At 67.0% G+C, this 57,671-nt stretch carries 47 protein-coding genes, 1 tRNA gene and 1 pseudogene (2 of these 49 cut by a window edge); 15 read left to right on the forward strand and 34 right to left on the reverse strand.

All coding sequences use genetic code 11. The features are described from left to right. From TS85_RS10050 to TS85_RS10105, 12 genes are all read right to left on the reverse strand, one after another. On the reverse strand, nucleotides 1–129 hold the beginning of the coding sequence (locus TS85_RS10050; protein WP_044331965.1) for an FtsW/RodA/SpoVE family cell cycle protein. It extends 1,101 nt beyond the left edge of the window; the window shows 129 of its 1,230 coding nt (coding positions 1–129); its start codon is at nucleotides 127–129; its stop codon lies beyond the left edge, outside the window. Beyond that, nucleotides 126–1,478: a UDP-N-acetylmuramoyl-L-alanine--D-glutamate ligase gene (murD, locus tag TS85_RS10055; RefSeq protein WP_044331967.1), complete on the reverse strand. Its 1,353-nt coding sequence runs from the start codon at nucleotides 1,476–1,478 to the stop codon at nucleotides 126–128. Before murD ends, TS85_RS10050 begins: the two co-directional genes overlap by 4 nt. Continuing rightward, a complete protein-coding gene (gene mraY / locus TS85_RS10060) occupies nucleotides 1,475–2,545 on the reverse strand; it encodes a phospho-N-acetylmuramoyl-pentapeptide-transferase (protein ID WP_044331970.1) in 1,071 nt (356 codons plus the stop codon). Before mraY ends, murD begins: the two co-directional genes overlap by 4 nt. After that, entirely contained in the window at nucleotides 2,533–3,915 is a 1,383-nt protein-coding gene (locus tag TS85_RS10065; protein WP_044331972.1) for a UDP-N-acetylmuramoyl-tripeptide--D-alanyl-D-alanine ligase, read from the reverse strand. Before TS85_RS10065 ends, mraY begins: the two co-directional genes overlap by 13 nt. 127 nt (nucleotides 3,916–4,042) lie before the next feature. Further along, nucleotides 4,043–5,458: a UDP-N-acetylmuramoyl-L-alanyl-D-glutamate--2,6-diaminopimelate ligase gene (locus TS85_RS10070; protein ID WP_044331974.1), complete on the reverse strand. Its 1,416-nt coding sequence runs from the start codon at nucleotides 5,456–5,458 to the stop codon at nucleotides 4,043–4,045. After that, on the reverse strand, nucleotides 5,455–7,161 hold the full coding sequence (locus TS85_RS10075) for a peptidoglycan D,D-transpeptidase FtsI family protein (protein ID WP_044331977.1): 1,707 nt from the start codon (nucleotides 7,159–7,161) through the stop codon (nucleotides 5,455–5,457). The genes TS85_RS10070 and TS85_RS10075 overlap by 4 nt, the downstream gene beginning before the upstream one ends. After that, a complete protein-coding gene (locus TS85_RS10080) occupies nucleotides 7,158–7,727 on the reverse strand; it encodes a hypothetical protein (protein WP_044331981.1) in 570 nt (189 codons plus the stop codon). The genes TS85_RS10075 and TS85_RS10080 overlap by 4 nt, the downstream gene beginning before the upstream one ends. Then, nucleotides 7,727–8,674 (reverse strand): 16S rRNA (cytosine(1402)-N(4))-methyltransferase RsmH, encoded by a 948-nt coding sequence (rsmH, locus tag TS85_RS10085; RefSeq protein WP_044331982.1) that lies wholly within the window; start codon nucleotides 8,672–8,674, stop codon nucleotides 7,727–7,729. Before rsmH ends, TS85_RS10080 begins: the two co-directional genes overlap by 1 nt. Then, the gene (locus TS85_RS10090; protein ID WP_044331984.1) at nucleotides 8,671–9,156 is read right to left on the reverse strand and encodes a division/cell wall cluster transcriptional repressor MraZ; all 486 of its coding nucleotides are present in this window, start codon (nucleotides 9,154–9,156) and stop codon (nucleotides 8,671–8,673) included. Before TS85_RS10090 ends, rsmH begins: the two co-directional genes overlap by 4 nt. Before the next feature lie 438 nt (nucleotides 9,157–9,594). Further along, a complete protein-coding gene (locus TS85_RS10095; protein WP_044331986.1) occupies nucleotides 9,595–9,900 on the reverse strand; it encodes a hypothetical protein in 306 nt (101 codons plus the stop codon). A 57-nt stretch (nucleotides 9,901–9,957) separates the two neighbouring features. Further along, nucleotides 9,958–10,950: a cysteine synthase A gene (locus TS85_RS10100; RefSeq protein ID WP_044331987.1), complete on the reverse strand. Its 993-nt coding sequence runs from the start codon at nucleotides 10,948–10,950 to the stop codon at nucleotides 9,958–9,960. Between the two features lie 75 nt (nucleotides 10,951–11,025). Continuing rightward, complete coding sequence (locus tag TS85_RS10105) at nucleotides 11,026–11,358, reverse strand: DUF962 domain-containing protein (RefSeq protein ID WP_044331988.1); 333 nt, start codon at nucleotides 11,356–11,358, stop codon at nucleotides 11,026–11,028. A 21-nt stretch (nucleotides 11,359–11,379) separates the two neighbouring features. On the opposite strand from TS85_RS10105, the gene TS85_RS10110 reads away from it, so the two are divergent. Next, nucleotides 11,380–11,877 carry a DNA-deoxyinosine glycosylase gene (locus TS85_RS10110; RefSeq protein WP_227698748.1) on the forward strand — a complete coding sequence of 166 codons (498 nt, stop codon included), beginning with the start codon at nucleotides 11,380–11,382 and terminating at the stop codon, nucleotides 11,875–11,877. Between the two features lie 10 nt (nucleotides 11,878–11,887). On the opposite strand, the gene TS85_RS10115 is transcribed toward TS85_RS10110, so the two are convergent. Beyond that, nucleotides 11,888–12,376 carry a hypothetical protein gene (locus TS85_RS10115; protein WP_052507830.1) on the reverse strand — a complete coding sequence of 163 codons (489 nt, stop codon included), beginning with the start codon at nucleotides 12,374–12,376 and terminating at the stop codon, nucleotides 11,888–11,890. 213 nt (nucleotides 12,377–12,589) lie between these two features. Between TS85_RS10115 and TS85_RS10120 the strand changes: the two genes are divergently transcribed. The 3 genes from TS85_RS10120 (at nucleotide 12,590) to aat (ending at nucleotide 14,546) form a co-directional block, all read left to right on the forward strand. Then, nucleotides 12,590–12,970, forward strand: coding sequence for a hypothetical protein (locus tag TS85_RS10120; RefSeq protein WP_044331992.1), 381 nt, complete (start codon nucleotides 12,590–12,592; stop codon nucleotides 12,968–12,970). Between the two features lie 90 nt (nucleotides 12,971–13,060). Further along, nucleotides 13,061–13,792, forward strand: coding sequence for a ParA family protein (locus TS85_RS10125; RefSeq protein WP_044331993.1), 732 nt, complete (start codon nucleotides 13,061–13,063; stop codon nucleotides 13,790–13,792). A gap of 7 nt (nucleotides 13,793–13,799) precedes the next feature. Continuing rightward, nucleotides 13,800–14,546, forward strand: coding sequence for a leucyl/phenylalanyl-tRNA--protein transferase (aat, locus tag TS85_RS10130; RefSeq protein WP_044331994.1), 747 nt, complete (start codon nucleotides 13,800–13,802; stop codon nucleotides 14,544–14,546). A gap of 35 nt (nucleotides 14,547–14,581) precedes the next feature. Here aat and TS85_RS24620 read toward each other — a convergent pair. The 5 genes and pseudogenes from TS85_RS24620 to TS85_RS10155 form a co-directional block, all read right to left on the reverse strand. Next, nucleotides 14,582–15,010 (reverse strand): annotated as a pseudogene (locus TS85_RS24620) (DUF2155 domain-containing protein); the annotation flags it as partial. Beyond that, the gene (locus tag TS85_RS10140; protein WP_044331995.1) at nucleotides 15,007–15,399 is read right to left on the reverse strand and encodes an NADH:ubiquinone oxidoreductase subunit NDUFA12; all 393 of its coding nucleotides are present in this window, start codon (nucleotides 15,397–15,399) and stop codon (nucleotides 15,007–15,009) included. The gene TS85_RS10140 and the pseudogene TS85_RS24620, both read right to left, overlap by 4 nt. A 59-nt stretch (nucleotides 15,400–15,458) precedes the next feature. Beyond that, nucleotides 15,459–15,959: a DUF192 domain-containing protein gene (locus TS85_RS10145; protein WP_077228824.1), complete on the reverse strand. Its 501-nt coding sequence runs from the start codon at nucleotides 15,957–15,959 to the stop codon at nucleotides 15,459–15,461. Between the two features lie 14 nt (nucleotides 15,960–15,973). After that, the gene (locus tag TS85_RS10150; RefSeq protein WP_077228549.1) at nucleotides 15,974–16,624 is read right to left on the reverse strand and encodes a cold-shock protein; all 651 of its coding nucleotides are present in this window, start codon (nucleotides 16,622–16,624) and stop codon (nucleotides 15,974–15,976) included. 81 nt (nucleotides 16,625–16,705) lie between these two features. Beyond that, nucleotides 16,706–17,233, reverse strand: a complete 528-nt coding sequence (locus TS85_RS10155; protein WP_044331996.1) for a regulatory protein RecX — start codon at nucleotides 17,231–17,233, stop codon at nucleotides 16,706–16,708. Between the two features lie 120 nt (nucleotides 17,234–17,353). Between TS85_RS10155 and TS85_RS10160 the strand changes: the two genes are divergently transcribed. Beyond that, on the forward strand, nucleotides 17,354–19,129 hold the full coding sequence (locus tag TS85_RS10160) for a fatty acyl-AMP ligase (RefSeq protein WP_044331997.1): 1,776 nt from the start codon (nucleotides 17,354–17,356) through the stop codon (nucleotides 19,127–19,129). Nucleotides 19,130–19,214: 85 nt separating this feature from the next. Then, nucleotides 19,215–21,572 carry a putative bifunctional diguanylate cyclase/phosphodiesterase gene (locus TS85_RS10165; RefSeq protein WP_044331998.1) on the forward strand — a complete coding sequence of 786 codons (2,358 nt, stop codon included), beginning with the start codon at nucleotides 19,215–19,217 and terminating at the stop codon, nucleotides 21,570–21,572. 18 nt (nucleotides 21,573–21,590) lie between these two features. On the opposite strand, the gene TS85_RS10170 is transcribed toward TS85_RS10165, so the two are convergent. Beyond that, nucleotides 21,591–21,914, reverse strand: coding sequence for a hypothetical protein (locus TS85_RS10170; protein ID WP_044331999.1), 324 nt, complete (start codon nucleotides 21,912–21,914; stop codon nucleotides 21,591–21,593). Nucleotides 21,915–21,971: 57 nt separating this feature from the next. Beyond that, nucleotides 21,972–22,913 (reverse strand): hypothetical protein, encoded by a 942-nt coding sequence (locus TS85_RS10175; RefSeq protein WP_155006362.1) that lies wholly within the window; start codon nucleotides 22,911–22,913, stop codon nucleotides 21,972–21,974. 278 nt (nucleotides 22,914–23,191) lie between these two features. On the opposite strand from TS85_RS10175, the gene TS85_RS10180 reads away from it, so the two are divergent. Next, a tRNA-Trp gene (locus tag TS85_RS10180) sits at nucleotides 23,192–23,268 on the forward strand. A gap of 64 nt (nucleotides 23,269–23,332) precedes the next feature. On the opposite strand, the gene TS85_RS10185 is transcribed toward TS85_RS10180, so the two are convergent. The 4 genes from TS85_RS10185 to TS85_RS10200 form a co-directional block, all read right to left on the reverse strand. Next, nucleotides 23,333–24,646 carry an MFS transporter gene (locus tag TS85_RS10185; protein ID WP_044332001.1) on the reverse strand — a complete coding sequence of 438 codons (1,314 nt, stop codon included), beginning with the start codon at nucleotides 24,644–24,646 and terminating at the stop codon, nucleotides 23,333–23,335. 52 nt (nucleotides 24,647–24,698) lie between these two features. Continuing rightward, nucleotides 24,699–25,433, reverse strand: a complete 735-nt coding sequence (locus TS85_RS10190; RefSeq protein WP_044332002.1) for an IclR family transcriptional regulator — start codon at nucleotides 25,431–25,433, stop codon at nucleotides 24,699–24,701. 72 nt (nucleotides 25,434–25,505) lie between these two features. After that, on the reverse strand, nucleotides 25,506–26,270 hold the full coding sequence (locus TS85_RS10195; protein WP_044332003.1) for an SDR family NAD(P)-dependent oxidoreductase: 765 nt from the start codon (nucleotides 26,268–26,270) through the stop codon (nucleotides 25,506–25,508). A gap of 10 nt (nucleotides 26,271–26,280) precedes the next feature. After that, nucleotides 26,281–27,759 (reverse strand): aldehyde dehydrogenase, encoded by a 1,479-nt coding sequence (locus tag TS85_RS10200; RefSeq protein ID WP_227698749.1) that lies wholly within the window; start codon nucleotides 27,757–27,759, stop codon nucleotides 26,281–26,283. 88 nt (nucleotides 27,760–27,847) lie between these two features. On the opposite strand from TS85_RS10200, the gene TS85_RS10205 reads away from it, so the two are divergent. From TS85_RS10205 to TS85_RS10215, 3 genes are all read left to right on the forward strand, one after another. Then, complete coding sequence (locus TS85_RS10205) at nucleotides 27,848–29,044, forward strand: CaiB/BaiF CoA transferase family protein (RefSeq protein ID WP_077228550.1); 1,197 nt, start codon at nucleotides 27,848–27,850, stop codon at nucleotides 29,042–29,044. 609 nt (nucleotides 29,045–29,653) lie between these two features. After that, nucleotides 29,654–30,991: a metal-dependent hydrolase family protein gene (locus TS85_RS10210; RefSeq protein ID WP_077228551.1), complete on the forward strand. Its 1,338-nt coding sequence runs from the start codon at nucleotides 29,654–29,656 to the stop codon at nucleotides 30,989–30,991. A 32-nt stretch (nucleotides 30,992–31,023) separates the two neighbouring features. Continuing rightward, nucleotides 31,024–31,893 (forward strand): alpha/beta hydrolase, encoded by an 870-nt coding sequence (locus tag TS85_RS10215; protein WP_052507834.1) that lies wholly within the window; start codon nucleotides 31,024–31,026, stop codon nucleotides 31,891–31,893. Between the two features lie 105 nt (nucleotides 31,894–31,998). Here TS85_RS10215 and TS85_RS10220 read toward each other — a convergent pair whose 3' ends face one another. Beyond that, a complete protein-coding gene (locus tag TS85_RS10220) occupies nucleotides 31,999–32,982 on the reverse strand; it encodes a DUF6607 family protein (RefSeq protein ID WP_044332005.1) in 984 nt (327 codons plus the stop codon). Nucleotides 32,983–32,998: 16 nt separating this feature from the next. Continuing rightward, complete coding sequence (locus TS85_RS10225) at nucleotides 32,999–35,200, reverse strand: TonB-dependent hemoglobin/transferrin/lactoferrin family receptor (RefSeq protein ID WP_044332006.1); 2,202 nt, start codon at nucleotides 35,198–35,200, stop codon at nucleotides 32,999–33,001. Nucleotides 35,201–35,364: 164 nt separating this feature from the next. On the opposite strand from TS85_RS10225, the gene TS85_RS10230 reads away from it, so the two are divergent. The 3 genes from TS85_RS10230 to TS85_RS10240 are packed head-to-tail and all read left to right on the forward strand — an operon-like array spanning nucleotide 35,365 to nucleotide 38,266. After that, complete coding sequence (locus TS85_RS10230) at nucleotides 35,365–35,877, forward strand: RNA polymerase sigma factor (protein WP_044332007.1); 513 nt, start codon at nucleotides 35,365–35,367, stop codon at nucleotides 35,875–35,877. Then, nucleotides 35,874–36,908 (forward strand): FecR family protein, encoded by a 1,035-nt coding sequence (locus TS85_RS10235; RefSeq protein ID WP_052507836.1) that lies wholly within the window; start codon nucleotides 35,874–35,876, stop codon nucleotides 36,906–36,908. The genes TS85_RS10230 and TS85_RS10235 overlap by 4 nt, the downstream gene beginning before the upstream one ends. Before the next feature lie 44 nt (nucleotides 36,909–36,952). After that, entirely contained in the window at nucleotides 36,953–38,266 is a 1,314-nt protein-coding gene (locus TS85_RS10240; protein ID WP_044332008.1) for a M28 family metallopeptidase, read from the forward strand. Between the two features lie 140 nt (nucleotides 38,267–38,406). On the opposite strand, the gene TS85_RS10245 is transcribed toward TS85_RS10240, so the two are convergent. After that, entirely contained in the window at nucleotides 38,407–41,610 is a 3,204-nt protein-coding gene (locus TS85_RS10245; RefSeq protein ID WP_162184710.1) for a TonB-dependent receptor domain-containing protein, read from the reverse strand. Between the two features lie 413 nt (nucleotides 41,611–42,023). Between TS85_RS10245 and TS85_RS10250 the strand changes: the two genes are divergently transcribed. Continuing rightward, on the forward strand, nucleotides 42,024–43,574 hold the full coding sequence (locus TS85_RS10250) for an alpha-L-fucosidase (protein ID WP_044332009.1): 1,551 nt from the start codon (nucleotides 42,024–42,026) through the stop codon (nucleotides 43,572–43,574). 26 nt (nucleotides 43,575–43,600) lie between these two features. After that, nucleotides 43,601–45,637: a beta-galactosidase gene (locus tag TS85_RS10255; RefSeq protein WP_227698750.1), complete on the forward strand. Its 2,037-nt coding sequence runs from the start codon at nucleotides 43,601–43,603 to the stop codon at nucleotides 45,635–45,637. A gap of 36 nt (nucleotides 45,638–45,673) precedes the next feature. On the opposite strand, the gene TS85_RS10260 is transcribed toward TS85_RS10255, so the two are convergent. The 7 genes from TS85_RS10260 to TS85_RS10290 form a co-directional block, all read right to left on the reverse strand. Continuing rightward, nucleotides 45,674–47,347: a DUF5597 domain-containing protein gene (locus tag TS85_RS10260; RefSeq protein WP_044332011.1), complete on the reverse strand. Its 1,674-nt coding sequence runs from the start codon at nucleotides 47,345–47,347 to the stop codon at nucleotides 45,674–45,676. After that, nucleotides 47,344–50,205, reverse strand: coding sequence for a TIM-barrel domain-containing protein (locus tag TS85_RS10265; RefSeq protein ID WP_044332012.1), 2,862 nt, complete (start codon nucleotides 50,203–50,205; stop codon nucleotides 47,344–47,346). Before TS85_RS10265 ends, TS85_RS10260 begins: the two co-directional genes overlap by 4 nt. 52 nt (nucleotides 50,206–50,257) lie before the next feature. Then, nucleotides 50,258–51,868 carry a GH39 family glycosyl hydrolase gene (locus tag TS85_RS10270; protein ID WP_227698751.1) on the reverse strand — a complete coding sequence of 537 codons (1,611 nt, stop codon included), beginning with the start codon at nucleotides 51,866–51,868 and terminating at the stop codon, nucleotides 50,258–50,260. Continuing rightward, nucleotides 51,865–52,959 carry a LacI family DNA-binding transcriptional regulator gene (locus tag TS85_RS10275; RefSeq protein WP_044332013.1) on the reverse strand — a complete coding sequence of 365 codons (1,095 nt, stop codon included), beginning with the start codon at nucleotides 52,957–52,959 and terminating at the stop codon, nucleotides 51,865–51,867. Before TS85_RS10275 ends, TS85_RS10270 begins: the two co-directional genes overlap by 4 nt. Beyond that, nucleotides 52,956–54,479 carry a tryptophan halogenase family protein gene (locus TS85_RS10280; RefSeq protein ID WP_044332014.1) on the reverse strand — a complete coding sequence of 508 codons (1,524 nt, stop codon included), beginning with the start codon at nucleotides 54,477–54,479 and terminating at the stop codon, nucleotides 52,956–52,958. The genes TS85_RS10275 and TS85_RS10280 overlap by 4 nt, the downstream gene beginning before the upstream one ends. Next, nucleotides 54,476–56,026, reverse strand: a complete 1,551-nt coding sequence (locus TS85_RS10285; protein ID WP_044332015.1) for a tryptophan halogenase family protein — start codon at nucleotides 56,024–56,026, stop codon at nucleotides 54,476–54,478. The genes TS85_RS10280 and TS85_RS10285 overlap by 4 nt, the downstream gene beginning before the upstream one ends. Nucleotides 56,027–56,087: 61 nt before the next feature. Further along, a protein-coding gene (locus TS85_RS10290) for a TonB-dependent receptor (protein ID WP_162184711.1) crosses the window boundary here: on the reverse strand, nucleotides 56,088–57,671 show its 3' portion. 1,461 nt of this gene lie beyond the right edge of the window; 1,584 of the gene's 3,045 nt are visible here — the last part of the coding sequence; its start codon lies beyond the right edge, outside the window — the gene reads right to left on this strand; the stop codon is at nucleotides 56,088–56,090.

The raw sequence follows: 57,671 nt of genomic DNA on the forward strand, positions 1-57,671 counted from the left end.
CAGCAACAGCACGCGATCGACTTCCCAGAACCACATGCCTGCGCGCGACGTGCTGGCGCGGCCAAGCTGTTTCTGAACGCGCCTCTTCACTTCGGCGCCGACGGTCTCCGCCTCGGCGACCTCGTTCATTTCAGCGCCCCCACGGCATCGCGGAACGCCTGCCCGCGATGCTCATAGTCGCGAAACTGGTCGAACGAGGCACAGGCGGGCGAGAGCAGCACGGTATCGCCCGACTTTGCAGCGGCGGCGGCGCTTTGCACGGCGGCCTCCAGCGTCCCCGATCGCTCGACGGGCACATCGCCCTCCAGCAGCCCGGCGAACATTTCTCCAGCGTTACCGATGGTATAGGCACGCACGACATGCCCGAAACCTGGGCGACACGCCTCCAGGCTGTCGGTCTTGGGCGCGCCCCCCACGATCCAGTGAATGCGATCATAGGCCGCCAGCGCAGGCGCGACGGATTCGGGATTGGTCGCCTTGCTGTCATTGACGAAGGTGACGCCGTTCCGGCTCGCGACCCGCTCCATCCGGTGCGGCAGCCCGGGAAAGCTCTCCAGCCCCCGGTCGATCGCGTCCTGCGCAATGCCGAGTGCCTGGCACGCGGCGATGGCGGCGAGTGCGTTCTGGGCGTTGTGCGGCCCCTGCAACGCGGGCCAACGCGACTGGTCCATGCACACGCCCGGCGCGATCTTGGTCAGGTCGGCGCTGCGGCCACCCACCGCAATATCGCGCGCGATGGCGGCGCTGGGGGCGTCGCCGATGCCGATGATCGCGGCATGGCCGGGGCTCTGCATCCCGAACAACCGCGCCTTGGACGCGGCATAGGCATCGAACCCGGCATAGCGATCGAGATGATCCGGCGTGATGTTGAGCAGCACCGCGACGTCGCAATCGAGGCTGTGCGTCAGGTCGATCTGATAGCTCGACAGCTCCAGCACATAGACCCCGCCAGCAGGCAGCGGGTCCTGCCCCAGGATCGGCAACCCGATATTCCCGCCAAGGCGCGTCGGGATGCCTGCGGCCTCGACGATATGGTGGATCAGCGCGGTGGTGGTCGACTTGCCGTTGGTGCCGGTGATCCCGACGACCTTGTGCGGCGGGAGCGACGTGCGCGCTTCGGCGAACAGCTCGATGTCGCCGATCAGAGGGACATGCGCGGTCGCGGCCTTCTCCCGGATCGGATGCCGGATGATCGGCACGCCCGGCGACACCACGACCCCCGCGAAACCGGTGAGGTCGAGTTCGAGCGGATCGGCAAAGGTCAATCGCGCGCCCGATTCCACGAACGTGATGCCACTGCCGGGAGGATCGTTCTCCGCGCCGAAATGCGCCTTCACCTTCGTAAGGTTGTCGGCACTGGCATCCCAGGCCGTGACCTTCGCGCCTGCCGACAAAAACGCATTGAGCGTCGCCGCGCCGGACCGCGCCAGCCCCAGCACCGCATAGCGTTTGCCGCGCCAGGACGCGCTGGTGATCACCGCAGCTTCAGCGTCGCAAGACCGGCCAGCGCCAGCACGAACGCGATGATCCAGAAGCGGATCACCACCGTCGGCTCCGACCAGCCAAGCTGTTCGAAATGATGGTGGATCGGCGCCATCTTGAACACGCGCTTGCCGGTGCGCTTGAAGAAGAACACCTGGATGATGACGCTCAGCGCCTCGATCACGAACAGCCCGCCGATGATTCCCAGCACCAGCTCGTGATGCGCGGTCACCGCAATCGCCCCCAGCGCGCCGCCCAGTGCGAGACTCCCGGTATCGCCCATGAACACCGCCGCCGGGGGCGCGTTGAACCACAGGAAGGCCAGCCCCGCCCCGATCATCGCGCCACAGAATATCGCCAGCTCGCCCGCCCCCGGAATGTGCGGAATGCCCAGATAGGTCGCGAACACCTTGTTGCCCGCCAGATACGCGATCAGCATGAACGCCATGCTCGCGATCACCACCGGCATCGTCGCGAGGCCATCCAGCCCGTCGGTCAGGTTGACGGCATTGCCGAACGCGACGATCGTGAAGGCGGCGAACAGGATGTAGAAATAGCCCAGATCCGGGTGGATCCAGCTGAAGAACGGCACGTACAGCTCGGTCGAACTCTGCGACAGGATGATCCAGCTCGCGATGCCCGCAATCGCGAACTCGCCGAGCAGCCGCACCTTGCCCGATACGCCCGCGGTGCTCGCCTTGCGGACCTTGTCATAGTCGTCGAGGAACCCGATCATCCCGAACCCGAACGTAACAAACATGCACGCCCATACGAACGGGTTGCTCAGGTCCATCCACAACAGCAGCGACAACATCAAGCTAGTCAGGATCATCAGCCCGCCCATCGTCGGCGTGCCGCGCTTGGCGAGGTGGGTCTGCGGGCCGTCGGTGCGGATCGGCTGCCCCTTGCCCTGGCGCACGCGCAGCCAGCCGATGAACTTCGGCCCGATCAGCAATCCGATGAGCAACGCAGTCGCCACCGCCGCCCCGGTACGGAACGACAAATAGCGGAACAGATTGAGAACACTGGGAAATCCCAGATGGTACGCGATCAGGTAGAGCATGGTTGCCTTTCCGCCAGCGCGGCCACGAGCGTCGATAGCCGCACGCCGTTCGAACCCTTGACGAGGACCGAATCGCCCGGCGCCAGCACGGCGTCCAGCCGGTCGCGCGCCGCTGAGGCGTCGGGCACATGGACGAAATCGATCTGGCCCTCAAGCGCCTTCGCGAGCGGGGCCATCGCCTCGCCGACAAGGATCGCATAGGCGATGTTCGCCACTTTCACCGGCCCGGACAGCTCGGCATGGAACGCGTCCGAATGCACCCCCAGCTCGCGCATCTCGCCCAGCACCGCGATTTTGCGGCCCGGCTCGTGCGCCAGCACCGCCAGCGTCGCGCGCATCGATGCGGGGTTGGCGTTGTAGCTCTCGTCGATCACCAGCGCGGTGCCGCCGGCCACCGGCACGGTCAGCCGCGCGCCGCGCCCGGCAAGCCCGCCCATCTCGGCCAGCGCCAGCCCCGCCAGCTCCAGATCGCCGCCCACTGCGTCGACTGCGGCCAGGATACCCATCACATTGGACACCCAATGCGCGCCCGGCTGCGCCAGCGTGAAGCTCAGCTCGCGCCGGTCGAACCGCGCGGTCACAAACGTGCCGCCGGTGCTGGTGCGCATCGCCTCGACCGCACGGAAATCGGCGCCCTCGCCGGTGCCGAAGGTCACGATCCGCGCGGCATGCGGTGCCGCCGCTGCGGTCAGCCGCTCGCGATGCGGGCTGTCGAACGGCACGATCGCCGTGCCGCCGGGCAGCAGCCCCTGGAAAATCTCGCCCTTGGCATCGGCAATCGCGGCTTCGCTTTCGAAAAACCCCATATGCGCCGGCGCAATCGTCGTCACCATCGCGACATGCGGCCGCACCAGCCGGGTGAGCTGGGCCAGCTCGCCGGCATGGTTCATCCCCATTTCGAACACGCCATACCGCGCCGTTTGCGGCATCCGCGCCAGGCTGAGCGGGACGCCGGTATGGTTGTTGTAGCTTTTGACCGATCGGTGCGCGCAGCCGGGATCGTTGCGGTCGAGCGCGGCGAACAGCGCTTCCTTGGTCCCGGTCTTGCCGACCGACCCGGTGACGCCGATCACCTTCCCCGCCATCCGCCCGCGCGCGGCAATGCCCAGCGCGTCGAGTGCGAGGACGGTGTCCGCCACCTTCACATGCGGATGCGGCGTCGCCTCCGAAACCAGCGCCCCCGCCGCACCCTGCGCAAAGGCCTGGTCGAGGAAGCGATGCCCGTCGGTGCTCTCGCCCTTGAGCGCGAGGAACAGGTCGCCGGGACCGATCTCACGCGAATCGAACGCGACGCCGGAAACGGTGAACGCGCCAGAGACCGAGCCGCCGGTCGCCAGCGCTATCTCGTCGGAGGTCCACAGGCGAATCATCGCTCCCCTTCCGCTTGCGGGAGGGGTCGGGGGAGGGCCTGAAAACTCTCCGGCGTTCGTGAAATAGGCGATGTCCCCTCCCCTAGCCCCTCCCGCAAGCGGAAGGGGAACAGCGCAATCACCCCCCTCACGCCGCGCACTCCCGCGCGACCGCAACATCGTCGAACGCCAGCACCCGGTCACCCACGATCTGGCCCTGTTCATGCCCCTTGCCGGCCAGCAGCACGATGTCCTCCGATCCCGCCATCGCCACCGCAGCCGCAATCGCCGCGCGGCGGTCGCCGATCTCGGTCGCGTCAGGCGCGCCCTTCAGGATTTCGGCGCGGATCGCCGCCGGGTCCTCGCCGCGCGGGTTGTCGTCGGTGACGATCACCCTGTCCGCCCCCGCTGCCGCCGCCTGCCCCATCGGTTCGCGCTTGCCCCGGTCGCGGTCGCCGCCGGCGCCGAACATCAGGATCAGCCGCCCGCTGGTATGCGGCTTCAGCGCCGCGATCGCCGCCTCCAGCGCGTCCGGGGTATGCGCATAATCGACATAGACCGGCGCCCCCGCCTGGGTGATCGCCGCGCGCTCCAGCCGCCCGCGCACCGGCTGCAGCCGCGCCAGATTGGCGATCGTCGCCGCGACATCGCCGCCAGTCGCGATCACGAGCCCCGCGGCAGTCAGCGCGTTCGCCGCCTGATAGGCGCCGATCAGCGGCAGGTTGACCGTGTACACCTGTCCCTCCGCCTCGATCGTCAGCCCCTGCCCCAGCAAGGTCGGCTCGCGGCCGACCAGCCGCAGCGTCTCGCCATGCTCGCCGACCGTGACGAGCCGGTTACCGCGTGCGCGCGCCAGATCCTCGACGCGTGGCGAATTGGGATCGTCCGCCCACACCACCGCCGCGCCGTCCAGATCCAGCACATCGGCGAACAGCCGCAGCTTGGCGTGGAAATAGGCAGCCATGTCGCCATGATAATCGAGATGGTCGCGGCTGAGATTGGTGAACGCCGCCGCGCGCACCGGCAGACCCTCCGTCCGATACTGGGACAGGCCATGCGACGAAGCCTCGAACGCCAGATGCGTCACGCCTTCGCGCGCCAGCCCGGCGACGTTCGACAGGAAGGTGACGATGTCGGGCGTGGTCAGCCCGGTGCTCACCCGCTCGTCCGCAGTGGTGACGCCGAGCGTGCCGATCGACGCGGCGTGGAACCCTGCCATCCGCCAGAGCTGGCGCGTCATCTCGACCACCGATGTCTTGCCGTTGGTCCCGGTCACCGCGACCGCAATGCCCGGAAACGGCGCAAAGAATTGCGCCGCAAGCTGGGCGAATTTCTCGCGCGGATTGTCGTCGGCGATGTGGAGCGCGCCCTCGACCACCGCCCCCCGCCGCGCGACCACCGCGATCGCCCCGGCCTTCACGGCGGCGGGGATAAAGTCCTCGCCATTGACCTGCGTCCCCTGGAATGCGCCGAAGATCGTCCCCGGCGCCACCTTGCGATGATCGATCGCAAAGCCGGTGACGACGGCGCCCGCATCGCCGCCCGTGAGCGTGCCGAGCCTCATTCCGCGCCCTTTTTCGGCTTGGGGCCTTCCCAGATCATCGGGGTGAGGTCGCTGACGTCGATATCGCGCACGGTATCGGGCCGCACGCCCAGCATCGCGCCGGTGCGGTTGACGAGGCGGCTGACCACCGGTGCCACCGTCCAGGCGGCAGTGGTGAGGCCGAAGCTTTGGGCATTGCCCTTGGGTGAGTCGAGCATGGCAATCACCACATAGCGCGGCGCGTCGATCGGGAAAGCCGCCGCGAACGTAGAAACGTTGCGATGCTTGTCATACCCCCCGCCCGACGCCGCCTCGGCGGTGCCGGTCTTGCCGCCGATGCGATAGCCGATAGCCTCGCCCTTGCGCCCGGTGCCGCGCAGCACGATCAGCCGCAGCAGCTGGCGCATGCGCGCGCTCGTCGCCTCCGACATGACGCGAACGCCCGCAGCGGCCTTGCCCGGCTCGACCTTCAGCAAGGTGGTCGGGCGCAGGATGCCGCCATTGACCATCGCCGCATAGGCGTTGGCGAGATGCAGCGGGGTAACCGCGATGCCATGGCCATAGGCCGTCGTCATCACCGTGATCCGCCCCCAGGACGATGGCCAGAGCGGACGCGCGCCATCGGTCTCGATCGCCGGGCGCGTGTCGAAGCCGAGCTTGCGGTACATCGCCTGCAACCGCTCCGCACCGATCTCGTCCGCGATCCGCGCCGTGGCGATGTTGGACGAATAAATCAGCGTTTCGGGGATGTTGAGCCAGCGAAACTGCTCGTCGCCCGGATCGTCGTTGATCTTGAAACGCCCGACCTGAAGCGACTTGGTCGCATCGAAGCGCCGCGACATCGAAGTGACTACGCCCGTCTCGAGCCCCGCCGCCACCGCCAGCGGCTTGAAGGTCGATCCCAGCTCGTACACGCTTTGGGTCACGTTGTTGCGCGGCGGGATGCCAGCAATCGCATTGGGGTTGAAGCTGGGGAGCGACACCATCGCGACGATTTCCCCCGTCGCCACGTCGAGCATCACGCCCGCCGCGCCCTGCGCCTGGAATGCGGTCATCGCATTGCCCAGCTCGCTTTCCATCGCCGCCTGCACCCGCGCGTCGATCGACAGCGCTACCGGCTGGCCGCGCTGTGCCGGGTCGGCGAGCCGCGGTTCGAGCACCTTTTCCATGCCGGAGACGCCGCGCCCCTGGTCGTCGAGATAGCCCAGCACATGCGCCGCCATCCCCGATTGCGGGTACAACCGGTCGGGCTCGCGCTGGAACTCGATCGCGGGCTCGCCCAGCGCGTTTACGGCGTCGACCAGCTCGGGCATCGCCCGCCGCTTGAGATAGGCGAAGCTGCCCCCCGCGTTCAGCAGCGCATAATAGCGCGACGCCGGCTGATCGGGAATCAGCGCGGCGAGCTTCTGCGCCAGCTCGCCCTTGTCGGCGATGACCTTGTCGGGGTGGATCGCGATCGACCAGGCATCGATCGAGCGGGCGAGCGGCGCACCGTTGCGATCGACGATATCGCCGCGCACGGGCACCAGCGCGGCGGCAATGTCGCGCGCCGTCGCAGGCTCCGCCCACAGGGCGAGCAGCGCCAGCTTGCCGATGACGACGAGCATCCCGAAGCCGAACAGCAGCGACAGGATCATCAGCCGCACCTGCGCGACCGCGACTAGCGCCTGACGCCCGCCACCCGACCGGCGACGGCGCGCCGAAGGGGCGACGACGACGATCAACGGAGCGCCAGCTTCTCGCGCTTCGCCAGCTTTTGCAGGTCGTCGATCGTCGACGCGCTCAACACACCGCGCTCGACCATCGCCACTGCCTGGCGATCCGCCTTCTTCATCAGCTTGTGGAGTTCCCTGTCCTGCTGCGCCACTCTCTTTGCCGCGACGGCCTCACGCGGCGGCGTCTGGCCGGGATTGGGGCCCGGCGCCACTGTCGCTGCGGCAGTCTGCACCGGGGTCGCGGCGACCGGCACGACCAGCGACGCAACCTGCACGTCGGGCGTCTGGCCCAGGCTGGCGAGCGCGGACTCGCCCGCCAGATATTGCTCCGGCGCCGCCGGCGCGAGCGCCAGCCCCTCGCCGCCGCTCCAGCGTTCGAGCTGCACCAGATTGGCGCGCGTGTTGAATTCGGTTTCCAGCGACCGGATGTCCTTCTGCGCCTGAAGGATGGCATATTTGGTCGCGTTCAGCCGCGCCTGTTCGGCCGCGCCGTGCGAATTAACCAGATAGCATCCCGGTGCGATGATCGCGCCGCACAGGAACCACCCCAATCCGTTGAAGCTCTGCACTGCCATTACGCCATTCCTTCACTGGTCCACGGCGCCGCGCCGGTCCGCCGCGCGACGCGCAGCGTGGCCGAACGGGCGCGCGGGTTACGCGCTATCTCCGCCTCACTGGGCCGGACGGCCTTGGCGGGAGTCTCAAAACTTGGCTCGGCGCGGGGGCCGATCGCGGGGCGATGCCGCGATCCCGCAGGCTCGCTACCGCTGCGCTCACGCAGGAAGCGCTTGACCAGCCTGTCCTCCAGGCTGTGGAACGTCACCACGACCAGCCGCCCGCCGGGCGCCAGCACGCGCTCCGCCGCCGCCAGCCCCTCGGCCAGTTCGTCCAGCTCGCGGTTGATGAAGATGCGCACCGCCTGGAAGGTCCGCGTCGCCGGGTCCTTCTTGTCATGCGGCTTGTAGCCCAGCGCCTTGCGGACGACGTTCGCCAGTTCGCCGGTGCGCGTCAGCGGGCGCGCGCGCACGATCGCCCCGGCGACCCGGCGCGAGCGCGGCTCCTCGCCATATTGGTACAGCACGTCGGCGATCTCGGCTTCGTCGGCGCTGTTCAGCCATTCGGCGGCAGTCACCCCGTCGCCGCCCATCCGCATGTCCAGCGGGCCGTCCGACTGGAACGAGAAGCCGCGCTCGGCCTGGTCGAGCTGCATCGACGACACGCCGATGTCCATCGTCACGCCGTCGACGGGCACCAGGTCGCGCGCCACCAGTTCGGCCTCCAGCCGGCTGAACGGCGCCTCGATCAGGATCAGCCGCCCGTCCGCCGCGGCGACAAGGGTTTGGCCGCCTTCGATCGCATGGGGATCGCGGTCGAAAGCGGCCACCTCGGCACCCCGCTCGAGGATTGCGTTGGTGTATCCGCCCGCACCGAAGGTCGCGTCGATGTGGCGCTCGCCGGGCACGATGGCGAGCGCGTCGATCACTTCGTCGAGCAGCACGGGGATATGGGGCGCCGCGCTCATTTGCCCGCCGCCTTGGTCTGGAACAGATATTCGCAAATCTCGCGCAGACCCGGATCGGCGTTCTCGTCCTTCAGCAGCACTTCGGGCGCCCAGATTTCGAACGTCTCGCCCGATCCGGCGAAGAATGCCCAGTCGCCGATCTTTGCCTTCATGCGGAAAAAGGGCGGGAACACGAAGCGCCCGCTATCGTCGAACGGCGCCTTCTCTACCTGGCCAAAGGCACGGCGCTTGGCCCGGGTATCGGCCTCCTCACCGCGATCGGCGGCAAGCTGTTCCTTGCGGTCCAGGCGATCATATTTCTCCTTCGACCAGGCGAGGTCGTGCGCGGAGAGGCAGGCGTCATGGGGGTGCACGCCGACGACGATCTGGCGGACTTCGGAGTTACGCTCGACGGCGGCGCGCAGGTCGGCCGGAATCGCGACGCGACCCTTTTTGTCCACCGCCTGGAGCGCAAAACCTTCGAAGAGCTCCCTGTCTGCCAAAACCCTGACCCCAAAAGACGGGCACGCCTCCACCGTCTCCGGAAGCGCAGGTTTCCCGCGTGCATTCCCGGCTGCTCTGACGACGATGGATAGGGTCGTGCCCCCTTAAGCATCGTGTTTAATCACAGATGCGGCGGGGAAACAACGGGCGATTTGGGGATTTCAGGGGAATTACCCCCACAATCCGGCTCAAAATGACGATGTTAGTGGTTTGATTTTGCTTTGTTTATCATTTGTTCCTTCGCAATCGGGGTTCGCGGGGCACGGACTAGGGTCAATTCCTTAGGAGCAGGCGGCTGCGTCCACGCGCGCAGAAAGGAATGCGCACTGCAAATGCTGCCGGGCTTCGCAGCCTATCGATTGAAATGTGGCCGGTCCAGCGCCGCGGGCCACGGCGAATCGCGGAAATCCGGCGAGTCGCCGCAATCGGGGCGGGATTTAGCGGCCCGTGCTGTCGCCGCCGCCGACCGGCGTGTCGGTCGATCCGACGCTCGGCGCCACGCCCAATTCCGCCAGCGGCTCGTCCTTCTCGCGCGACACCGTCTTGCGGGCGGGGGCATCGGACAGGTTCGCGACGATATCGGCATTGGACGCGCCGACCGCGCTGACCGGCTCGTCGCGATTGGCCGAGCTGTACATCGCGCTGGCAAAGCCGATCAGCACCAGCACGAGGACGAGCCCGGTCATCCCGACGCGAACGCGCTGCATTGCCTGGGCTGGGTCCTGATGGATGTCCGACTTCATAGCTGTGGCATAAATGTAACGCATTACCGCGGGGTTGTCGACCCGCGCGCGCGCCGCCTATCGCGCGGCGAGCCATTCTGGCACGGGCAGTCCTTTGGCGGTCAGCCATTCGCGGTTGTACAGCGTCGAGAGATAGCGGAAGCCGGTGTCGCACAGGATCGTCGCGATCCGCTTGCCCGGCCCCAGTTGCCGCGCCAGCCGCACCGCACCCGCGACGTTGATCCCCGACGACAGCCCGAGGCACAGCCCCTCCTCGGACAACAGCCGCCGCACCCATTCGAGCCCCTCCTCGTCGGAGATGCGGAACTGGGTATCGACCGGTGCACCCTCCAGATTACCGGTGATCCGCCCCTGCCCGATGCCCTCGGCCACCGACGATCCCTCGGACTTCAACTCGCCATGCGCGTAGTAATCGTACAGCGCCGCGCCGTGCGGGTCGCTGAGCGCGATGCACACGCCCTCGTCCTTCGCCTTCAGCCCCAGCCCGACCCCGGCCAGCGTACCGCCGGTGCCGACCGCACAGGTGAAGCCGTCGATCCGACCCTCCATCTGCGCCCAGATTTCCTCGGCGGTGCCGGCGATATGCGCGCGGCGGTTGGCGATATTGTCGAATTGGTTCGCCCAGATCGCATTGGGGGTCTCCTCGGCGATCCGGCGGCTGGTGTGGACGAAATGGCCCGGGTTCGAATAGGGTGCGGCGGGGACCAGCACCAGTTCGGCGCCCAGCGCACGCAGCGTGTCCATCTTCTCGCGGCTCTGCGTCTCGGGCATGACGATGATCGTCTTGTACCCCTTGGCATTGGCGACGAGCGCCAGCCCGATGCCGGTGTTCCCCGCCGTACCCTCGACGATCGTCCCGCCCGGCGCGATCGCCCCGCGCTCCTCGGCGTCGCGCACGATGTACAGCGCCGCACGATCCTTGACCGACGCGCCCGGATTGGTGAATTCGCACTTGCCGTAAATGTCGCAGCCGGTCGCCTCGCTCGGCCCCTTCAGTCGGACGAGCGGGGTGTTGCCGATCAGGGCCAGCGTGTCGGATGTTGGATGCATGCTCCCTAGATAAGGCGCCGCCCCCCGCGACCGCAAGCAACCGCTGATAGCCGCATCCCAAGCGCTGCTTCGCCGCTATCGCTCCGCCACACCGGCACGGCGCAGATGCGGACCCAGCCGCCCGCCCAGCCACAGGAAGAACATCCGGTAATCCGAGACCAGCGACCAGAGCGGATAGGTGAAGGTCGCGGGGCGGTTTCGCTCGACCAGGAAATGCGCCGCCCAGGCAAAGCCATATCCGGCAAGAGGCACCAGCGCCCACCACCATCCCCCCGCCCGAAGCGCGACGGCGGCGAAGACGAAGGTGAGCGCAGTGCCCGCATAATGGATATGGCGCGTGCGGGGCAGCGCATGCTCGCGCAGATAATGGGGCCAGAAATCGGCGTAGCGGGTGATGGAACCTGCCATGGCGCAAGGCTATCTGGCAGCATGTCCATGCGCAAGCAGTCCTTCCCGCCGGTCATCGACGCCCATGTCCGCCTGCTCGTACTGGGCTCCTTGCCCGGCGACCGCTCGCTCGCGGCGGGCCGCTATTACGCGCACCCGCAGAACCAGTTCTGGCAGTTGATCTCCGCCGCGATCGACCGCGACATCGCCGCGCTGTCCTATCCCGATCGGCTCGCGGCATTGCTCGCCGCGCATGTCGGGCTGTGGGATGTCGTGGCGAGCGCGACCCGCAGCGGCAGCACCGACGCCGCGATCCGCGATGTCGAGGGGCACGACATCGCCGCGCTCGCCGCCGGCCTCCCCAACTTGCGCACGATCGCGTTCAACGGCGCGACCGCGTTCCGCCACGGCAGCCGCGCGCTGGGTGCCGATGCTGCGCGCTACACGCTGGTCGCGCTACCCTCCAGCAGCCCGCTGCACACCGTCGGGCTCGCCGCGAAACGCCCGGCCTGGGCCGCATTGCACGCCCATATCGACTGAGCCGAGCGCCTTAGCCCGCGCTGCTCTCCACGGCATTCGCGGGCGCGGGCGCATCGGGCTCGGCGGGCGCCGGTCCCGCACAGCCCGCGAACCCGCGCGGGCCGATCTTGATCTCGGCGGTCAGCGGTTGCGCCGCCCCTTTCTCGCCCGCGTCGCGACACGGCTCGGCGCGCAGCGTGATCGTCACCGGATCGCCCGCGGGAGTCTGGGTCGGAAAAGTCGCGCTTCCCGCCGCCAGCTTCGGGCTCACGGGATAAAAGTCGGTCGGCTCGCCCTGCCCCGACGAGAAATCGGTATAGACGATCGATCCCGGCGCGATGTCGATCGTCCAGAACGGCTCGGTCCCCGCCGCGCGAACCGGCTTGTTGAGATCGACTCCGCCCAGCATCGGTGGAGGCACCGGCTGCGGCGCGGCGCGATTGGCCTCCGCGGCCTCGTCCGCGCCCGAACCGCACCCGCCCAGCGCGAGCATCGCCGCCGCGACCAGCAAAGCGCGCATCCTCAAATTCCTCTCCAAAACAGGGGACGACAATCGTGCGGCGCGCAGGCGCTTGGGTCAAGCGTACCTCCACAATACGCAACAACCCGGGATCGGGGGTTCACCCCGGCGCAACGAGTGATAAGATACGCTGCGTCGCACAAGAATATTGTTATGTTATATCCCGAATCACGCTTGACGATTCTTACTGGCTTGAGGAAAAGCAGCCCCGTTATGAAAAAAGCCCCCGTTTTCTTCGCCGCCGTAGCGCTCTCTGCCCTGTCGGCATGTCAGAACAGCCCCGAGGAAGTGTCGAGCACCACGCCCGATCCGATGGCGTCGCAGCTTGCAAATGCCGCGCCTGTCGAGCTTCCGCCGGCGATCGCGTCCAGCGTTGCGCTGCGTTGCGGCGACAATTCGCTCGTCTATGTCGACTTCTTCAAGGGCGACAAGCAGGTCCAGGTCAAGACCGACAAGGCCGGCCCCGCGACCATGCTCAAGGCACCCGAAGCAGGCCAGCCGTTCGAGGCCGAAGGCGGCTTCAAGCTGACCGGCACGCCGAAGAACGTCAGCGTGACGCTCCCGGGCCAGCCGGCCAAGACCTGCCACGCCTGAACCGTCGCAGCGTTCGAGAAAACCCGGGCCGGCGGCATTCCCGCCGGCCCTTTTTCGTGCCAGCGTGACGCCTTCGGAGGAAGAAAGCCCATGGCCACGATCGCGATCTACAGCCTGAAAGGCGGCGTCGGCAAAACCACGCTCGCGGTCAACCTCGCCTGGGCATCGGCCACAGTGTCGGCGCGGCGGACCTTGTTATGGGATCTCGATCCACAGGCGGGCGCCACCTGGCTGCTGGGGGACAGCGGCGCAGGCGGCGACCAGGCACAGGCGATCTTCACGCGCGACGTACCGCCGGCAAAGCTCATCCGCGCCACCGCGATCCCGCAGCTGTCGCTGCTCCCCGCCGACCATTCGCTGCGCACGCTCGACCTAACCTTCCATGAGATGGACAAGAAGAAGCGGCTGGCCAAGCTGCTCCGCGACCTTGGCGACAGCTTCGACCGGGTATTGCTCGATTGCCCGCCCGGGCTGACCGAGACCAGCGAACAGGTGATGCGCGCCGCCGACCTGATCGTCGTGCCCGTCATCCCCTCCCCGCTTTCGACTCGCGCGTTCGAGGAAGTATCGGCGCATCTGGCGCGCAAGGGCGGGAAAGTCCCGCTGATGCCGGTGCATTCGATGGTCGACCGGCGCCGCAAGCTCCATGCCGAGGCGCTGGAGCGCAGCCCCGACTGGCCGGTCATCCCGATGGCGAGCGTGCTCGAATCGATGGCCGAGCGGCGGATGCCGGTCGGCGCCTTTGCGCCGCGCACTGCGGGGGCCCAGGCCTTTGCGGCGCTGTGGACTGCAATTGAACGCCGGCTGGCCGCGGCGCGTTGAGCCACGGATGAACGCACCGGCGCCCCCGCTCGAGGAAATCGATCCCAATCTGGTGCTGCGCGCCTATGCCATGGGCGTCTTCCCGATGGCCGATCACCGGTCCGCGTCGAGCGTCTATTGGGTCGAGCCGAAGCAGCGCGGGATCCTGCCGCTCAATGGCTTTCATTTGTCGCGGTCGCTGCGCAAGACGATCCTCGCCGACCGGTTCCGCGTCACGGTCGATACCGCGTTCGAGCGCACGCTGCTGCTCTGCGCCGAATCGGCGGCGGACCGGCCCGACACCTGGATCAGCGGCCCGATCGAACAGGTCTTTGTCGAACTGCACCGCCGCGGCTTCGCGCATTCGGTCGAATGCTGGGACGGCGATCGCCTTGCCGGCGGGCTGTACGGCCTCGCGCTCGGCCGCGCCTTTTTCGGCGAATCGATGGTCACGCGGGTCCGCGACGCATCGAAGGTCGCGTTCGCGCATCTCGTCGCGCGGCTGAAGGCCGGCGGGTTCACGCTGCTCGATTGCCAGTTCCAGACCGACCACCTCGAATCGCTCGGCGCGATCGAAGTGCCGCGCGACGATTATGTCGCGTTGCTGGGCGCCGCGCTCGGCGCTTCCTCGGCGGGGCTGTCGCTCGGCGCACCTTCGGTTTCGGGCGATTTCTTCGCGCTCGACGCATTACCGCCCCCGCCCGCGGGAGCATCGACCGTATCCGGCCCCCTGTCGCGGAAGGTCATCGCGCAGCTTTTGGGCCAGACGTCGTAGATGGGGTGCTGAATGACGTTGAGCGCCGGGCGCTCCTTGTACAGCCACCCCGAAAACACCCGCCGCCAGCTCTTATCGACCTGCATCACGTCGAGCTGGACGAAAGCGCCGGTGAGTTCGTCCGTTTCCCACGGCGCCGTGCGATCGCACGCGCGCAGCCGCACGATCACGTCGCCGATCCGCACCGCTTGGCCGGGCTTGAGCTTGAACTCGCGCGCTTCGCCGTTGCGCTTGTTGAGCAGGCCCAGCACGGCCTCGCGGTCCTTCATCGGCGTCGCGGCAGCCTCGATCGTGCTGCCGTCGGCGCCCACCGTCACGATATCGGAGCTTCCGGGGGCCGATGCGCCGCCCTTTCCGGTGATGACGATATCGTCGACCGAATTATTGCCGGCCTCGCCGCCCCCCGAACATGCGCCAAGTGCCAGCAGCAGCGCGGCTGCGGCAAAGCCGGCGCGCGGGGTCATGCGTCGGGGGTCCAGGCCTCGTAATCGCCGGTGGAACGTGCGCGATGCCCGCCCGCTTCGAGCGCGCCCGACGGACGATAGGCCGCGCGCGTGCCGGTCAGGTTCGGCTCGGCGGGCTTTTCCCAGATGCGCGCCGGCGGCAGCGACTGGTCGGGCACGGCGTCATGCTGGTGATGCAGCCAGCCGAACCATTCGGGGGGCACCCGGCTGGCGTCGGTCGCACCGTTATAGAGCACCCAGCGGCGCGGTATCCCGTTCGGATCGGTGCCGCCTTCGAAATAGAGGTTGCCCAAGGCATCCTCGCCAACCCGAGTCTTGCCGCGACGGCCGAGCCAGGTGCCGAAGGTGGAGCCGTTCCACCAGGTGAAGATCGGAAAAGGGAGTCCCATGCGCGCCGATTAGCGACCCGCGCGAAGCGAGGCAATCGCTATCCGCGCCGCGACCCCGCTCACCGGCCCTGCCCCTGCCCCTGCCATGTCACCTTGTCGCCCGGCGCGATTCCCAGCTCGCCCGCCTTGCCGCCGTTGATCTCCAGCACCGCGCCCACCGGCTCGCCCGATTTCACCGGGGTTTCGGAGAAGGGGATCGTGTTTTCGGCGATCGTGGCGATCGTCCCGTCGGGGCGGATGAACACGATGTCGAGCGGGCTCGGGGTGTTCTTCATCCAGAAGCTCGCCTCGCGCGGCGGACCGCCATCGGCGGGATAGGGGGTGAAGATCATGCCGCCATCGGCGGGCAGGTTGGTCCGGAACATCAGCCCGCGTTCCTGCTCGGCGGGCGTCCGCGCCACTTCGACATTGAACTGGCGAGTCGCCCCGCCCGCGGTGCGGATCGACACCGCCAGCTTTGCCGGGGCCTGCGCTTCAGCCGCATTTGCGCCGGCATCCCCCTTGCACGCAGCGGACAAGAGCAATCCCGCGGCGGCAAGCGCCACGCCAAACCTGCGCATCCCGAACATCGCCTTCAGCCGATCCTTTCGACCGCCACGGCGAGCGGTCCCTTTTCGCCATCGACGATGCGCGCCTGCAAGGGCTGGCCGGGTTCGACTTCCTCGATCTCGGCGCGGCGCAACGTCTCCATATGGACGAATATATCGGACGAGTCCGATCCGCGCACCAGAAAACCATAGCCCTTCAGGCGATTGAACCATTTGACGGTCACCGCTTCGAACGGCCCGGCGGTCGAGATCATCTTGACACGGTCGGCGCGGTCGCCCGGGCGCTTGGGCAATTCGACGGCTTCGGTCAGGTCGATCGAGACGATCTCGCGCGCCTGATAGCCGCGCTGGCGCTTGACGGCGATGCACTCGACCCGCGCACCTTCGGGCAGGCTGCGGCGGCCATGGTCCTGCAGGACCGTGAAATGAATCAGGATATCGCCTCCGATCCCGTCATCGGCGACCAGGAAACCAAAACCCCGCGTCACGTCGAACCATTTGACGGTTCCCGTGACGGCTATTCCTTCCTGATCACCCCCGTCGGCCCCTTCCGAACCCCGCGCGCTCCCGGCGTCGAAACCATGCCCCCCGGCCTGTTCCCCCGCCTGCTCTCCGTTTCGCGACCCGGAATGTGCGACTGCAAAGTGATTGGACGCAAGCTGTGTCTCAGCACGCATTTTTTCTTTCCCCCAAGCAACTACGTTATCACATAGTTTCGCAAAAGTGGAATTGGTTTATGCGATTCGGCAACTGCGCTGCTAAGCAGCAAAATCAGCGTCTTCGCCCGGCGCCATCGCGACAATGCGCCGCGAGAGTGTCATCGAATGGCCCGCGCGGAGCATCGCCGCGAGCTGCTTTTGCCGCTGCGCACGATCCCCTGCTTCAAGCGCGAACGGACCGATCCGCCGCCGCCGCGCAAAGGTGAGCGCCGCGGCCTCGGCATCGGCCTCCACCGCGGGGGCCACTGCGGCGGCATCCGCATCCTCCACCCCCGCATGGCGAAGCGCCTCCGCGACCCGGCGCGCGCCAAGACCGCGCCGCCCCATCGCCCCGGCCTTGGCCTCGGCATAGAGCCGGTCGTCGACATAGCCGCGATCGGCCATGCGCTGCGCCACCCCCTCGACGTCCGGCGGGGCATCGCCATCCCACCCCCGCTCGCGCACCTTGCGCCGCAGATAGTCCCCCAATCGGCCCCGGGTGGTCGCAAAACGCTCGACATAGCGCAGCGCGAACCGCTCCAGATCGGAGGGGGTCAACGGGGCGAGCGGGGAACGGTGTCTGGCCATGCGCCATGATTGTGCCACAGTGGCAACCGATTTTGAACGACAGTGCGTAGCAGAGCCGATCGCATTTAATGCGTTGTGGGGGCACAACGGCCTGATACACCCAGGGGCACGAGAAAAAGAATGGATTTGGACGTTACGGGATCGCTCGAGAAACAGGCGGAGGGTGAGGCGGAAACGCTGGCTGCGACTCCGACCGACGACACGCTCCCCCGCCGGCTCGCGGACTTCGCGACGCTGGGTGACGCCTTGGAATATGCGGCACAGGGCGTTCGCGGCCTCAATTTCCACGACGCGCGCGGCACGCTGACTCGCGCCTATTCCTTTGCGGAGCTGCGCGAGGATGCGTGCGTCCAGGCGCGCCGGCTGATCGCGACGGGCGTCCAGCCGCGCGACCGCATTGCGCTGATCGCCGAAACCGGCGCCGAATTCGCGGCGCTGTTCTTTGGCGTGGTCTATGCCGGCGCCTGGCCGGTGCCGCTCCCGCTGCCGACCAGCTTCGGCGGCGCGCAAAGCTATATCGACCAGCTCAAGGTCCAGCTCGACAGCTGCGATCCGACGATGCTGATCTACCCGCCCGAAATCGGCGCGATGTGCGCAGAGGCGGCGCGGATCGCCGGAGTCGAGGGCGTCGACTGGGTGACCTTCGCCGATCGTCCCGCCCCGGCGGTGACGCTGCCGGAGGCGCAGACCGACGACATCGCCTATCTGCAATATTCCAGCGGCTCGACGCGCTTCCCGCACGGCGTCGCGATCACGCACAACGCGCTGCTCAACAATCTCGCGGCGCACAGCCACGGGATGAATGTCGGCGAGGGCGATCGCTGCGTGTCGTGGCTCCCCTGGTATCACGACATGGGTCTGGTCGGGTGCCTGCTCTCGGTGGTCGCCAACCAGGTCTCGACCGATTATCTCAAGACCGAGGATTTCGCCCGCCGCCCGCTGGCGTGGCTCGACCTGATCAGCCGCAATCCGGGCACCACCCTCTCCTATTCGCCGACCTTCGGCTACGATATCTGCGCGCGCCGCATGTCGAGCCAGACCAAGGCGAGCGACCGCTTCGACCTCAGCCGCTGGCGCGTCGCGGGCAATGGCGCCGACATGATCCGCCCCGACGTGATGCAGTCTTTCGTCGATGCCTTCGCCGATGCCGGGTTCAAGGCGACGGCGTTCCTCCCCAGCTATGGCCTGGCCGAGGCGACGCTGGCGGTGTCGATCATGCCCCCGGGCGAAGGCATCGTCGTCGAGTTGGTCGAGGAAACCCAGCTTTCGGGCGCTACCTCGCGCGCCGATCGCCCGCAACGGTTCCGCGCGATCGTAAATTGCGGCAAGCCCGCGCGCGACATGGTGATCGAAATCCGTGAGGAAGACGGCACCCCGCTCCCCGAAAAGGCGATCGGCAAAGTGTGGTGCAAGGGCCCGTCGGTGATGGTCGGCTATTTCCGCGACCAGGAATCGACCGATGCCTGCCTCGTCGACGGCTGGCTCGACACCGGCGACATGGGCTATCTGTCCGACGGCTATATCTATATCGTGGGCCGCGCCAAGGACATGATCATCATCAACGGCCGCAACCACTGGCCGCAGGATATCGAATGGGCCGTGGAGCAGCTCCCTGGCTTCAAGCAGGGCGACATCGCCGCCTTCGCGATCACCACGCCGGGCGGCGAAGAGACGCCCGCAGTGCTCGTCCAGTGCCGCACCTCGGACGAGAGCGAGCGCGTCCGCCTGCGCAACGAAATCCGTGAGCGCGTCCGCTCGGTCACGGGCATGAACTGCGTGATCGAACTGGTGCCTCCGCGCACGCTGCCGCGCACCAGCTCGGGCAAGCTCAGCCGGGCCAAGGCGCGCAACCTGTACCTGACCGGCGAGATCAAGCCCTACGATATCGCGGCCTGAACGCGTCCGGGCGGAGCGGCCAAATATTGTCGTTCCGCCCGCGAACCTAACCTCTCGCTAACCTGCCCCGGCTATCGTCGGCGCCGTGACACGGCAGACGTCCTCGCAATTTGCCCGCCCGCGCATCGATGCCCGCGCATTGCTGGGGCTGTACGATCCCGCGGATACCACCGATTGGGGCCCGATCCGTGCCGCGCAGCTGCACGCCGGGCGCCAGCTCGCGCTGTTCATGCTCGCCGCCAATCTGGTCGGCGCGTCGCTGATCACGCTCGTCCTCGCCCCCGTCGCCCCGCTCTGGGCGCTGGCGAGCTGGGGCGCGGTCGCCGCCGCAGTCGCGTGCGCCGTCGCGTTTCGCCGGCTGTCGAAGCGCCACCGCACCGCGATCAGCGCGCCGCTGGGCGACGTTCGCGACACACTTCTGGACGGCATTGCATTGGGCGCGGTGTGGTCGATCCCGCCGCTCGGCTTCGGCCATCTGGCGAACACGGACATCGTGCTGGGGCTTTGGACGATCCTGTCGCTGCTGATGACGGCCTCTGCCGTCGCGATGGCCGCGCTCCCGCTGGCGACGATCCTGTTCGTGGGGATCGTCGGCACCTCGGTGACGGCGATGCTCGCGCTTGCCGGCGCGCCCGTCCTGGCCGGCGCGGCGGCGCTGTTCACGGTGCTGCTCGGGATCGCCACCTTTGGCCGCGGCAAGGCATTGGTCGTCATCCGCGCCGGCGAGATCGCGATCGCCGAGCGCGACGAGACCGTCAGCCTGTTGCTGCGCGAGACCGAAGACGCCGGCGCCGACTGGCTGTGGGAGATCGACGCGCAACGCCGCGTCAGCCGCGCCAATCCGCGCTTCGCGCTGTCGCTGGGCATCGATCCGAAGCAGATGAACGGCATGCCCTTCCTCCAGGTGCTCGCCGGCCCGACCTGGGAAGGCGGCGATTTCGCCCCCGGCCTGCGCGACCTCGCCGACACGCTGCGCAAGCGCGAGGCGTTTCGCGACCTGCGGCTCCCGGTGATCGTCGAGGGCGAGGAGCGCTGGTGGGAGATGTCGGCCTCGCCGCGCCACGACGAAAAGGGAATTTTTATCGGGTTTCGCGGCGTTGGCTCCGACATCACCGAAGCGCGCCGTTCCACCGACAAGATCCACCGGATGGCGCGGTTCGACGGCCTCACCGGGCTCCCCAACCGGCTGCTGATCAACGAGACGCTGGCGCAGGCGATGGCCGATGCCGAGAAATGGAGCGCGCGCTGCGCCTTCATGATGATCGACCTGGATCGGTTCAAGGCGGTCAACGACACGCTGGGCCATCCGATCGGCGACCGGTTGCTCGGCCGCGTCTCCGAACGGCTCAAGACGCTGATGTCGGACAATGAGATGATCGGGCGGCTCGGCGGCGATGAATTCGCAGTGGTGGTTCACGACGCCACCGATACCGCGCGTACCGAGCGGCTGGCGCAGACGATCATCGATACCCTGTCCAAGCCCTATGAAGTCGACCAGCATACGTTGTACATCGGCTGCTCGGTCGGGCTGGCGATCGGGCCGCGCGACGGGCGCACCGCGGAGATGCTGATTCGCTCGGCCGATCTCGCTTTGTATCGCTCGAAGGATGCCGGCGGCGGCGTATTCCACACCTATGAGCCCCAGCTCCACATGGCGGCCGAAGAACGCCGCGTGCTCGAGATCGCGCTGCGCAATGCCGTCGAAATCGGCCAGTTCCATCTACATTATCAGCCGGTGGTCAGCGCGAGCGACGGCGCGCTGACGGGGTTCGAGGCGCTGCTGCGATGGACGCACCCCGAAATGGGCCCGATTTCCCCGGCCAAGTTCGTGCCGCTGGCGGAGGATGCCCGGCTGATCGCGCCGATCGGCGAGTGGGTGCTGCGCACCGCCTGCGCCGAGGCCGCGCTCTGGGACCTGCCGATGCGCGTTGCCGTGAACGTCAGCCCCGAGCAGCTCTACAACCCCGCCTTTGTTGGCATCGTCGCCCGCGCGCTCGCCGACTCGGGGCTCCCGCCCGACCGGCTCGAGCTCGAAATGACCGAAAGCGTGTTCATGCGCGAAGGCACCGCGGCGGTGCAGGTGCTCGAAAAGATCCTCGGCCTCGGCATCCGGCTCAGCCTTGACGATTTCGGGACCGGCTATTCGTCGCTGGGCTATCTGGCGCGGACGCGATTCAGCACGATCAAGATCGACCGCAGCTTCGTCCAGAGCGCGTCGCGGGGCGCGAAGGAAGCGACGGCGATCATCCGCGCGGTAGTCGCGCTCGCGCAGAGCCTGGAGATGGCCACCACTGCCGAGGGCGTCGAGACCGAGGAGGAGTATCAGCTGGTCCGAACGCTGGGCTGCACCAAGATCCAGGGCTATTATTTCAGCCGCCCGCTTCCCCTCCAAGAGGCGCGCGCGCTCACGATGCGCCCGGTAACCGGCAGCGTCGCCGCCTGACCCAGCGCACGCGCCGGCTCAACCCTCGCGCAGCAGCCGCAGGTCGGCAGCGCGAACCCGGACGATATCGCCCTCGGCGCCTCCCCGACCAATCACCCGCAGCGCCGCGAGCTGGATGCGGTGCATGTGATGGTTGAGGATGCTGTCCACGATCTGGCCCGAGCGCAGCGAATGCCCCGATAGCGCCGCAAGCGTGGACAGCGCGATGCGGACCCGCCACTCGCGCCGATCGACCGTCGCCATCGCGAACTCGACCAGGCTTTCCGGTGCGAGCGGGACGATTTCCGGCGGCGCGGCGCGCGCCGAGCCGGGGTCGATAACGTTGTGAAGCACTTTTTCCACCAGGAGCTGCGATCCGCCCCCGTCTTCGCACCGCCGCGCGCGCTGGCAACCGCGGTGCTACCCGTTTTGACGCTCGGTAGGCACCTGTCGCGATTTTGTGGCCGTTCGGGGCGTCCGCCCGAATCGCACGGGGTCCGGGCTTCCCTTCAGATAGGCGCTGCCCGGGTCGTCGAACGGAAATCCGGCAGCGGCGACTCGGTCCAGAACCCGCCGGATATTGCCGTGGCTCTCGGTGCTCGTCGCGACCGAGTCCGGCAGGTTGAGCCAGTCCTGCGAAAACACCAGGCCTTCGCGGCGACGCACGATACGACCCGCCGCGATCAGCGCCGCGATCTTGCGGCGCACGGTGCTTTCGGGGATGCCCAGCACGCGGCCCAGCACGCTGGCGCGGACCGGCAAATGGTACGTCTCCGGCACGCGGCTCGTCTGGTCGGCATAGCGCGTCGCGAGCACCGGGTCGCACGCATAGTCGCGCGTGTTCGCCGACACGATCGTCGAGTAGATCGTCAGTTCGCTCCAATCCTGATACAAATCGCGATTGCTGTGCGTGACCGCCAGCATCAGGTCGATCGCGGCCTGCACCCCGCGCTGGGGCAGATAGGCGATGTCGCGGCGCTGGCGCGGAAGCGGAATGCCGAGCGTGTCGAGATCCTCGACGAACCGAACGAAATGATCGTGCGTCGCCGCGGTCAGCGCCGGCATCGGCGGCAACGCCACGCTGTCCGGCGAGACGATGAAGCCGTCCGGAGTGCGCAGGCACAGCCCACGCTCCGTGAGCGCAATGACGTGCCGCCGCACGGTTTCATACGGCCGCGCGAGCGAACCGGCCAGCGCGTGCATCGAGATCGGCACGGCTTGCGCGCCCGCATAGCCGACCGTCCCCGCCATCGACTGGCGCGCGATCAGCGTGAAGATCACGAATCGGTCCAGGTCCCCGTCGAACGCGCGGACTCCGTGGGCAACGATTCCGGTCTGCATCCGCGCCAGCAGGCGCGTCATCAAGCGTATCGGAGGCAGTTTCGCCTCCCCCTTCAGCGTCATGGGCGACACATCGTCCTCTACTCGCCGCCATCGCGCGTCTTCCTTGCATAGGGCCCGGAAGATGCGAGTCTCGCGACGGGCAGCGATTATGCGGGAGCCGACGCGCAACTGCAACATTGGCCGGCATGGCGCCGAGGGGCGAGGCGCGGCTGCTTGTACCAAAACGGGTCCGGTAAATGTCCCGCATCGCGGGTCTTGCTTTCTGACCGGGCGGGCCATACTAGCCTGTCCCGCGTAGGGGCGTAGCTCAGTTGGTTAGAGCGTCGGTCTCCAAAACCGAAGGCCCTCGGTTCGAATCCGAGCGCCCCTGCCATTTCGGACCCATGGTGTTTTTGCTGCGCCGCCTGTCTTCGCCGGCGGCGTCCCTGGCCCGCATATCAGGCGTGCGCGGCTCGTAACGCACGGGGAAGCAGGAACAGCATCGTCGCGGCGATCATGCCGCCGATGCTCATCGCCAAGGACACCGTGAGGAGCGTGCTGCCGCTCGCGAAAAGGGCGCCGGCGACCACGGGCCCGATCGCCGATCCGCCGCGGCCGATCCCGATGACGAAGCCGGTCCCGCTCGCCCTTAGCGCCGCGGGATAGGCCTGCGCCAGGATCGGATACATGCCGACTACGCCCGCATTGATGAAGAAGGCCGCCAGCGCCGCCGACACCGAGAGCTTGAGAAGATCGTGGAAGCCGAGTCCGAATAGGGAGATGGCCGCTACTCCGGCCAGCATTGCCGCGATGACCAGCGGCCGCAGTGCGTAGCGCTGCGCCGCGAGCCCGATCGCGACGGCTCCGGCCAGATTGCCGACATTGGCGGCAACCAGAACGCGACCGGCCGAGGCCTGGTCGAAGCCCATGTCGACCACGATCTTCGGGATCCATTTCTGGACATAATAGAAAAACATGATCTGCGCGAAATAGGCGACGGTGAGCAGCGCCGTTATGCCGGCGTAGCGTCGAGAGAACAACGTCAGTAGCGACGGCTTCTCGATGTGCGCGGGCGGCGGAGGCAGATGCTCGATCGCCGGGCGGGCAAGGCGGGCCAGGGTCGCGTTCACGCGCGTCACGGCATCCGGTCGCCGCCGCGCGATCAGCGAGTCGATCGACTCCGGGAGCAGTAAATAGGCCAGCGGCAGCGCCACGCAGGTTGCGATCGCGCCGAAGAGGAACACCGAACGCCAGTCGCCGGTGCCCGCCAGCAGCGCCGATGCGACCAGCCCGCCAAGGATCGCGCCGGTCGAATATCCCGCGATGTTGAGCGACACGTTCAGCCCGCGACGACGGTCGTTCGAGAATTCAGCGACCATCGCGCTGGTCGAGGAGAGCATCCCGCCAATGCCCAGCCCGGTGAACAGCCGAGCCGCGGACAGCAGCTGGATATCCCCCGCACCCCAGGCAGCGATCATGCCGATCGCCATCACCACCAGGCAACCGAGGATCGTCGGGCGTCGGCCGATGCGATCGGCGACGTTGCCGATCAACACCGATCCCACCGCCATCCCGAACAGCTCCATCGACAGCAGCAGGCCAAGCATCGCCTTGTCGATCCCCCATTCCAGCGCGATACCGGGCGCCGCAAAGCTGATCGCCAGCACATCGAATCCGTCGAGAGCGTTGAGCGCGATGCACATGGCGACCACCGCAATCTGCGCGGCGCGCATGGGTTCGGCGGCGATCGCCGCGCGGGGATCCTGCGTCATGGGGCTCCTCTTGTGTTCGGCCCGCGCCGCTTCGGGCCGGGCCGATAGGCATTCAGCGCGAGGCGGCGAGCGCCTTCAGGCGGCGGTGCAGCAGCGCCGCGGTCTCGGCCCGCCGCTCGAGGCAGCGCGATACCGGCCCGACCACCACGATCGACAGCCGCCGCCCGGTATAGGGCATGGGAAGCGCGACGCCGGCGAGATCGGGGGTATATTCGGCATTGCTCTGATGCCAGCCGCGCGCCTCCGCCTCGGCCAGCTCGGCCTCGACGCGTGCCGCGGTCATTGGCGTGGTCGCCGAATAGCCGGTGAAGTCGATGCGGCGGTACAATGTCTGGCGTTCCTCCGCGCTCATCTGCGCGAGCAGCGCGCGTCCCGCCGAGCTGGCATGGATCGGGACCCGATCGCCGACGCGCGCGAAATAGCGGACCGGCTGGCGCGATTCCGCCACGTCGACGAACATCGCATGGGTCCCGGCCGGGGCCGAGATCGCCACTGTCTCGCCGCTCTCCTGCATCACGTCGCGGATCAGCGGCCCGAGTTCCGCCGGCAGCGGATCGGCCTGCGACACCTTCTCCGCCAGTTCGAGCCAGCGCGGGCTGGGATAATGGCCGCCGCGCGGCAGCGGCTCGTAGAGATAGCCCATCGACGCCAGCGTACCGACCAGCTTGAACGTGCTCGAACGCGGCCAGCCGAGCGCATCGGCGATCTCGGAGGCGTTGGCGGGCCGCTGGCGTTCGGCGAAGAATTCGAGGATCTGCAGCGCATTGGCCGCCTGGCGAACGATCATGGTTCGAGTTGTATGGCCTAAGCGCGGCCCCGGCAACAGCGTCGCGCGCACCTGCCTGGGACCTGCGCATCGTCAGCGCGCCGTGAAGCCGCCATCGACCGGCAATGCCACGCCGGTGACGAAGCTTGCCTCGTCCGAGGCGAGCCACAGCACGGCGTCGGCCACCTCGCCCGGCTTGACCAGTCGCCCCAGCGGCACTGCGGCGACGATCCTGGCTTCGTTGGCGGCGGCCTCGGCAGGATCGCCGCTGCGGCCGGTGAAACCCAGCTTCATCGGCGTGTCGGTGAGCCCCGGGCACACCACGTTGACCCGGATATTGTCGGGCGCCAGCGCCAGCGCCAGCGATTTGGCGAGGCCGACCACCCCCCATTTCGCCGCCGAGTAGATCGGGCTCATCATCGAGCCGACCAGCCCGGAGATCGACGAAGTGAAGATGATCGCGCCGCCGCCGCGGGCGCGCATGTGCGGCGCGACCTGCCCGGCGCCAAGAACGGCGGAGGTGATATTGAGGTCGATCGCCTTTTGATAGGCGACGAGATCGAGAGTCTCGACCGAAGCCGGTCCGGGCATCCCGGCATGCGCCCAGAGGATATCGGCACCGCCGAGCGCCGCCACTGCCTGGTCGATGCTGCCGCGCGCGCCCTCGGGTGTCGAGAGGTCGGCGGCGATCGGAGTGATACGGTCGGCCCCGAATTCGGCGACGAGCGCGTCGAGCGCCGCCGGATCGATGTCGATCGCTGCGACCTGCGCGCCTTCGCGCACGAAACGCTCGACCCCTGCCCGGCCCATGCCCGAAGCCGCCGCGGTGACGATCGCCAGCCTGCCCTGAAGGCGCATTCTACTCTCCTTAATTCGCAAAGGGATCGGCGAACTTGCCGGTGGTGGAGATCACGGTCGTGCGCGTCTCCAGATAGGAATCGAGCGCCTCGACGCCGTTCTCGCGGCCCCAGCCGCTGGTCTTGACCCCGCCATAGGGCGTGGACCAGCGGATGTAGCGATAGGTGTTGACCCAGACCATGCCGGCTTCGATCCGGTTGGCGACGCGGTGGGCGCGCCCGACATCGCCGGTCCACAACCCCGCAGCGAGGCCGTAAGGCGTGCCATTGGCGATCGCCACCGCCTCGTCCTCGCCGTCGAACGGGATGATCGCCGCGACGGGGCCGAAAATCTCCTCCTGCGCGATCCGCATCTGCGGTGCCACGCCGGCGAACACCGTGGGTTCGACGAAATAGCCGCCGGCAAAACCCTCGCGGTCGATACGCCCGCCGCCAGCGACCAATTCAGCTCCCTCGTCGCGGCCGATATCGACATAAGACAGCGTCTTGGCGAGCTGCTCGGCATGCGCCTGCGGGCCCATATGCGTGGCCGGGTCCATCTGGTTGCCGACGCGGACGCGGCCTGCGTTGCGGCGGAACGCCTCGACGACGCGGTCATAGACCGGGCGCTCGACGAGCACGCGGCTGCCGAGCGCGCAGCTCTGGCCGCACAATGCCCAGGCGGAGCCGGTGGCCGCGTTGACTGCATTCTCGATATCGGCGTCCGCAAAGATGATATGCGGCGCCTTGCCGCCAAGCTCGAAGCTGAAGCGCTTGAGCGTGTCGGCGCCGGTCTTGAGGATCGTCTTGGCGGTCGCGCCCTCACCGGTGAAGGCGATCTTGTCGACGTCGGGATGGGCGACGAGACGCGCGCCGGCGACAGGACCATCCCCAGGGACGACATTGACCACGCCGGGCGGAAATCCGGCCTGCTCGAACAAATGCGCGAGCGCCAGCGAGGAGGCCGGGGTCTGCTCGGCGGGCTTGAGGACGACGGTACACCCCGCCGCGAGCGCCGGCCCCAATTTCCACGTCGCCGCCATCAGCGGCACGTTCCACGGAGTGATCGTACCGACCACGCCGACCGGCAGCCGCGAGGTGAAGGCGTGGACGCTGTCGTCCATCGGGATCGTCCGCCCATCCGCCTTGTCGGCGAGCGAGGCGAACCAGTGCCAATATTGCGGATGGAGCCCGATATCGCCGCGCGATTCGCGGATCGCGCGGCCATTGTCGCGCGACTCTACCTGCGCCAGCGCCTCGACCTGCGTGGCGTAAAGCTCCGCGAACTTGCGCAAGAGCCCTGCCCGCTCCCACGGCGCCATCTTACGCCACGGCCCCTCGAATGCAGCGCGCGCCGCGGCCACCGCGCGATCCACATCCCGCACACCGCCAAAAGCGACCTGCGTCCAAGGCTGGCCCGTCGCGGGGTCGATGCTGTCGCGCAGCCCACCGTCGATCGGCGCGACCCACTCGCCTCCGATGAACAGGCGATCGAAGCGGAACTCGGCCATCGACATCTCTCTCACTTTTAGTCTCTATATATGGACATAATAGTCCTCATGTGGGAACTTGAGTCAAGAGGCTCAGGGAGAAAATTGAGTGATTCCGCTGCTCAAGGGCATCCGCGTGATCGAAATCGGGGCGGTGGTGCTCGGCCCCTATGCCGGGCAGATCCTCGGCGACCTCGGCGCCGAGGTCATCAAGGTCGAGCCGCCCGAGGGCGACATCGCCCGCAACGCACACCCGCAGGGGGCGGGCGGCGGCGCGCTGTTCGTAAATAACAACCGGAACAAGCGCATGCTCGCGATCGACCTCAAGCGGCCGGAGGGACGCGCCGCACTGGTGCGGCTGATCGGCACGGCGGACGTGCTGCTCCACAATATGCGCGCCGAGGCGGCAGAGCGGCTCGGGCTGGGGTTCGACGCAGTGGCCGCGATCAACCCGCGCATCGTCCATTGCGCCGCGACCGGCTTCGGGCAGGCGGGACAATATCGCGATCGCCCGGCGTTCGACGACATCATCCAGGCCGCAAGCGGCATGGCGGGGCTGGCGATGCAGCATGGCGGCGCGCCGCAATTCGTGCCGACGATCGTCGCCGACAAGGTGGCGGCATTGCACATCGTCTACGGCATCCTCGCAGCGCTGATCGCGCGCGAGCGCGGACAGCCCGGGCCGTTCCGCGTCGAAGTTCCGATGTTCGAGGCGATGGTCGCGTTCCTGATGAACGAGCATCTTGCCGAGGCCAGCTTCGCCGAAGACGGCGCGACCGGCTATCCGCGCATTCTGTCGCCCAATCGCCGACCGTTCCGTACCGCTGACGGCTGGATCGCGGTGCTGCCTTACACCGCCGAGCAATGGCGCCGCTTCCTCGCCGAGATCGATCGCGAGGCGCTTTGCGACGAGACGTGGTTCCGCGATGCGCGCATGCGCCAGGCCCGGATCAACGAACTCTACGCGATCCTGGCAGAGAGCCTCCCCGCGCGGACCACCGATGCCTGGATCGCGGCGCTGTCGGCACGCGACGTGCCATGCGCGCGCATCGCCACTCCCGACGATCTGTTGCACGATCCGCATCTGCGCGAGATCGGCTTCTTCGACGTGCCGGTTGGGTATCCCGCCGGGATGGCGCGGATGGTGCCGCAGCCTGTGCGCTTCGATACGGTCGCCCCGGTCGCCGATGCGCCGCCGGCTGCGATCGGCGCAGACAGCTACGCAGTGCTGCGCGACTGCGGGCATGACGCAGCGGCGATCGAAGCGCTGGTCGCTGCGGGGGTGATCCGAACCGGGCCGGGTTGAAACGCTCCATCGGGCGTCGCGGTTGAAAGCCAATGCTCTGATCGAGCATGCCGTGGTAGCGCGTCGGCGCCCCGCCTCGACCGTTTCGGGCAGCCGTTCGAGCCACGTCCCAACTGGCCCGTCGCTCGGGACGCGGGCCAGCATATTCCTCCGCCTCTCGTCGGGCCGCTGACGGCCGCGGCTGCGCTCGCTGGGATACAATCAGGCGCGAAGCATAAATTTCTCCTCTCAGCGCCTTGACTCATATTTCCATATGAGGACTAATGTATCCACAGAAAGAGACATTTTTAAGGATCTTGGTGGCCAGATTTCGCTTCAATCGCCTGTTTCGGTGAGGGGGCATGGGTGCCGCCTGCGGTAGGGAGCCTCCGCGCACAAGCAGCGCATGGATGGCAACTTGCCGTGCCAGGAATGGGTAGATTCGGTATCTGCAGATACGCCGATCGCGATCCCGCGCACCGACCTTCACTCCCTGTTCCTCAACTCCGCCACGCTCGAATGGGTCGGGATCGATGCTCCGCCCGAGCGGCGTCTGGCGGACAGGAGCGCTTTACCAGCGCCTCGGCGCCGCGTGGATAGTCCGATCCGGATGACCGATGGGAGGTCTGAATGAAATTGCCCGTGAGCCGCCGCACCGTTTTGGGTGGAATCGCGGCGCTACCCTTTCTCGGTGCTGCCGCGCCCGATCCCACGTCCGCGATCCTGATCCGCAACACCTATTTGTTCGACGGTACCGGCAGCGCGCGCCAACCCCGCAACGTGCGGGTCGTCGGCAATCGCATCGATGCCGTCTCGGTTGGAGACATCCCCGTGCCCGCCGGCGCGACCGTGATCGACGGCGCCGGCCAGACGCTGATGCCCGGCCTTACCGACGCGCATTGGCACATGTCCGCCGTGAAGGGCGCGTCGTGGATGGGGCCGGAGGATGCGAGCTCCGTCGCGCTGGTGTTCCAGGATGCCGAGCGCCAGTTGATGCGTGGGTTCACCACGGTTCGCGACACCGCGGGATCGGTGTTCGGCATCCGTGACGCCATCGAGCGCGGGATAGTGCCCGGCCCGCGCTGTTATCCCAGCGGCGCCGCGATCACGCAGACCTCCGGCCATGGCGACTTCGATCCGGCGGACGAGTTGCCCCCGACGCTCGGCGGCGCTGCCTCGCGATACCGGCGCTCGGGCATGACCGCGGTCGCCAACGGCGTGCCCGAAGTGCTTGCCGCGACGCGCCAGCAATTCAAACGGGGTGCGACTCAGATCAAGATCATGGCCGGCGGCGGTGTAACGTCGGATTTCGATCCGATCGACACGCTGCAGTTCACGCCGGAAGAGTTGCGTGCGATCGTCCAGGCGGCGACCGATTGGGGCACCTATGCCTGTGCGCATGTCTACACCGCGGCCGGCGTGCAGCGCTGTCTGGATGCCGGGGTCTTGTCGATCGAGCACGGCCATCTCCTCGACGATGCGACGGCGGAGCGCATGGCCAAGAAGGGCGCCTGGCTTTCGACCCAGCCGTTCGAGATGGGCGACAATGTCCTTAGTCCCGCGCAGATGGAAAAGGCCGCCGAGTCCCTGGGCACCGCCGGCTGGCAGTCGAGCGTCGCGCTGGCAAAGAAGCACGGCGTCAACCTGGCCTTCGGCACCGATCTCTTTTCGCGCACCCCTTCGTCGCGCACCGAGAATAGGATGTTGCCGCGGCTCGGCGCGGTGTTTTCGAATGCCGAGGTGCTGCGCATCGCGACGTCCGGCAATTGCAGCCTGTTTGCACATAGCGGCAAGCGCAATCCTTACCGGGCAGCGCCGCTCGGTGTCGTCAAGCCGGGGGCCTGGGCGGACCTGCTTCTGGTGCGCGGCAACCCGCTTGCCGACCTCCATCTGCTCGAAGATTATCAGCGCAACCTGTTGCTGATCGTCAAGGACGGCCAGATCTACAAGAACCTGATGCCGGCCTGAGCGCCAACCAACGAGCCGAGAGGAGCCCTCCGATGCGCCGCCCCCTGCCCTGTCTCGCCGCGCTCGCCGTCGCCCTGGGCGTTGCGGTACCCGCCACCGCGCAACAGGCCGCGTCGCCCCAGGCCTATACCCTGCCCGATACGCAGGTGTTCGATCTGGCCGCGCGCGACGATGGGCAGGTCTATCGCATCTTCGTCTCGGTGCCGACGCAGGCGCCGCCCGCGGAGGGGTTTCCGACGCTCTACGTGCTCGACGGCAATGCCTATTTCCCGGGCTTCGCTGGAGAACGCCGGATCGAGGAATTCGCCAAACAGGCAGGCGGGGGAATGCTTATAGTCGGTATCGGCTATCCCACGGACCAGGCCTATGACGTGCTGCGTCGGCGTTACGACCTGACCCCGGTCTGGCCCGAAAAGCTGCCCGCCGGCCAGGCCGGCGGAAACGAGCATTTTGCCAAATTCCTGCTCGATCAATTGATCCCCGAAATCGCCCGCCGCTACAGGGTGGCGCCCGAGCGCAAGTCGCTTTTCGGCCATTCGTTCGGCGGCCTGTTCGCGCTGCACATGCTCTATACCCGTCCCACTGCGTTCGAGGCGATCATCGCTGCCAGCCCTTCGATATGGTGGGGCGACCAGTCGCTGCTGACAGAGGAGCGCGCATTCGCCGTCCGCTTGGCCAGCGGCAAGGTCGCCGGCCGCGTCAGCCGCCTCTTGCTGCTGACCGGCGAGCGCGACGACGCCGCCACGATCACCTGGGATTCCGAGGCACTGCTCCAACGCCTCCAGCCGCTTTCCGCCTATGGATTGCGCACGCGCTTCGCCAAGTTCGAAGGCGAGACGCACATCACCGTGCCCTATCGCGCGATCACCCCGACGCTGCGCTTCGCGCTTGGCGTGCCCTGACCGAATGTGTCGCCTTTCGGAGCCCGGCGCGACCGCATCGATGCAATAGCGGAGGTGTCGATCGCCAGCCCATACACGGAAATCTGACACTCCCCGCGCGCAGGATCAGGCGGCTCTGGTCGCCTGATCCATAAGCTTCTTGGCGAGCGCGATCGCGTCGGCCTCGCTGGTCTTGCCGGCCTGGAGTTCGTCGGCGATTTCCAGCAGCCGGCTGGCGATCACCGTCCCTGCCTCGGCCGCCTCGGTGATGCGGATGCCGTTCTTGGCATTCGCGATCCGCTCCCATTCGGCGCGGATCGCCGCCCAATAGCCCTTGGTGGCCGCCCAATAGGTGTCCGCCGCCTTCACGTCATAGCCGTCGAAACGGGTATAGCTGTTCAGCACATATTCCTGGACGACCGGCTGCAGCGTGCCGTCGATCACGCCCATCTTGGTATTGTCCTGCCAGTGGATCCAGCCGGTCGGCGTCGGCTGGTGGCGGTTGATCCCGAGATAGCGGTCATAGACCGGCCCGCGCACCGCATCGCGCCGGGCGAGCGGGCGCCAGGTCCAGTTGGAGCGCCAGCGCCGCACGCCGCCTTCGGTGGTCCACTGGCCCCAGCCACCATAGCGCGGGCTGTCATCGACCTGATAGACGGTCTGCGACCAGCGGCCGCGCCGCATCGGCTCGGGCACGGCTTCCCATTTCCAGGTGTCGGGGCCGGCATAGACGAGCACGCGGGCAGGTTCATATTCCCAATCCTGCCGCCAGTGCTTGATCACATGGCTCTTGCCCTCGTGCTCCACCACCAGCAGGTGCTGGAGCACGATCTTGCGCCCGCTGTCCTCGATCACCCGCACCACTTCGTGGCCGCCGGATATCTTGGCCTCGATCGGGGTGTAGTCGGCACGCCAGGCGGTCGATTCCTGCATGTCGAAGCGCACCTTATAGGCGCCCGCCATGCCGACGATGTCGCGCCGGTCGGCTTCGAACGATGCCTGTTCCTCGGCGGCGGTGCGGGGCTTTACCGGGCCGTCCGCAGCCGCGGGCGGCGCCGGCAGCAGTGCCGCGAGGCTGAGGGCGAGCAGGCCAAAATGTCGAAACTTCATGATGTTCCCCCGATGCTCAGAAGCGGTAGCTGATCGAGACGCTACCGTTGCGTCCCGGCTGGGTATAGGCGTCCTTGACGGTCGAACTGGCGGCCAATCCGCGCACGTCGTTCCACCAGGCATATTTGGCGTCGAACAGGTTGAACACGCCGGCGCGCAGGGTCAGCCCTTCGCTCACGCGGAAGAAGGCGGTGGCGTCGACGATGGTGAAGGCGTCGGGCCGATAACAGGCGGCGGTGCACACACCGGTGGTCGCGGTCGCCTCCTTGCGGGTGCTGTGCGTGACGATCAACTGCCCGCCATACGCCCCGTCTGGCGCGCGATAGCCCAGGCCGCCGACGATCTTCGCCGGATCGACGGTCGAAAGCGACGCCTTGGTGCCGTTCCGGATCACGTCGCCATCGGCATAGGCAAAGGCGAGATTGGCGCTGAGGCCATGCCCCAGTTCGGCATTCACCCGTCCCTCGATGCCGGTTACCCGCGCCTCGTCGAGGTTGATGAACTGGTAGACCGCCGGGTTGGCCGGCGTGAACGCGCCGCCCACCACTTCCTGCGAGATGAAATTGTCGTAATCGGCGTGGAAGCCGGTCAGCTGCACGCGCACCCCGCCGCCGCCGAAGCGGATGCCGCCCTCCACGCTCCGGCTCGTCTCGGGCTTCAAATTGGGGTTGGGCTCGGAGCGATAGCCATAGGCGAGGTTCTGGAAGAACTGGTTGACCTGGCTCGGCTCGGGCGCCTTGAAGCCCTGCGCATAGTTGGCGAACAGGCTGACATCGGGGCTCAGCGCCAGCGTCGCGCCGATCTTGGGCGAGACGCGCGAGCCGCTCTGGCTGGCCGAGTTGAACGCCGGAAGCGCCGCGTCGCTCTTAGGATCGAGCGCGTAATGATCGAAGCGCAGCGCCGGGAACAATGTCACCGGCCCGAGGCTGATCTCGTCGGAGACGAACAGCCCCGCCAGCGTGAAGTCGGTGATCGGGAAGGCGCGGGTGGGATAGGTCTCGCCCGTCGGCGGCACGGTGCCGTCGCGAATGCCCTCCTGCCGGGTGCGGCTCGCATCGGCGCCGAGTATCAGCCGGTGGCGCAGCGGCCCCGTCTCATAGCCGAGCACGATCTCGCCCGATCCCCCGAACACGCGATTGTCGAAGGTGTTCAGCCGGGTGCGGTCGGCGAGCGTCACGCGGTCCTCGGCGGAGAACTGGCTGTCCTCGGACTGCTGCCAGTAGAGGCTCAGCCGCGTGCGCTGGATCGCGCCCTGCCCATCCCAGGTCCAGTCGAACGCGGCGCGCTTGCGCTTCGTGCTGTCGTTGGCGGTGGTGCCGGCGACGCTCGCGGTGACGCTGGTCAGCACGTTGCTGTCGAGATGGTTGTCGAGATACTCGCCGGTCAGCCGCAGCTTATGGCCGGTGCCGGGTTCGTAGACGATCCGGCCGAGCACCGCGTTCGAATCGCCGTCCTGCGGATTGGCCTTGGTCCGCGCCGCACCGCTGCCGCCGACGCTGCCCTGGTTCTCCAGCTCGCCGAAGTCGCGCCGGGTATAGGCGACCATCGCCGACCAGGCGCCCGACTTGCCGGCCAGGATGCCGGTCTCGCTCCATTCCTGGTCGGACGACTGGTAGCCGGCACGCACCAGCCCGCCCACGGACTTACCGCCGCCGAGGAAGTCGCTCGGATCGGCGGTGGTGAAGCTGATCGCGCCCGCCAGGCCGTCACTGCCATAGAGCGCCGAGGCGGGCCCGCGCAGGATCTCGACTGACTTCACCAGCCCCAGGTCGACATAGTCGCCGCGCCCCACGCTCTGCGCGCCGAAGGTGAAGCCATCGGGCACGCGCACCCCGTCCACCTGGATCAGCACGCGATTGCCGCCGATGCCGCGCACGATGAAGCCTTCATTACCCGCGCGGCCGGTGGTGCCCGATGCCGCGCCGAACCGCGCCGGCTGGCGGGGTACGCTCACGCCGGGTTCGAACCGCACCAGATCCTTGACGTCGTTGACCAGCTGGTCGGCCATCTTCTCGTCGGTGACGACGGTGACGGTGGCGGGTACCTTCTGCGTATCGGTGGCGAGCCGCGTCGCGGTGACGGTGATGGTGGCGGGATCGGGCTTGTCGTCCTCGTCGGCGGTGACGGGCGCCTGCTGCGCCTGAGCAACGGCCGGCGCGAACGACAGATAGGCGAACAGGCTCGCCGCCCCGGCCAGGCGGACGATGGAATGGATCACGAGCGCTCCCTTTGCTTATTACTGCGATTGATTCGCAATAGCTATATCTGCAAATGGGGATGCGTCAAACCCGTTTTCGGCGCAGGCACGTAGAACCTTCGGCGCGCACCTTTTTTTTACGGGACCGCCGAACTGTCGCGTCTTAGCGGGCGGGAGGAGCACGCATGTCAGCTGTCGCGGGGCATCCACGGCTTGAAGAATTGGCCGCGCACTACCGTGCGCCGCTGCTGCGATTCTTCCGCCGCCGCGTGTCCCCCGGCGAGGATGCCGACGATCTGGTGCAGGACGTCTTCAGCCGCCTCGCCGCGCAGGATCTGGCCAAGATCGCCAACATCCAGGGCTATGTCTTTCAGGTCGCGTCGAACGTCCTGCGCGATCGCGCCCGCCGGGCCAGCGTGCGCGGCATCGTCAGCCGAGTGCCCGACGGGTTCGATGTCGAGGACGAAGCCGCCTTCTCGCCCGAACGCATTCTCCAGAGCCGCGAGGCGGTGCAGATGATGATCTCCGCGCTCTACGAACTCCCGGAAACCGTCCGCATGGTATTCAGCCACTATCATTTCGACGGCGTTGCCCAGGTCGAGATCGCGCGGCGGATGGGCCTGTCGCTCAGCACCGTCGAGAAGCACATGGCCAAGGCCAACAGCCACCTCCTCTATCGCCTCCGGAAAGTTCGATGAGCCAGTATCTCGATACCGTGGAGGAGGCCGCTGCGGCTTGGGATGCGCGGTTGCGCGGGACCCAGGTGACGTTTCGCGATCGCCGCGCGTTCCACGCCTGGCTGCAACAGGATGCCGAGCACCAGGCCGCGCATGATCGCCTCCAGGCAATGCTCGGGGCGTTGCGCGCGCACGCGGACATGCCCGAGCTGAGCGCGCTGCGCGACGAGGCGCGCGCCAGCGTCCACGATACGCGGCGGCGGCGCTTCGCGACGTTTGCGTCGGTCGCCGCGGCGGCGATGCTCGTGGTGGCGCTGGTCACCTTCACCCAGAGCGAGCGCAGCGCCGAGCTCACCGCAGCGCTGCACGGCGACACGATCTATGCGACCTCGCCCGACGAGCGCGCGCGCGTAACGCTGGCCGACGGATCGATCCTGACGCTCGATTCGGGGACGCGCGTGGCGGCGCGGATCGGCGATGCGCGGCGCGACGTGACGCTGCTTGCCGGGCGTGCGCTGTTCCAGGTCGCCAAGGACCCGCAGCGCCCGTTCGTGGTGCGCGCGGGCGCGCGCAGCGTGACCGCGCTCGGCACGGTGTTCGACGTCCGGCTGGCGCCTCACGAAGTCCGGGTGACGCTGGCCGAGGGGTCGGTCGCGGTGCGGCTCCTGCATCCGCGCCGGGGGGAAAGGGTCCAGCAGCTGCTCAAGCCACATCAGCAACTCGTCGCGGTCGACGGCGAAGCCGCCCCCCGGTTGCGCACCATCGACACCGATCGCGCGCTGGCCTGGGCCGACGGGCAGCTCTTCTTCGACAATGAGCCGCTGGCGCGCGCGGTCGAGGAGATGAACGCGTTCTCGCCGCGCAAGATCCGCGTCGATCCGGCGGTGGCGGGGATGCGGATCAACGGCATGTTCCGCACGAGTAACCAGGCGGGTTTCCTCAAGGCGCTCGAAGTCACGCTGCCCGTCGAGGTGCGCCACGGCGCGCAGGGCAATGTCTATATCGTGCCGAAAGCCGGCCGCACCGCGTCGTCGGGGGGCGACGCGATGTAGCCTGCGCCGTTTCCGTATCCCCTTACCAGACAGGACAGCCCATCGTGAAACGACTCCCCCTCCTAACCTCCGCGGCGCTCCTCTTCCCCGCCGTCGCCGCCTCGGCGCAGGACGCGCCCAGCCCGGCGCGGCTCAAGGCCGATGTCGAGAAGCTGGTCAGCTTCGGCACCCGCCACAGCCTGTCGAGCCCCGACGATCCCAAGCGCGGGATCGGCGCGGCGCGGCGCTGGTTCGCCGAAGAGATGCAGCGGACGGCGGTGCAATGCGGCGGGTGCATCCAGACCTCGACGATCGAGCGCAATTTCACCGTCGAGCGCGCGCCGAACGGCGTCAACATCGTCGATGTCCTCGCGATCCAGCCGGGGCGTGATCCCAATCGCGTGGTGATCGTCCAGGGGCATATCGACAGCCGGGTCAGCGACGTGATGAACGCCACCGCCGATGCGCCGGGCGCCAATGACGATGCATCGGGCGTCGCGCTGGTGCTGGAGGCGGCGCGGCTGCTGTCGAAGCGCAAATTCGACGCGACGATCATCTATGCCGCGCTGTCGGGCGAGGAACAGGGGCTGCTCGGCGCGCAACTGTTCGCCGACACCGCGAAGGAGCGCGGCTGGGTCGTCACCGCAGTGCTCAACAACGACATTGTCGGCAACACGATCGGCCAGAACGGCACCCGCGTCGCGGACCGGGTCCGGGTGTTCTCCGAGGGCATTCGCGCGATCGAGACGGTGCCCGAACAGCTCGCGCGGCGCGGCAATGGCGGCGAGGATGACGGCCCAAGCCGCGCGCTCGCCCGCGCGATCGACAAGGCGGCGGAGACGATCCCCGGCGGGATCGATGTTTTCGTCGACCGCCGCCCCGATCGCTTCGGCCGCGGGGGCGATCATGAGCCGTTCCTCAAGCTCGGCTATCCCGCGGTGCGCTTCTCGGTGGGGATCGAGAACTACAACCAGCAGCACCAGGACCTGCGCACCGAGAACGGGATCGAATATGGCGATACGGTCGACAAGATGGACTTCCCGTATCTGGCCAAGGTGACGGCGATCAACGTCGCCGCGATCGCCCGCCTCGCCGCCGCCCCCGCTGCGCCGGCACAGGTCGGGCTAGCCGGCGCGCTGGGCAGCGATACGGTGGTGAGCTGGACCGCCTCGCACGGCGCCGCCGGCTATCGCATCCGCTGGCGGCGCAACGACAAGCAGGACTGGACCGACCAGCGCGACGTGCCCGCATCGGCGACCGAGGCGACGCTGAAGGACGTCGTCGTGGACGATCATTTCATCGGGGTATCGGCGCTGTCGAGCGACGGCGCGGAGAGCATCGTGACCTTCGGCGGTCGAGCGCCACGCCGCCCGCGCTGAGGCCTCCGTCGTAGCAAAGGCCCGCGCCGGAGGACCGGCGCGGGCCTTTTTGCATTGTAAGACTGGCGAAGCGCCCAAAAACCAACGGCACCCCCGCTTGCGCAGGAGTGCCGCCAGCCGACCCAAGGGTTCCGCCCTCGCTAGAATTTGAACCGAAGCCCCACGCGATAGGTCCGGCCGAGCAGGTCGTAGGGCGCCGAAGTACCGAACGACGTGCCGCTGCTGGGGATCGGTTCGGGGTCGCGATCGAACAGATTCTCGACCACGCCGAACAGCGTCACCTTGTTGTTCCCGCCCAGCGCAATGTCGTAATTCTGGGCGAGTTCGAAATACCAGACCGGATCGACATGGTTGAGGTCGTCGGCGATGCCGACGCTTCTGGTCGCGGGCTGGTTCGTAATCTTGCCCGGCCCCAGATAGCGCGTGGTGATCGTCGTGCGGCTGGGCCCGAGGGCGTAGGTCGCCGTCGCCAGCCCGCGCCATTTCAGGCTCCCGACCGTCCCCAGCGTCGGCGGCGTCGACCCACCGGGCAGGTTGGTCTCGTCCTTGAGCCGCTGCGACACCAGCACGCGCAGGTTGATCGCGCCGGGCAGCGCGCCGGCGATCGAACTGAGGCTGGCGCGGTAGCTCGCCTCATAGTCGACACCCTCGACCGCGACATTCTGGGCGTTGATGCCGCTGGTGTAGATCGTGGCGTTGGCGAGGGTCGTGGCGCCGGGAGCGCGGACGATCGAGTCGCATGCCGCGGGGTTGCGCGTCCCGCCAACGCCGTAGCACAGATCGATGATCTGCTGCGCGCCGACCGCCGTGATCGCATCCTTGATGTCGATCTTGTACCAGTCGACCGACACGCTGAACCCCGGCAGCCATTTGGGCTGGTAGATGCCGCCCGCGGTCCAGGTGTCGGCGATTTCGGGGGTGAGGTTCGGGTTGCCGCCGCTCAGCGTGATGTTCGGCACCTGCGGACTGCCTGTCTGGCTTCGATCCAGATAGGCGTTCACGAACTGGCTGCTCGGCGCGAACAGATCGTTGAGGTTGGGCGCGCGGATGTCGCGCGAGCGGGTGCCGCGCAGCCGCAGGTCGCCAATGTCCCAGGTCAGCCCGGCCTTCCACGTCGTCACCGCGCCGCTGGTCGAATAATCGGTCCGCCGCACCGCGCCGTTCAGCTCCAGGCTGCGCCCGAGCGGCGAATCCTGGAGCAGCGGCACCAGGATTTCGCCGAAGAATTCCTTGACGTTATAGCCGTTGCTCGCGCCCTTGAAGTTGCCGACATTCCATTGCGACGCCAGCGACACCGCGTCGGCGGTCGAGGAGAAGGACTCCTTGCGATATTCGAACCCTGCCGCGACCGTCACCGGCCCCGCCCAGGTCGAGAATGGGTTGTACTGCGCGTCGAACGAGAACACGTCCTGATAGAAATCCAGGTCCTGCCGGGTGCGATACCCGTCGCTGAGCCCCGTGACCCAGGCGATCGACGCGGCACCCAGCGATCCTTCGCCGAACAGGTTCATCGGCACACAGCCATTCCCCGGATTGGCCAACGTCGAGCGACAGATCGGCGTCCCCGCCGCGACGCCGCTGACGCCACCGGTGGCCGGATTGGCGATCACGTCGATCGCGAGGTTGAGCCGCGCGGGGATGATGTTGTTGTCGCGCGTGTACCAAACGTCGCTATGCCCGCGCTGGTAATAAGCGCGCCATTTGCCGCTGCCGAAGATGCTGCCCTCCAGCGCGGCAAGGATGCGGTCCTGCCGCCGGTTATACCCCGCCTCGCCGATATGCGTCCCCGGAGTATTGATCATGTCGTAGAACAGCCGGTTCATCTGGAACGACGTGACCCCCGCCTGGTCCATCGCCTGCCGCGTCACCACCGGGATGAACGGGTTGTCGCGCGTGATCGTCAGCGCGGTCGATCCCTGGCGGTTATAGACCGCCGACCAGTTCACTGTGTCGTTGCCCGCATAGCTGGCCTCGAAGATCGCCGTGATGTCGTCGGTCACCTCATAGCTGGCGCGGCCATAGATGCTCCAATGCTCGTCATCGGGCATCAGCGCGCCGCGGATCGGCATCGATTCGACGGTGCCGCCTGCCTGGACCTGGCCCTGCTGGATCGGGCCGAACACGAAATTGCCGACCGTGCCGCCGGGGCCGAACACCATCCCCTTTAGCGGGCCGGTGGCGATCACGCCCCCGGGGGTGCTGTTATACCCCGCATCGGTGCGCACGAGCTGGCCGGGCTGGCCGTTGGTCGCGGTCCAATCGGGGTTGTTGAGCAGGCGGAGCCCCGGCTGGAACCAGTCGCGGGTGCTATCGTAAAAGTCGATCCGCTCGCCCTTGAAGTACGAACCGCTGAGCAGCAAATGCCCGCGCCCGCCCGCGAATTTGGTGCCATAGGCAAGGTCGCCCGACACTACGCGGCCATCCGCATAGTCGGTCTGGCTCAGGTTGATGCTGCCCTTCAGCCCGGTGAACTTGGTATCGAGGATGAAGTTCACCACGCCAGCGACAGCGTCCGAGCCATAGGCCGCCGATGCGCCACCGGTGACGATGTCGACGCGCTGGACGAGGTTCTGCGGCAGGAGGTTGATGTCGACTGCCGGCGACATCCCCGATCCGACGACGCGGCGCCCATCGAGCAGCGTCAGCGTCCGCGTCACACCCAGGTCGCGCGCACTGAGCTGGTTCGCGCCGCCGGTCGCATTGGCGAACAGCGTGGTGGTGCGCGGGGTATTGCCGGTGCCCATTGCGGGCAATTGGGTGATGTAGTCGGCGATGTTGGTGGGGTTGCGCTCCTGGATGTCCTCGGCGGACAGCACCGTCGTGGGCGTCGGCGCCTGATAGCCGTCGCGCACGATGCGCGATCCGGTGACGACCAGTTCCTCGCCCTCCTGCACGCTGGCGTCCTGCGTCGCGGGGAGCGGTCCGGCCTGCACGGCGACGGGCGCGTCGTCGGCGGAGGTGCGCGAAGCGGTCTGGACCGGCGTCGCCTGGAAGCTTGTCGGCTCGCGCCGCGCGATCACCGCCTGGGGTCCGCTCGCCTTGCGCAGCGTCAGCACGGCATCGCCCTCGGCGCGCAGCCCGGTGCCCTGGAGCAGCAGCTGGAGCGCGGTGCGCGGCTCCAGCTTGCCGCGCGCGCCCCGGCTCTGCTTGCCCGCGACCATGGCGCTGGAAAAGATGATCTCGCGGTTCGCCTGTCGCGCAAAGGCGTTCAGCGCGCGTGCCAGATCACCGGCAGGAATGTCGAAATTGCGCGCCTGCGCGGACACCGGCGCGGCAACGAGGCACAGCGCGAGCGTCGCCACGGAGCCGCCGCCATAGATCGAGAACCGTCCCCTGTTGTACATCGCGTCCCCCTTGCCCATGCATCATGGTTCCCTCCGAAAGACGCAGCGCCACTACGATCCCGCCAAAGATTTTCCGCACCGCAACAATTTTGTCACCGTCTCCCGACGATTGGGGATGAATCGCCGCCAGCCAGCGGATCGCGCCGACGCTGCGCCGCATTGGCAGGCATCGCGCGTTCCTGGCGTTTGCGGGTGCGCATCTTCACTTCGCGCCAGTCGACGCCGAAATGTCCCCGTTGATCCGGCAGACATCTCTTTGGCCCCCTCCAGCGGCCCCTGGTCCGCTTCGCACCGCCAGGCTCCGGTCGAGAACAATTCCACCCTTCGTTCCCGGCGCCGGTGCTACGCTAAGGCTGTCCGCACGAATCCTTCAGGGATCACCTGACGCGAGGCACGCAGGAGGGGGAAGGCAAATGGTTGGCTTCAGCAAACGCGAAGTGCTGGCCGCACCGCTCGCCGCATTGGGATTCGCCCCGGCATACAGCCGCGATCGGTCCTTGCGGGCGCAAGACGCGCTTCCCTCGCCGGCCATCGGGCCCTTCGACGCCAGCGTCGCCTCGCTCAAAACCTATCGCGCGCCCGCCTGGTTCGGCGATGCGAAGTTCGGCATCTGGTCGCATTGGGGGCCACAGGCGGTGCCGCGCCAGGGCGACTGGTATGCGCGGTTTCTCTACGTCCCGGGCCACCCGCATTACGACCATCATCTCAAGACCTATGGCCACCCGTCCGAGTTCGGGCACAAGGATATCATCGCCTTGTGGAAGGCCGAGAATTTCGATCCCGACGCATTGATGCACAAATATGCCGCCGCCGGCGCGCGCTATTTCGTCGCGATGGGCGTCCATCACGACAATTTCGACCTGTGGAATTCGAAGCATCACCGCTGGAACGCTGCGGCGATGGGTCCCAGGCGCGATATCGTCGGCGCGTGGCGGACGGCGGCCAAGCGCCTCGGCCTGCGCTTCGGCGTTTCGGAGCATCTCGGCGCCAGCTACACCTGGTGGCACCCCAGCCACCTGTACGACCAGTTCTGGCCCAAGCTCGGCCTTCGCTATGACGGCGCGGACCCGCGCTACACGGACCTGTATCACGACAATCGCGACGAGCCGTTCGTCAACACGCCCGCCAGCTGGTACACCACCAATCCGGCATTCCATCGCCACTGGCTCGACCGCATCCGCGATCTGGTCGACAGCTATCAGCCCGATCTGCTCTACACCGATGGCGGCCTGCCGTTCGGCGAAGTCGGCCGCGCCTTGGTCGCGCATCTCTACAACAGCAGCATCGCGCGCAACGGCACGCTCGATGCGGTGTACACCTGCAAGGATTCGGGCTCGGGCGAATTCCACAAGGAGGCCGTCGTCCAGGATGTCGAGCGTGGGGTGCTGGCCGGGATCAACCCGTTGCCCTGGCAGACCTGCACGTCGAATGCGGACTGGTTCTATAGCGATCACCATCCGTTCAAGACGACCGGCGAGGTCGTCACCATGCTCGCCGACATCGTCAGCAAGAACGGCAACATGCTGCTCAACATCTCGCAATATCCGGACGGCAGCCTGCCGCCGCAATCGGAGCAGCTTCTCGCCGAGCTCGCGGCGTGGATGAAGGTGCATTCCGAAGCGATCCACGGCACCCGCCCCTGGAAAATCCATGGCGAGGGTCCGACCACGCCCAAGCCCGGCATGTTCAACGAGAAGGCCGAATATACCGCGCAGGACATCCGCTTCACCACCAAGGGCGCGGCCCTATACGCGATCACGCTCGCCGAGCCGCGCGGCACCGTCGCGATCCGCGCGCTCGCACTCGACAACCCGCACGAGCGCCGCCGGGTCCGCTCGGTCCGGCTGCTCGGCCACCCCGGGCCTATCGCGTATCGCCAGACCGACAGCGCACTGGTGATCGATGTGCCAACGACGCTGCCGGCCCGTCACGCAAGCGCGTTCAAGATCGGCTTTGGGGCATGATCGGCGGGTTCGCCCGAGCAGCGGGTATGGCGTTGACGCTGGCGCTGGCCGGCTCCCTTGTCGCGCCGTCGGCCCATGCCCAGAGCGCGGCTGGGCATCCGGAATGGCCCGGCAAGGGCCAGCTTTTCGTCGGGACCAATTATCAGCCGATCGATCGTTCGCCCGAGCAGATTCGCCAGGACATCGCGATCATGAAGCGCGCCGGCTTCGATCTGGTCCGCGTCGGCGACCTGTCGTGGGATTCGTTCGAGCCCGAGGAAGGCCGGTTCACGTTCGAATGGCTCGACGACGTCATCGCCCAGATGCACGCCGCCGGGATCCGCGTCGTGGTCGATATTCCCGGCCAGCCTGCGCCGATCTGGCTGCACAAAACCTATCCGGGCGTCGATATCGTCACCCAGGACGGCATCCGCCGCAACGCCGCCTCGCGCTATTGGGACAATATCAGCGATCCCGATTACCGCCGCCTGGCCAAGCGCCTCGCGCAGCGGATCATGGCGCGCTACGCCCATAACCCGGCGGTGATCGCGCTCGGTTACGATAACGAGATCGGCAATGGCCAGGTCTCCTATTCCGAAGCCGACCGGGTCCGCTTCGTCGCGTGGCTGCAGCGCAAATACGGGACGATCGAAGCGCTCAACAAGGCCTGGGCGACGCAGCGCTGGTCGCGCCGGCTGAATAGCTGGGACCAGATCGACCTGCCCTATTTCCACGGGCCAGGTCCGAACGAACGCTATCTCGATCTGCGCCGCTATTGGTCCGACGACACGATCGGCGCGCTTACGGACCTGGAGGCGGTGCGCAAGCAGGTCGCGCCCAATCTTCCCGTGGCGTCCAATCTCTGGCCGACCGCGTCAACCAAGGGTTTCGACTATCTGCGTTCGTGGAACCGTATCTCCACCTATGGCGCGCAGGGCTTCTATCCCGGCGACCCTCTCGGCGCCGGCTTCGAGGTGATGATGAACCGGGCCGGGCACGACACGCCAATGTGGTTCAACGAATTCACCGCCGGCGGCGGCGGCTATTACGGCACGCCGGGGCGCTCGCGCATGTGGGCCTATTTCGGCCTGCTTCATTATGCGCAGACCGTTCTCGCCTGGACCTTCAATTCGCATATCGGCGGGGAGGAGCAGTCGCTGTTCGGGCTCGTCGATCATGACGGGCGCCCATCCTGGAAAGTCGATGAGTTCGGGCGGATCGCCAGCGAGTTCCGGCGGCTGCAGGCGATGGGCTTCCCGCGCTATCGCCGGCCCGAGGTCGCGGTCCATTATTCGTTCGAGACGAATTGGCTGACCAATCCGCCGCAAGGCCCGAACACGATGAAGGAATATTTCAAGGCCAGCTATGACGATCAGGTCAAGGCGGCGTTCCAGCCGCTGTTCCGGGACAATATCGATGCTGCGGTGATCGATGTCGGCCACGATCCGATCGCCGGCTACAAGTTCGTCATCCTGTCGAGCGCCTATATCATCGACGCGCCGACCGCGAAGGCAGTGCGCGACTATGTCGCCAACGGCGGCACGGTGATCATGACCGGCTATTCGGCCAAGGTCGATGAAACCGGCAAATGGTTCGAAACGCCGCTGCCGGGGCGGCTGGCGGACGTATTCGGCCTGCGCACCAACGCGTTCTACCGGTCCGAAAAGCCGCTGCAATTCACCTTCGACGGCGCCGTCCGCACCGGCACCGACCCTTATTACGAGGTCCTGGAGCCGGACACTGCCAAGCCGCTGGCGATGTTCGCGAACACGCCGCAGCCCAGCCCGGCGATCACGATCAACACATTCGGCAAGGGCCAGGCGATCTACCTCGCCACGGCAGCGCAGGCCGCGTTCCTCGATCCGCTGGTGCGCTCGCTCTATGCCACGCTGGGGATCGCGCGTGGCCCGGCGACGCCCGAAGGCGTGGTCGCTCGCGACGTCGATGGCCGGACGCTGTACGTCAACACCAACAATGCGCCGGCTGCCGTCGCTTTCGCCGGGGCGAGGAAGGATGCGCTGACCGGCAAGACCCATTCCGCGAAGATCGACCTCGAGCCGTACGGCGTCGCGCTGCTCCAATAGCCGTCGCGCGCGCCGCCAGGCCGGGCCAAATGCCGGTCAGCGATAGGTGCCCATCGTTATCCGCAGCATCACCGGGCGATCGGTGAAGTTGTAGCCATAATCGACCTGGTCGCCGTTCCACAGCCGGGTGGTGACCCATTTGCCATCGACGAAACCGCCTTCCTCGGCGCGGATCAACTGGCCCTGTTCGCCCGCAGCCGCGGCCGCGAGCGACACATGGACGCGGACATTATTGCCGGTGAGCAGGAAGGTGTCGGGACCGATCTGGGCAGCGACCATGCCGCCGATATCCAGGTCCGCGGCGGGGTGCCTGTCGACCTTGGTCCATTTCGACCAGCTTTCATCGCCCATCTGCCATTGGCCGTAGCGCGTGCTGATCTTCCACCGGCCCATGACCTTCGACTGATACCCTTCGGGCGCGCCCTTGGCGGTGCCCCAGACGGGATGTTCGAACGCGATCCGCGCCCAGTCCGCGGCCATCGGCTCCAACAGGCGATAGGGTTGGGCAAAGACCGCGAGCGTGGCGTCGTCGAGGGTCTTCGCGCCGAGCGGGTAATTGAAATAGCCCGTGCCATCGATGCCGAACGGCGAGAAACCGAGCCCGCCATGGCCGAGCACCGGCCACAGGAAGCGGGCATATTCCTGCGCATTGCCGATCTCCGGCACCATCAGCGCGTTGTCGGCGCGGGCATATTTGTCGAGGATCGCGAACACCTCGGCGGGATCCCGCTTGTAGATGTCGGGCGCGAGCAGATCGATATGCGGGGCCGCGGCCTTCCACACCTCGATCACGTTCCAATTGGGCCCGCCCGACGGGCCGACATCGCCGGCCTCGTCGCTAAAGGCATCGCCCAACGCGGCATTGACATACATCGGCAGCGGCTTCTCGGCCTTGCCCGCCGCGGCGACTGCGTCGATATAGCTAGCGACGTACCAGGTCTGGAAGAACTGCTCGGCGCGCTTGCCGAACAGCTGGGTCCAGGTCCCCGCCGGCTTGCCCAGCGCGCGCGTCAGCGCCGCCGGCACCGGACCCTGGAACAGCCGTTCCGCTTCGGGCGAATGATCGCGCGCGAGATCGTAGCTGCCGGCCTCATTCTCCGGCTGGACCATGATCACCGTGTGTGTCGGATCGATCCGGGCAAGATGCCGCAGCAGCGCGACAAAGGCCCGCTTGTCCGCCGCCAGCGTGTTTCGCCCGTGCGGGCTGAGCGCATAGTGCAGGCTTCCGTCGGCCTTGCGCATGCGGGGAAAGCGCCCCGTGTCGCGCTTGACCCATTCCGGCGCATAGCTGGCGTTGGTGTTCTTCCACGTCGCGAACCACAGCAGCACCAGCCGCACATCGTGCGCGCGGGCCTGGGCGACCAGCGTGTCGAGAAACGAAAAGTCGAACTGCCCCTCGACCGGCTCGACCTGCTCCCAGGCGATCGGCATTTCGAGCGTGTTGGCATGAATCCGGGCGATCGTCGGCCATATGAGCGGCAGCTGCGAGGGATAGTTGCTCGAATTGTTCGCCTGCACCCCCAGCATCAGGAACGGCGCGCCATCGACCAGCAGCGCATGCCGCCCGTCGCGCGCGACGATACGCGGCACCTCCTGCGCGTGCGCCGGGGCGGTGCCGAAGACACCGCCGATCATCGCCGACAGCAGCATCGTCAGGCCGAGGATCGCGCGAAGCCGCCGCCGCGTCGCGTACACCAGCACGCGGCTCATCGCCGGCGGACCGTGAGCGCGCTGCCGTCATAGGTGACAGCGACCGCGGCGTTGGGCGCGAAATCGGGCGCGACGGCCTGTTCCGGGGTGTGGAAGCGCACCGAGAGGGCCCGCGTCGCAGGCATGCCCGCAAAGCTCCCCTGCCGCACACCGATGGTCAGCGTGCCGGCGGCCTCGTCCCAGCGGATCGGCACGCGCGCGAACGCGCCCCGTTTATAGTCCGGCGACAGTCCGTCATCCTCGTAGAGCGAGAAACTGCCATCGGCGCCGGTAAAGACATGGAGGACGATGGCGCCACCGGGGTCTTGGCCGGTCCATTGAATGTCGGGGCCGGTCGGGACGATCGACCCGGCGCGCACGAACAGCGGCAGGCGCTCGCGCGGCGCGGCGGCGGCGATCGTCTGCCCGCCCTTCGCAAAAGCCCCGGTGTTCCAGTCGTACCAGCCGGTGCCTGCCGGCAGATAGACCGGGCGGCTGCGCGCGTTGAATTCGGTGACCGGCGCGACGAGGAAAGCGGGGCCGAACATATATTCGTCGTCCACGTTCCAGCCCTTGCGATCGGTCGGGAAGTCCATCGCCAGCCCGCGCAGGATCGTGCCGTCCTTGTGCCAGGTGTCGGCGGCGATCGTGTAGATATAAGGCATCAGCCGGTAGCGCAGCCTGGTGTACGCGACCATCGCATCGTACATCGCCTTGTCATCCCTGGCGATCTCATAGATCTCGCGTTTGGGGGTCTCGCCATGGCTGCGGAACAGCGGCGAGAAAGCGCCGAACTGGAACCAGCGCAGATTGAGCTCGCGCCATTCGGCGAGATGCGCCGGCTCCTGATTGGTGTAGCGATCCTCGAGCGCGAAGCCGCCGATGTCATGGGTCCAGTTGGGAATACCCGACATAGAGAGGTTGACGCCCGCCGAAATCTGGTCGCGCAAATCGTCCCAGCGCGCAGCGACGTCGCCAGACCAAAGCGCCGAGCTGGTCCGCTGGGTGCCGGCAAAGCCCGAACGGGTCAGGATGAACGGCCGGCGTTCGGGCTGCTCCTTGCGCAGATTCTCCGCCAGCCCTTCCGAATGGACCAGCGGATAGCTGTTGAACAGCACTGCCCCCGGATCGTGGAGCGGCGACGACATCTGGTATTTGCGCTCGTCCACCGACAGGTTCGAATGCCAATCGGGCTCGGTCGCGTCCATCCACCATGCGTCGAAGCCCTTGGAGACAAGCTTGTCGCGGATCTGCTGGAAATACAGGTCGCGCGCACCCTTCACATACGGGTTGTAATAGGTGTTGGCATAGCCCGGCCCGACCCAGTCCTTCTGGCCCGCTTCGAGCGGGCGGCGATACAGCCAGCCCTTGGCGTCGAGTGCCTTCCCATTCTCCGTCGTCGGATAGAATTTGGGCCATACCGAGATCATGATCCGGGCATTCTGGGCGTGGACCTTCTCGACCATCTTTTCGGGCGAGGGGAAGCGCGCGGCGTCGAACTCGTGGCTGCCCCAGCTCGGATCGGTCCAATAGCGCCAGTCGAGGACGATATTGTCGAGCGGGATGCCGCGGCGGCGATATTCATCGACCACGCCGGTCAGCTGGTCCGCGGTCTCGTAGCGCTGGCGGCTCTGCCAGAAGCCATAGGCCCATTTGGGCATCATCTCCGCCTTGCCGGTCAGCGCGCGATAGCCGGCTATCACGCGATCGGGGGTTCCCCCGCCGACAAAGTAATAATCGAGCGCGCGAACCGCTTCGGACGAAAGCCACAGCGAATGGCGATCCGGATCGGGCAGCGGATCATTGTGGTAAAAGGCGATATAGCCGGCGTTGGGCTCCCATTCGATCTTGACCTCGGCCGCCTTGCCGGCGGTCAGCGGCAGCTCGAAATTGTGGAACCAGGGATTCCAGTTCTGGCGCCAGCGGTTGAACACTTCCCTGCCGTCTACCGACAGCTTCACATAGCTGGAGGCATAGAGGCGGAATTTGTGGACGCCCGATTTGGTCGGGTGGAGCGTACCGGTCCACACCACTTTCTGCGTCTCGACTGCATTGCCGGCGATATTCTGGCCGCTCTCGCCCGCCCGCTCGGTCCTGGCCTTGGCGGCGGCGGGCCATTTGGCCTGATCGCGGAGATATTCGTAATTGATCTCCGGCTCGCGCTGGGTGACCGCCAGTTTGTCGCCCAGATAATATTGCGCAGTCCAGCCGGGGGCCCCGCCGCTGGTGACGTTCAGCCCCTTGCCGGTCGGCGCATAGGGCGTGGGATTGCCGAAACGGGTGATCGAATTCGCATCCCACAGCACGCCATAGCCCTTGGTCGAAACCAGGAACGGGACGGCGATATCCATATTGTGCTGGGCGAGTTCGACATCCTCGCCATTGTAGTTCATCTGGCGGTTCTGGTGCTGGCCAAGCCCGAAGAACCCCTCGTCGGTGCCGCGGTTGAACTGCTGCTGGACGGCAAGGAAAGCCTTGCCTTCGATCGTCACCGGCCGGAACGCGCCGCGCGCGGCTTCGTCGAGCACGGGCTTCCCGGTCCGGTCGAGGAAACGGACATGGCCATCGGCAAGCCGCACCTCGGCAGTCGCTGCCGCCGCCTTCACGCGAACCGTGCCAGCCGCCTCTTCGACGGTGAAGTCCCCGCCGGGCCTGGCGGTGACCATCAGGCTGTCCGGCAGTTCGAGAGTCTCCTCCGGCGTCGCGGTGACGCGGAACCGGTCTTCGCCATAGACGAGTATGCGGACCCGCTTGGCCGGGCCGGACGCAGGCGTGACGACAACGCCGTTCGCGACGCGCTCGACGGTCTGTGCGGCAACCGCGAGGGGCGACACGCTCGCCAGGACAGCGGCGGCAAGGGCGAGCCGATAATGGGTCAAGATACGATCTCCTGTACGTCTGTTCCGGCACGCGGCGGGGTGCCGCCGCGCATTATTTTCCCGCGACCGGCTCGAGCAGCGCGAGAACCACGTCGTTCGAACGCATCGGCAGGCGCAAGTTGTAGGTTCCGTCCGCACCGACCCGAACGCGTGCGCTTCGCTCCGGCAGGTCGCGGGTGCGGTGCTGCAATTCGGCCAGCTGACCGGCGGACAAAATGGTGGGCGACCCCATCTCCAGATAGCGCGTATGCGCGTCATTGGCGTGGTAGCCCGTGCGGCGGACAGTCAGTCGATAGCTCCCGCGCGCGAGGCCGCTGAACCGCACCTCGGTCGCCGCTGCGGCCTGCGCGGGCAGCACCGTGGTAAAGAAGGGCCGGTTGCTGCTTTCCTGCCTGGGCTGCTGCCAGTTCCACAGCAGCACCCCGGTGCGCCCCTTGTCGGTCGCGGCCATCGCCTGGCTGTCGCCGAGCGCGACTTCGGTTCCGCGCAATAGATTGAGATATTTATAGGCGAAGAAGGCGGGCTTCCGGATGCCCTCGCGGTTGAGCAGGCCGAACCCGCCATGAAAGGGCGTGGGCGGCGGGCCGGGCTCTTCGAACAGGTCGCTATAGGCCCAATAGCTCATGCCCTGCGCATCGGCGCGCGTCGCCCGCAGCTTGGTCAGGATATAGGCGGCGGCGATATAGGAATCATGCACGGGGTCGCGCGGATTGTAGCTGGCGCTCCATTCGGTGAAGAACAGCGGCAGCCCCTTATGCCGCGTCGCATCGATCTGCTGACGCACCCGGCGGACATCGCCGGAGACCGCATCGGGGTTGGTCGAAAGCTTGTTGTCGTCCTGACCCTTTTCGTCGAGAAAGCCGCCATCGACGCCGTAAGTATGGGTGGCGATGAAATCGACCGGCAGCCCGCGCACATCGGCATAGGCCAGGAACTCGGGCACCCAGGCAGCGCCGGCGGTGGCCGGTCCGCCGACGCGCAGGTTCGGATCGATTGCCTTGATCGCGCGGACACTGGCTTCGTAGAGTTCGAAATATGCCTTCTGGTCGGCGCGCTCCCAGAAGCCGTCGAGATTGGGCTCGTTCCACACCTCGAAATACCAGCTGCGCACTTCGCGCACGCCATAGCGGCTGCGAATGTGCCGCACGAACGCGTCGACCAGCGCGCTCCACGCCTGGGTCTCGGGATGCGAGCTATTGCCCTTCCAATAGAAGATCGTCTGGTCCGACGTCTTCATCGCATCCGGGGTGAATCCGAGTTCGACGAATGGCTTGATGCCGATTGCCTTGAAGGCATCGTATAATGCGTCGATCCGGGTCCAGTCATATACGGTCTTGCCATCGACCACCCGAACCGTCCCGAGCACGTCGTGGAAGATCGCGTGAAACCGGATGTAGCGAAAGCCGAGCTCACCGGTCGCAGTCCTGAGCTGGGCAAGGCTGTCGGGCCGGATCAGCGTGCCGGGATAGTCCGCGCCGACCGAGAAGTTGAACGAGCGATCGAGCGGTCCGGACAGCCTGGCCAGATCGACGTCGATCCGCCTCGTTTCTTCGTGCGTCACCGTCTGCGGCTGGGCATTGGCCGCCGCCGGCGCCAAACCTGCCAGCGCGGCCGCGGCGAACCATGCCTTTACGTATCCGCGAATGTCCGACCCAAGCATCATTGTTCCAGCCCTGTCACTGCGGCGCTCTCGCCGGCGTTTCCGCGCGGCGGCGCGGTCGTTCCGCGAAATGCGAGTTGGTAGTCGCGAGTCACCTTGCGGACCGGCGGCTCCCTGCCCTGCTCGATCGCGTCCAGCTCCTCGTTGAGCTGGCCCACCGCCCATACCGCCATCGCGCCGAGCGGCGGCGCGACGGTGGTGAGCGGAGGAAACATCATCCGCGCGATCTCTGCGTCGTCGAAGCCGCACACCGAGAGCGAGCCCGGGACCGAGACTCCCCAGCTGCCCGCAACGCTGACCACCGCCGCGGCCATCGCGTCGTTGCTGGCGAAAATCGCCGTCGGACGCGGGGTGAGCGACAGCATCTGCTCGGCGATCGCGATCGTGCCCTGGAAACTATAGTCCCCGGTCCATTGTAGCGACGCGTCCGGCTCGACGCCGAACTGGGCGAGGGCGGATTCAAAGCCCGCGCGCCGCCGCGCCGACGACCGCTGTCCCGCGGGCCCGGCGATGAAGCCGATGCGCCGATGCCCCAGCGCCAGCAGCCGCACGGTCAGCGCAAAGGCGGCGCGCCGGTCGTCGATACCGATAGCGGACACATCGGGATCGTCCTCATCGCAATCGATCGCGACGATGCGAATGCCCGCCTGGCTCAGCGCCCGCCGCAGCTTGAGATTGTCACACAGCGGCGCGGTCAGCACCACGCCGCGCACCCCCATGCCCCTGAGCCTGGAAACCGTGTCGGCCGGGCCATCCTTGTCACGCACCCGCAGGAACGAAAGCCTGTCGCTCGACAGCGCTGGCGCATCCATCACCGCGCAGAGCATGTCCGCGAGCATCGTCGCGCTCGGCGTGTCCAGAAGCAATGCGATCGCGGCGGCCTGGCGCCCGGCGGCCAGCGCCTTGGCGGCGGCGTTGGGCACGTAATTCAGCTCGCGGATCGCGCGTTCGACCGCCTCGCGCGTCCGCGGCTTCACGCGCCCCTCACAATTGACGACCCGCGAGACCGTCATCGTCGAGACCCCGGCGCGCGCCGCGACGCTGTGAAGCGTTACCCTTTCCGGCGGCGACGCCAGCGTCCGGCGCACAGTCATGCCGCGCAATGCCTGGCGATGAACTCGCCATGCGACGGCATCGCCGCGGCGGTTATGGCTATCCTCTCACGCAGGTTGACCAGGAAGCGCCCGGTCTCCTGAAGCGGCATGGCGAGCACCAGCGGGTCGCACCCCCGCGGCATGATATCCTGCCCCATCAGAACCGCGCACCAGCTGTCTTCGGTGAACAGGTCATGCTGCTCGCGCAGGAGGCGCGCTTTCCCGCGCCACAGATCGATCTTGGTCGCCAGACTGTCGGGAAGGTCCATGGTGCGGCAATGATGCCAGAACGCGGAATCGTCGCGCTCGCCGGCATGATAGTGCAGGATGATGAAGTCGCGCACCAACTCATATTCGCGCGTCAGCCAGCGGTTGTACGCGTCGATCTCGACCCGGTCGAAGCCGGTGTCGGGAAACAGCGCCATCAGCCTGAATATCGCCGACTGGATCAAGTGGATGCTGGTGGATTCAAGGGGCTCGATAAAGCCGCTCGACAAGCCGATCGCCACGCAGTTGCGATCCCAGAATTTCTCGCGCCGCCCCGCCTCGAAGCGCAGCATACGCGGTTCGCCGCAGGCCGGTGAATCGAGACCATTGGTGAGTTCGCGGTGCGCCGCCTCGTCGCTCAGATGCGCGCTCGAATAGACATGGCCGTTGCCGACGCGGTGCTGGAGCGGAATGCGCCAGCGCCAGCCCGCCGGTCCGGCGGTCGAGCGGGTATAGGGCAGCGGCGGCCCCGCGCTTTCGCTGGGCATCGCGATCGCGCGGTCGCATGGCAGCCAGCGCTGCCAGCTGCGATAGCCGACGCCCAGCGCCTCGCCGAGCAGCAGCGAGCGGAACCCGCTGCAATCGATGAAGAGCGCGCCCTCGACTCGCCTGCCGTCCTCCAGCGCCAGCGCCAGCAGGAAACCCGTCTCCGCGTCCCGCTCGACCGACGCGATCCTGCCCTCGATCCGGCGCACGCCGCGCTTCTCCGCATAGCCGCGCAGGAACAGGGCATAGCGCGCCGCGTCGAAATGAAAGGCATAGGCGAGCGAAGACAATACCGTCGCCGGATCGGGAGAGGGCCGGGCAAAGCGCCCCTGCCGCGCCGCGACCGCGGACAGGCAATAATCCTCGATCCGCCCGATATCGGCCTCCGGACCGCCCAGCAGCCGATGGCGCAGCCACAATTGGTGAAATTTCAGCCCGCCAATATCCCGGCCGATCGGCCCGAAGGGGTGGATGTAGCGCGCGCCGATCCGTCCCCAATCGACGAACTCGATGCCCAGTTTGAACGTCGCCTGGGTCTGTCGAACGAAATCATTCTCGTCGATGCCGAGCATGCCGTTGAAATCGTGGAGCGGGGGGACGGTGGCCTCGCCGACCCCCACGGTCCCGATCTCCTCGGACTCGACCAGCGTGACCGACACCTCCGGCCCCAGCGCCCGCGCCATCGCCGCCGCCGTCATCCAGCCGGCAGTACCCCCGCCGGCGATGACCACGCGGGTGATCCGCTCCACCATTTGTGCGCCGCTCATGCCGCCGCGGCGCGGGGGCCGAAGCCCCGCGTCATCGCGAAATCGACCAGCTCGCGGTTGGAGGGCAGGTTGCGCACCGCGAAATCCGCCTGGCGCCGGACGTCCGCGAACGCCGCCCGGGCATCGTCACGGTAGCGATAGATGCCGGCCTTGGCGCTCAGGTCGGTCTTCCAGCCCATGCCGTAGAGAACATACTGCCAGCTGCTCTCGGGAAAAATGTCGATGTTGGAATCGATGTCGATCTCGGTCGGGGGGCGGAAGCGCCAGCGATCGAGCAGTTCGTGCAAGCTGTCGCGCGACGTCGATCGCTCGACATTGTCGCGCCAGAAATCGGAATCGCGCCGTTTGCTAATGCAGTAATGAAGCTTGATGAAGTCGAGCGCGCGCTCGTAGCGCCGCCGCATGATTTCGTTGAACTGGCGCGCCGAAGTCTCCTGGTCGCCGCCCCAGGGGAACAGGTTGGCGACCAATGCCGCCGCGACTTCGACAAAGGCGATGCCGGTCGCCTCGAGCGGTTCGAAAAAGCCGCTCGACAAGCCGATGGCGACGCAGTTTCCGCGCCAGCTGATCTCCCGATACCCCGCCTCGAAGCGGAGCTTGCGGATTTCCACGCCCTCCGCCCCGGCGCCGATATAGGAACGCAGCACTGCCTCGGCGCGCGCGTCGTTGCTATGGTCCGACGAATAGACATGCCCGATGCCGCGGCGGCTATCGAGGCCGATGTCCCAGACCCAACCGGCTTCCTGCGCCGTCGAGAGCGTGCAGGACGCGATCGGCGCATCCGACGCGGCATAGGGCAGCTGCGCCGCCAATGCCGTGTCGCAGAACAGCACGTCGCGGCACGAGCGAAACGGCACGCCCAGCGCCTTGCCGATCAGTTCGGCACGAAAGCCGGTGCAATCGATATAGAGATCAGCCTCCAGCACGCCGTTTGCCTCGGTGCGCAGGCCGGCGATCGCACCGTCTTCGCCGATCAGCACTTCGGTCACGGTGTCGGTCAGATGCGCCACGCCGTTGGCGATCGACTGGTCCCGCAGGAGCTTCGCCAGCGCGACCGCGTCGAAATGAAAGGCGTAGTTGAGCGGCCCGGTGAAATCGGGATGCGAAGGCAGCTTGGGCGCGCGGCATGCATCCACCGCCCGCCGCTGCGGGCTGCTCGCTTCGTCCCAGGGGGCGTCCCCGCCCTCGCCGATCAGCCAATAGGGCAGCAGGTCGAGCCCGCCGCGGCTTTCCGGCGCCTGGAACGCATGAAGGAATTCGTCGCGCCGACCAGCGCCAGTCCCCGCCCAGCCGAGGAATTTGGCGCCTTGCTTGAAGGTCGCGCCGCATCGCCGGACGAGATCGGCTTCCGCCACGCCGATCGTCGATACTGTGTTGCGAATGGTCGGGAATGTCCCCTCCCCGACCCCCAGGATCGCGATCTCGCGCGATTCGATCAGGCGTATCGACACGCCTCCGGGGAGGTCCGCCCCAAGCCGTTTGGCGAGATACCCGGCGGTCAGCCAGCCGGCGGTCCCGCCCCCTATGATCAACACGCGCTTCGACATCGTCCCTCCTCGAGAGCGTGGCCGCCGAACCCGGTTCGGCGGCCGCCGCGCCCGACCCGTTTTAGAAAGCCAGGTTCACGCCGAAGCTAACGCGCCTGTCGCTCTGGAACCAACTCCGGACGTAGATGGCGTCGTTGTTATAGCCTCCCATCAAGGTGCGCTGGGTCGCGTTGAGCACATTGGTTCCCCGCAGCGAGAAGGACAGGAAGTCGGTCGCCTTGACGATCAGGCCGACATCGACCTGGCCATAGGCGTCGCCATAGACCGGCAATGCGATCGCCGTGCTCTGCGCGGTGCCGCCCGGAGTGGCGACGTAGCTATAGGTCGGCGTCGTCCCGTTGGAATTGGTCGATTGCAGATATTTCGACCGCCACGAATAGGCCACGCGCGCCGACACCCTTCCGCGTTCGTACAGCGCGGCAATGTTGTAGTTGTGCTTGGAAAGGCCCTGGAGCGGCGCATCGTTGCGGATGGTGCCAAAGATATCCCGATAGAGATCCCCCGGATTCTTGCTGTCGACAAAGGTGTAATTGGCCTCGGCCCCGAACCCGGCCAGCAAACCCGGCAGCATGTCGAGAAACGCGCGGCCGCCAAGTTCCACGCCCTTCACCGTGGCCGCCTCCGTGGCGGTCGCCACGTCCGACGCCGATGCCGTCACCACTTCGCTCGTCCCGTTCGAAAACCGGACGGTGACCTGGCGCTGGGTCAGCGAGTAGATCGGCAGGTCGGTCACCCGCTTGTAGAAGCCGTTGACGAAGAACATCGTCCCCGGTTTGACATACCATTCCGCCGCCAGATCCAGGTTGCTCGACATCGCCGGCTTCAGGAAGGGATTGCCGGTCGACGCGGTGAAGTTGGTGAAGAGATTCGGGAAGTTCTGATCCGGGGTGTTCGCCGGGTTGGTTACCGAAGCGACACCGATCTCTCCCCCGCCGCGGGTCGCGTTGAACGTCGGCAGATCCATCGTGATGTTGAATGCGGCGCGGAGCTTGACGTCCTCGCCCGGTTGCAGCTGCAGATTGACCGAGGGCAGGACCTTGGTGAACTTGGCCGTCCCTCCGCGCGGATCGGTGCGCAGCGCCAGGTCCTGGATCTGCCCGTTGCGGATGATCGTATTGGCGTTCTGGACGATGAAGCCCTGCGATTCATTCTTCACATGCACGATGCGCACGCCGAGATTGCCCGAAACGCCCATCGTGCCGGGCTGATAATCGCGGCCGAAACGCGCCTGGGCATAGGCGGCCCAGTTCTGCGTCCGCCATATGCCAAGATCGGTGTTGATGAACTCGTTGACGCGCGAGCGCGGACCGCCATAGGTGCTGGTCGGCAGCGGGCCTGCCGTCGCGCAATTGGTGTAGGTGGGATTACCCCAGTCGGCCGCTCCGCAGAAATTGGCGGGCGGGGCGCGATGCAGATCGTCGACGTCGACATTCCGTACGAGATCGATGGTCGGCCACAGCATCTGCGTCGGCACCGCGATCTGGCCATGGAAGAAATTGTCGAACGTATAGGCGTCGATATCGCCCGGCTTGGCATTGGCGAAGGTAAGCTGCGGCGCATAGTCCGCGCCGAAGCCGTTCCAGCCGCGACCCAGCGCCGTCCAGGTATAGCCGTTGTTGAGATCGCGCTCCTTGCGCTCCGACCA

Origin of the sequence: Sphingomonas hengshuiensis (genome assembly GCF_000935025.1) — a bacterium.
GTDB classification, from domain to species: Bacteria; Pseudomonadota; Alphaproteobacteria; order Sphingomonadales; family Sphingomonadaceae; genus Sphingomonas; species Sphingomonas hengshuiensis.

Coding starts and splice junctions, on each gene's coding strand:
- mraY (WP_044331970.1), bottom strand. CDS start 2,545: ATGCTCTACCTGATCGCGTACCATCTGGGATTTCCCAGTGTTCTCAAT.
- TS85_RS10065 (WP_044331972.1), bottom strand. CDS start 3,915: ATGATTCGCCTGTGGACCTCCGACGAGATAGCGCTGGCGACCGGCGGC.
- TS85_RS10070 (WP_044331974.1), bottom strand. CDS start 5,458: ATGAGGCTCGGCACGCTCACGGGCGGCGATGCGGGCGCCGTCGTCACC.
- TS85_RS10080 (WP_044331981.1), bottom strand. CDS start 7,727: ATGGCAGTGCAGAGCTTCAACGGATTGGGGTGGTTCCTGTGCGGCGCG.
- rsmH (WP_044331982.1), bottom strand. CDS start 8,674: ATGAGCGCGGCGCCCCATATCCCCGTGCTGCTCGACGAAGTGATCGAC.
- TS85_RS10095 (WP_044331986.1), bottom strand. CDS start 9,900: ATGAAGTCGGACATCCATCAGGACCCAGCCCAGGCAATGCAGCGCGTT.
- TS85_RS10100 (WP_044331987.1), bottom strand. CDS start 10,950: ATGCATCCAACATCCGACACGCTGGCCCTGATCGGCAACACCCCGCTC.
- TS85_RS10105 (WP_044331988.1), bottom strand. CDS start 11,358: ATGGCAGGTTCCATCACCCGCTACGCCGATTTCTGGCCCCATTATCTG.
- TS85_RS10110 (WP_227698748.1), top strand. CDS start 11,380: ATGTCCATGCGCAAGCAGTCCTTCCCGCCGGTCATCGACGCCCATGTC.
- TS85_RS10115 (WP_052507830.1), bottom strand. CDS start 12,376: ATGCGCGCTTTGCTGGTCGCGGCGGCGATGCTCGCGCTGGGCGGGTGC.
- TS85_RS10120 (WP_044331992.1), top strand. CDS start 12,590: ATGAAAAAAGCCCCCGTTTTCTTCGCCGCCGTAGCGCTCTCTGCCCTG.
- TS85_RS10125 (WP_044331993.1), top strand. CDS start 13,061: ATGGCCACGATCGCGATCTACAGCCTGAAAGGCGGCGTCGGCAAAACC.
- aat (WP_044331994.1), top strand. CDS start 13,800: ATGAACGCACCGGCGCCCCCGCTCGAGGAAATCGATCCCAATCTGGTG.
- TS85_RS10140 (WP_044331995.1), bottom strand. CDS start 15,399: ATGGGACTCCCTTTTCCGATCTTCACCTGGTGGAACGGCTCCACCTTC.
- TS85_RS10145 (WP_077228824.1), bottom strand. CDS start 15,959: ATGCGCAGGTTTGGCGTGGCGCTTGCCGCCGCGGGATTGCTCTTGTCC.
- TS85_RS10150 (WP_077228549.1), bottom strand. CDS start 16,624: ATGCGTGCTGAGACACAGCTTGCGTCCAATCACTTTGCAGTCGCACAT.
- TS85_RS10155 (WP_044331996.1), bottom strand. CDS start 17,233: ATGGCCAGACACCGTTCCCCGCTCGCCCCGTTGACCCCCTCCGATCTG.
- TS85_RS10160 (WP_044331997.1), top strand. CDS start 17,354: ATGGATTTGGACGTTACGGGATCGCTCGAGAAACAGGCGGAGGGTGAG.
- TS85_RS10175 (WP_155006362.1), bottom strand. CDS start 22,913: ATGACGCGCCTGCTGGCGCGGATGCAGACCGGAATCGTTGCCCACGGA.
- TS85_RS10185 (WP_044332001.1), bottom strand. CDS start 24,646: ATGACGCAGGATCCCCGCGCGGCGATCGCCGCCGAACCCATGCGCGCC.
- TS85_RS10190 (WP_044332002.1), bottom strand. CDS start 25,433: ATGATCGTTCGCCAGGCGGCCAATGCGCTGCAGATCCTCGAATTCTTC.
- TS85_RS10195 (WP_044332003.1), bottom strand. CDS start 26,270: ATGCGCCTTCAGGGCAGGCTGGCGATCGTCACCGCGGCGGCTTCGGGC.
- TS85_RS10200 (WP_227698749.1), bottom strand. CDS start 27,759: ATGGCCGAGTTCCGCTTCGATCGCCTGTTCATCGGAGGCGAGTGGGTC.
- TS85_RS10210 (WP_077228551.1), top strand. CDS start 29,654: ATGAAATTGCCCGTGAGCCGCCGCACCGTTTTGGGTGGAATCGCGGCG.
- TS85_RS10215 (WP_052507834.1), top strand. CDS start 31,024: ATGCGCCGCCCCCTGCCCTGTCTCGCCGCGCTCGCCGTCGCCCTGGGC.
- TS85_RS10220 (WP_044332005.1), bottom strand. CDS start 32,982: ATGAAGTTTCGACATTTTGGCCTGCTCGCCCTCAGCCTCGCGGCACTG.
- TS85_RS10230 (WP_044332007.1), top strand. CDS start 35,365: ATGTCAGCTGTCGCGGGGCATCCACGGCTTGAAGAATTGGCCGCGCAC.
- TS85_RS10235 (WP_052507836.1), top strand. CDS start 35,874: ATGAGCCAGTATCTCGATACCGTGGAGGAGGCCGCTGCGGCTTGGGAT.
- TS85_RS10245 (WP_162184710.1), bottom strand. CDS start 41,610: ATGTACAACAGGGGACGGTTCTCGATCTATGGCGGCGGCTCCGTGGCG.
- TS85_RS10250 (WP_044332009.1), top strand. CDS start 42,024: ATGGTTGGCTTCAGCAAACGCGAAGTGCTGGCCGCACCGCTCGCCGCA.
- TS85_RS10255 (WP_227698750.1), top strand. CDS start 43,601: ATGGCGTTGACGCTGGCGCTGGCCGGCTCCCTTGTCGCGCCGTCGGCC.
- TS85_RS10260 (WP_044332011.1), bottom strand. CDS start 47,347: ATGAGCCGCGTGCTGGTGTACGCGACGCGGCGGCGGCTTCGCGCGATC.
- TS85_RS10270 (WP_227698751.1), bottom strand. CDS start 51,868: ATGATGCTTGGGTCGGACATTCGCGGATACGTAAAGGCATGGTTCGCC.
- TS85_RS10275 (WP_044332013.1), bottom strand. CDS start 52,959: ATGACTGTGCGCCGGACGCTGGCGTCGCCGCCGGAAAGGGTAACGCTT.
- TS85_RS10280 (WP_044332014.1), bottom strand. CDS start 54,479: ATGAGCGGCGCACAAATGGTGGAGCGGATCACCCGCGTGGTCATCGCC.
- TS85_RS10285 (WP_044332015.1), bottom strand. CDS start 56,026: ATGTCGAAGCGCGTGTTGATCATAGGGGGCGGGACCGCCGGCTGGCTG.